This is a genomic window from Clostridium mucosae (assembly GCF_024622765.1).
Classification (GTDB): domain Bacteria; phylum Bacillota; class Clostridia; order Clostridiales; family Clostridiaceae; genus Clostridium.
Genome location: NZ_JANKAF010000010.1, coordinates 57,672 through 115,342, shown reverse-complemented (window position 1 = coordinate 115,342; position 57,671 = coordinate 57,672). Strand labels below are relative to the sequence as shown.

The 57,671-nt window shown below is 28.1% G+C and carries 49 protein-coding genes, 8 tRNA genes and 2 riboswitches (2 of these 59 cut by a window edge); of the genes, 8 read left to right on the top strand and 49 right to left on the bottom strand.

The features are described from left to right. From yaaA to NSA50_RS12195, 12 genes are all read right to left on the bottom strand, one after another. Positions 1–648, bottom strand: the 5' portion of a protein-coding gene (yaaA, locus tag NSA50_RS12250; RefSeq protein WP_257445413.1) for a peroxide stress protein YaaA. Its footprint begins 120 nt before the window's first position; the window shows 648 of its 768 coding nt (coding positions 1–648); the start codon lies at positions 646–648; its stop codon lies off the left edge, out of view. 24 nt (positions 649–672) lie between these two features. Next, a complete protein-coding gene (locus NSA50_RS12245; RefSeq protein ID WP_008676675.1) occupies positions 673–1,089 on the bottom strand; it encodes a CBS domain-containing protein in 417 nt (138 codons plus the stop codon). Between the two features lie 92 nt (positions 1,090–1,181). Beyond that, positions 1,182–2,099, bottom strand: coding sequence for a 3'-5' exonuclease (locus NSA50_RS12240; RefSeq protein WP_257445410.1), 918 nt, complete (start codon positions 2,097–2,099; stop codon positions 1,182–1,184). Positions 2,100–2,298: 199 nt separating this feature from the next. Beyond that, a complete protein-coding gene (locus NSA50_RS12235) occupies positions 2,299–4,101 on the bottom strand; it encodes a MutS-related protein (protein ID WP_257445408.1) in 1,803 nt (600 codons plus the stop codon). 152 nt (positions 4,102–4,253) lie between these two features. After that, the gene (locus tag NSA50_RS12230) at positions 4,254–5,189 is read right to left on the bottom strand and encodes a metal ABC transporter solute-binding protein, Zn/Mn family (protein WP_257445406.1); all 936 of its coding nucleotides are present in this window, start codon (positions 5,187–5,189) and stop codon (positions 4,254–4,256) included. A 75-nt stretch (positions 5,190–5,264) separates the two neighbouring features. Then, complete coding sequence (locus NSA50_RS12225; RefSeq protein WP_257445404.1) at positions 5,265–8,012, bottom strand: AAA family ATPase; 2,748 nt, start codon at positions 8,010–8,012, stop codon at positions 5,265–5,267. Beyond that, the gene (locus tag NSA50_RS12220) at positions 7,999–9,129 is read right to left on the bottom strand and encodes a metallophosphoesterase family protein (protein ID WP_257445402.1); all 1,131 of its coding nucleotides are present in this window, start codon (positions 9,127–9,129) and stop codon (positions 7,999–8,001) included. The genes NSA50_RS12225 and NSA50_RS12220 overlap by 14 nt, the downstream gene beginning before the upstream one ends. Before the next feature lie 219 nt (positions 9,130–9,348). After that, the gene (locus tag NSA50_RS12215; protein ID WP_257445400.1) at positions 9,349–10,146 is read right to left on the bottom strand and encodes a DUF4097 domain-containing protein; all 798 of its coding nucleotides are present in this window, start codon (positions 10,144–10,146) and stop codon (positions 9,349–9,351) included. Between the two features lie 13 nt (positions 10,147–10,159). Further along, entirely contained in the window at positions 10,160–10,858 is a 699-nt protein-coding gene (locus NSA50_RS12210) for a hypothetical protein (RefSeq protein WP_257445398.1), read from the bottom strand. Positions 10,859–10,878: 20 nt separating this feature from the next. Next, complete coding sequence (locus NSA50_RS12205; protein ID WP_195262726.1) at positions 10,879–11,577, bottom strand: ABC transporter ATP-binding protein; 699 nt, start codon at positions 11,575–11,577, stop codon at positions 10,879–10,881. Position 11,578: 1 nt separating this feature from the next. Continuing rightward, positions 11,579–11,944 (bottom strand): GntR family transcriptional regulator, encoded by a 366-nt coding sequence (locus tag NSA50_RS12200; RefSeq protein ID WP_195262727.1) that lies wholly within the window; start codon positions 11,942–11,944, stop codon positions 11,579–11,581. 383 nt (positions 11,945–12,327) lie between these two features. Then, positions 12,328–12,510 carry an alpha/beta-type small acid-soluble spore protein gene (locus NSA50_RS12195; RefSeq protein ID WP_195262728.1) on the bottom strand — a complete coding sequence of 61 codons (183 nt, stop codon included), beginning with the start codon at positions 12,508–12,510 and terminating at the stop codon, positions 12,328–12,330. A 213-nt stretch (positions 12,511–12,723) separates the two neighbouring features. Between NSA50_RS12195 and NSA50_RS12190 the strand changes: the two genes are divergently transcribed. After that, complete coding sequence (locus tag NSA50_RS12190; RefSeq protein ID WP_257445395.1) at positions 12,724–13,674, top strand: phosphatase domain-containing putative toxin; 951 nt, start codon at positions 12,724–12,726, stop codon at positions 13,672–13,674. A 127-nt stretch (positions 13,675–13,801) separates the two neighbouring features. Here NSA50_RS12190 and trhA read toward each other — a convergent pair whose 3' ends face one another. The 7 genes from trhA to NSA50_RS12155 all read right to left on the bottom strand — a co-directional run bounded on the left by trhA (position 13,802) and on the right by NSA50_RS12155 (position 22,453). Then, positions 13,802–14,467, bottom strand: coding sequence for a PAQR family membrane homeostasis protein TrhA (gene trhA / locus NSA50_RS12185; protein ID WP_195262794.1), 666 nt, complete (start codon positions 14,465–14,467; stop codon positions 13,802–13,804). Between the two features lie 123 nt (positions 14,468–14,590). Then, positions 14,591–16,636, bottom strand: coding sequence for a glucose-specific PTS transporter subunit IIBC (gene ptsG, locus NSA50_RS12180; RefSeq protein WP_195262730.1), 2,046 nt, complete (start codon positions 16,634–16,636; stop codon positions 14,591–14,593). Between the two features lie 75 nt (positions 16,637–16,711). Continuing rightward, entirely contained in the window at positions 16,712–17,560 is an 849-nt protein-coding gene (gene licT, locus NSA50_RS12175) for a BglG family transcription antiterminator LicT (protein WP_195262731.1), read from the bottom strand. A 213-nt stretch (positions 17,561–17,773) separates the two neighbouring features. Continuing rightward, the gene (locus tag NSA50_RS12170; protein ID WP_257445392.1) at positions 17,774–21,013 is read right to left on the bottom strand and encodes a ligand-binding sensor domain-containing protein; all 3,240 of its coding nucleotides are present in this window, start codon (positions 21,011–21,013) and stop codon (positions 17,774–17,776) included. Between the two features lie 155 nt (positions 21,014–21,168). After that, a tRNA-Trp gene (locus tag NSA50_RS12165) sits at positions 21,169–21,244 on the bottom strand. A gap of 202 nt (positions 21,245–21,446) precedes the next feature. Continuing rightward, a tRNA-Trp gene (locus tag NSA50_RS12160) sits at positions 21,447–21,522 on the bottom strand. 52 nt (positions 21,523–21,574) lie between these two features. After that, positions 21,575–22,453, bottom strand: coding sequence for a metal ABC transporter substrate-binding protein (locus NSA50_RS12155; protein WP_195262733.1), 879 nt, complete (start codon positions 22,451–22,453; stop codon positions 21,575–21,577). Positions 22,454–22,824: 371 nt separating this feature from the next. Between NSA50_RS12155 and tsaE the strand changes: the two genes are divergently transcribed. From tsaE to rimI, 3 genes are read left to right on the top strand one after another with little or no spacing between them, the layout of a single operon-like run. Further along, positions 22,825–23,286 (top strand): tRNA (adenosine(37)-N6)-threonylcarbamoyltransferase complex ATPase subunit type 1 TsaE, encoded by a 462-nt coding sequence (gene tsaE / locus NSA50_RS12150; RefSeq protein WP_195262734.1) that lies wholly within the window; start codon positions 22,825–22,827, stop codon positions 23,284–23,286. Then, positions 23,283–23,999, top strand: a complete 717-nt coding sequence (tsaB, locus tag NSA50_RS12145; protein WP_257445389.1) for a tRNA (adenosine(37)-N6)-threonylcarbamoyltransferase complex dimerization subunit type 1 TsaB — start codon at positions 23,283–23,285, stop codon at positions 23,997–23,999. Before tsaE ends, tsaB begins: the two co-directional genes overlap by 4 nt. Beyond that, positions 23,983–24,444, top strand: a complete 462-nt coding sequence (rimI, locus tag NSA50_RS12140; protein WP_257445387.1) for a ribosomal protein S18-alanine N-acetyltransferase — start codon at positions 23,983–23,985, stop codon at positions 24,442–24,444. Before tsaB ends, rimI begins: the two co-directional genes overlap by 17 nt. A 26-nt stretch (positions 24,445–24,470) precedes the next feature. Here rimI and NSA50_RS12135 read toward each other — a convergent pair whose 3' ends face one another. Continuing rightward, positions 24,471–25,847 carry an MATE family efflux transporter gene (locus NSA50_RS12135; RefSeq protein ID WP_257445385.1) on the bottom strand — a complete coding sequence of 459 codons (1,377 nt, stop codon included), beginning with the start codon at positions 25,845–25,847 and terminating at the stop codon, positions 24,471–24,473. Between the two features lie 363 nt (positions 25,848–26,210). Here NSA50_RS12135 and NSA50_RS12130 point away from each other — a divergent pair, with 363 nt between their 5' ends. Beyond that, a complete protein-coding gene (locus NSA50_RS12130; RefSeq protein WP_257445383.1) occupies positions 26,211–27,347 on the top strand; it encodes a GGDEF domain-containing protein in 1,137 nt (378 codons plus the stop codon). A gap of 41 nt (positions 27,348–27,388) precedes the next feature. Here NSA50_RS12130 and NSA50_RS12125 read toward each other — a convergent pair whose 3' ends face one another. From NSA50_RS12125 to NSA50_RS12115, 3 genes are all read right to left on the bottom strand, one after another. Next, positions 27,389–27,991 (bottom strand): ECF transporter S component, encoded by a 603-nt coding sequence (locus tag NSA50_RS12125; protein ID WP_195262739.1) that lies wholly within the window; start codon positions 27,989–27,991, stop codon positions 27,389–27,391. Positions 27,992–28,208: 217 nt separating this feature from the next. Further along, positions 28,209–28,326, bottom strand: a riboswitch (FMN riboswitch). Positions 28,327–28,394: 68 nt separating this feature from the next. Next, entirely contained in the window at positions 28,395–30,560 is a 2,166-nt protein-coding gene (locus tag NSA50_RS12120) for a Tex family protein (protein WP_257445381.1), read from the bottom strand. A gap of 288 nt (positions 30,561–30,848) precedes the next feature. Continuing rightward, on the bottom strand, positions 30,849–30,977 hold the full coding sequence (locus tag NSA50_RS12115) for a hypothetical protein (protein WP_257445379.1): 129 nt from the start codon (positions 30,975–30,977) through the stop codon (positions 30,849–30,851). A 214-nt stretch (positions 30,978–31,191) separates the two neighbouring features. On the opposite strand from NSA50_RS12115, the gene NSA50_RS12110 reads away from it, so the two are divergent. Then, positions 31,192–32,547 carry a M28 family metallopeptidase gene (locus NSA50_RS12110; protein WP_257445378.1) on the top strand — a complete coding sequence of 452 codons (1,356 nt, stop codon included), beginning with the start codon at positions 31,192–31,194 and terminating at the stop codon, positions 32,545–32,547. Between the two features lie 130 nt (positions 32,548–32,677). Here NSA50_RS12110 and prfB read toward each other — a convergent pair. From prfB to recD2, 6 genes are all read right to left on the bottom strand, one after another. Continuing rightward, positions 32,678–33,779, bottom strand: a protein-coding gene (gene prfB, locus NSA50_RS12105; protein WP_195262742.1) for a peptide chain release factor 2 whose coding sequence is annotated in 2 segments (ribosomal slippage) — positions 32,678–33,700 and positions 33,702–33,779 — 1,101 coding nt in all. Because the reading frame shifts where the segments join, the coding sequence is not laid out codon by codon here. A gap of 74 nt (positions 33,780–33,853) precedes the next feature. After that, positions 33,854–36,367, bottom strand: a complete 2,514-nt coding sequence (secA, locus tag NSA50_RS12100) for a preprotein translocase subunit SecA (RefSeq protein ID WP_195262743.1) — start codon at positions 36,365–36,367, stop codon at positions 33,854–33,856. A 236-nt stretch (positions 36,368–36,603) separates the two neighbouring features. After that, positions 36,604–37,140: a ribosome hibernation-promoting factor, HPF/YfiA family gene (hpf, locus tag NSA50_RS12095; RefSeq protein ID WP_195262744.1), complete on the bottom strand. Its 537-nt coding sequence runs from the start codon at positions 37,138–37,140 to the stop codon at positions 36,604–36,606. Between the two features lie 474 nt (positions 37,141–37,614). Next, positions 37,615–38,259: a ComF family protein gene (locus NSA50_RS12090; RefSeq protein ID WP_257445374.1), complete on the bottom strand. Its 645-nt coding sequence runs from the start codon at positions 38,257–38,259 to the stop codon at positions 37,615–37,617. Next, positions 38,232–39,254 carry a hypothetical protein gene (locus NSA50_RS12085; RefSeq protein WP_195262746.1) on the bottom strand — a complete coding sequence of 341 codons (1,023 nt, stop codon included), beginning with the start codon at positions 39,252–39,254 and terminating at the stop codon, positions 38,232–38,234. Before NSA50_RS12085 ends, NSA50_RS12090 begins: the two co-directional genes overlap by 28 nt. A gap of 15 nt (positions 39,255–39,269) precedes the next feature. Beyond that, positions 39,270–41,498: an SF1B family DNA helicase RecD2 gene (gene recD2 / locus NSA50_RS12080; protein ID WP_195262747.1), complete on the bottom strand. Its 2,229-nt coding sequence runs from the start codon at positions 41,496–41,498 to the stop codon at positions 39,270–39,272. A gap of 284 nt (positions 41,499–41,782) precedes the next feature. Here recD2 and nagA point away from each other — a divergent pair, with 284 nt between their 5' ends. Further along, positions 41,783–42,913 (top strand): N-acetylglucosamine-6-phosphate deacetylase, encoded by a 1,131-nt coding sequence (gene nagA / locus NSA50_RS12075; RefSeq protein ID WP_257445370.1) that lies wholly within the window; start codon positions 41,783–41,785, stop codon positions 42,911–42,913. A gap of 40 nt (positions 42,914–42,953) precedes the next feature. Here nagA and metK read toward each other — a convergent pair whose 3' ends face one another. The 8 genes from metK to NSA50_RS12035 all read right to left on the bottom strand — a co-directional run bounded on the left by metK (position 42,954) and on the right by NSA50_RS12035 (position 45,925). Continuing rightward, positions 42,954–44,129 carry a methionine adenosyltransferase gene (gene metK / locus NSA50_RS12070; protein ID WP_257445368.1) on the bottom strand — a complete coding sequence of 392 codons (1,176 nt, stop codon included), beginning with the start codon at positions 44,127–44,129 and terminating at the stop codon, positions 42,954–42,956. Positions 44,130–44,248: 119 nt separating this feature from the next. Then, positions 44,249–44,357: riboswitch (SAM riboswitch) on the bottom strand. A 148-nt stretch (positions 44,358–44,505) separates the two neighbouring features. Beyond that, positions 44,506–44,590, bottom strand: a tRNA-Tyr gene (locus NSA50_RS12065). A gap of 7 nt (positions 44,591–44,597) precedes the next feature. Further along, positions 44,598–44,672, bottom strand: a tRNA-Thr gene (locus tag NSA50_RS12060). A gap of 17 nt (positions 44,673–44,689) precedes the next feature. Beyond that, a tRNA-Val gene (locus tag NSA50_RS12055) sits at positions 44,690–44,765 on the bottom strand. 17 nt (positions 44,766–44,782) lie between these two features. Then, positions 44,783–44,867, bottom strand: a tRNA-Tyr gene (locus tag NSA50_RS12050). Between the two features lie 6 nt (positions 44,868–44,873). After that, positions 44,874–44,948 (bottom strand) — tRNA-Thr (locus NSA50_RS12045). 32 nt (positions 44,949–44,980) lie between these two features. Further along, positions 44,981–45,065 (bottom strand) — tRNA-Tyr (locus NSA50_RS12040). Between the two features lie 296 nt (positions 45,066–45,361). Beyond that, entirely contained in the window at positions 45,362–45,925 is a 564-nt protein-coding gene (locus NSA50_RS12035; protein ID WP_195262749.1) for a hypothetical protein, read from the bottom strand. A 110-nt stretch (positions 45,926–46,035) separates the two neighbouring features. Here NSA50_RS12035 and yyaC point away from each other — a divergent pair, with 110 nt between their 5' ends. Then, entirely contained in the window at positions 46,036–46,572 is a 537-nt protein-coding gene (gene yyaC, locus NSA50_RS12030) for a spore protease YyaC (RefSeq protein ID WP_195431268.1), read from the top strand. A gap of 55 nt (positions 46,573–46,627) precedes the next feature. Here yyaC and mreB read toward each other — a convergent pair whose 3' ends face one another. From mreB to NSA50_RS11970, 12 genes are all read right to left on the bottom strand, one after another. Next, the gene (gene mreB, locus NSA50_RS12025) at positions 46,628–47,662 is read right to left on the bottom strand and encodes a rod shape-determining protein MreB (protein WP_257445364.1); all 1,035 of its coding nucleotides are present in this window, start codon (positions 47,660–47,662) and stop codon (positions 46,628–46,630) included. 137 nt (positions 47,663–47,799) lie between these two features. Further along, positions 47,800–48,051 carry a sporulation transcriptional regulator SpoIIID gene (gene spoIIID, locus NSA50_RS12020; protein WP_195262752.1) on the bottom strand — a complete coding sequence of 84 codons (252 nt, stop codon included), beginning with the start codon at positions 48,049–48,051 and terminating at the stop codon, positions 47,800–47,802. Between the two features lie 95 nt (positions 48,052–48,146). Further along, positions 48,147–48,884 (bottom strand): M23 family metallopeptidase, encoded by a 738-nt coding sequence (locus NSA50_RS12015; protein ID WP_195431270.1) that lies wholly within the window; start codon positions 48,882–48,884, stop codon positions 48,147–48,149. Between the two features lie 285 nt (positions 48,885–49,169). Continuing rightward, complete coding sequence (gene spoIID, locus NSA50_RS12010; protein ID WP_257445360.1) at positions 49,170–50,222, bottom strand: stage II sporulation protein D; 1,053 nt, start codon at positions 50,220–50,222, stop codon at positions 49,170–49,172. A gap of 165 nt (positions 50,223–50,387) precedes the next feature. Further along, a complete protein-coding gene (murA, locus tag NSA50_RS12005) occupies positions 50,388–51,647 on the bottom strand; it encodes a UDP-N-acetylglucosamine 1-carboxyvinyltransferase (protein ID WP_195262755.1) in 1,260 nt (419 codons plus the stop codon). Between the two features lie 21 nt (positions 51,648–51,668). Next, the gene (locus tag NSA50_RS12000) at positions 51,669–52,316 is read right to left on the bottom strand and encodes a hypothetical protein (RefSeq protein WP_195262756.1); all 648 of its coding nucleotides are present in this window, start codon (positions 52,314–52,316) and stop codon (positions 51,669–51,671) included. Between the two features lie 185 nt (positions 52,317–52,501). Further along, positions 52,502–52,906 carry an ATP synthase delta/epsilon chain alpha-helix domain-containing protein gene (locus tag NSA50_RS11995; protein ID WP_195262757.1) on the bottom strand — a complete coding sequence of 135 codons (405 nt, stop codon included), beginning with the start codon at positions 52,904–52,906 and terminating at the stop codon, positions 52,502–52,504. Positions 52,907–52,917: 11 nt separating this feature from the next. After that, the gene (atpD, locus tag NSA50_RS11990) at positions 52,918–54,309 is read right to left on the bottom strand and encodes a F0F1 ATP synthase subunit beta (protein ID WP_257445357.1); all 1,392 of its coding nucleotides are present in this window, start codon (positions 54,307–54,309) and stop codon (positions 52,918–52,920) included. A gap of 15 nt (positions 54,310–54,324) precedes the next feature. Next, positions 54,325–55,176, bottom strand: coding sequence for an ATP synthase F1 subunit gamma (atpG, locus tag NSA50_RS11985; protein ID WP_195262759.1), 852 nt, complete (start codon positions 55,174–55,176; stop codon positions 54,325–54,327). A 36-nt stretch (positions 55,177–55,212) separates the two neighbouring features. Further along, positions 55,213–56,727 carry a F0F1 ATP synthase subunit alpha gene (gene atpA, locus NSA50_RS11980; protein ID WP_195431273.1) on the bottom strand — a complete coding sequence of 505 codons (1,515 nt, stop codon included), beginning with the start codon at positions 56,725–56,727 and terminating at the stop codon, positions 55,213–55,215. A 10-nt stretch (positions 56,728–56,737) separates the two neighbouring features. Next, positions 56,738–57,277, bottom strand: coding sequence for a F0F1 ATP synthase subunit delta (locus NSA50_RS11975; protein ID WP_195262761.1), 540 nt, complete (start codon positions 57,275–57,277; stop codon positions 56,738–56,740). Then, a protein-coding gene (locus NSA50_RS11970) for a F0F1 ATP synthase subunit B (RefSeq protein WP_195262796.1) crosses the window boundary here: on the bottom strand, positions 57,277–57,671 show its 3' portion. It continues 88 nt past the right edge of the window; the window shows 395 of its 483 coding nt (coding positions 89–483); the start codon falls outside the window, past its right edge; the stop codon is at positions 57,277–57,279. The genes NSA50_RS11975 and NSA50_RS11970 overlap by 1 nt, the downstream gene beginning before the upstream one ends.

The following is a 57,671-nucleotide window of genomic DNA, read 5'->3' as shown; positions in this document are numbered from 1 at the left end:
ACTCATCATACCTCTAGCTCTTTTAGCATTTAAGGAAATTATCTTATACTTATCACCTCTAAATTCCTTAAATGTTATTGTGATTACATTGACTTCTTCTCTATTTGCTAAACCTTCAATTGATTTAAAGTACTCTTGCGATGCTAAATTTATTATAGTTTTATTATTATGATTCTTTATTTCATCTAATATACTCTCTTCTAAGATTTCATCCCAAAACTCATATAAATCTTTTAAATCGTTAACTGGTAACTTTATTCCCATTTCTAATCTATATTCATTTATCCCATCAAATGGTCTTAATACTCCATATAAACCAGATAAAATTCTTAAATGATCATTTGCATAAAAAAGCTCAGAATGAGATAAACTTCCAACATCCATTCCCCTATAAACATCACCCCTAAAGGCTAATAATGCTTGTTTAGAAGTATCCAAACTAGTTGTCCATTTTTCAATTCTATCCCTATTTACTGTTGCTAATTTAGTACTTATCTTCATAAGTTTTTCTAAAGAATAACTATCATATTTAGTTAATTCATTCATAATTTCCTGCGACTTTTCTAAAAATCTCGGCTCACTCATTGGTAAGTTATTATCTTTTTCTTCAAAATCTAAAGTTTTTGCAGGAGAAATAACTATTATCATAACCAATCCTCCTATATATTTTTATTATACTATTTTCTTCTTTCTCATTTCGCTATAGCAATAATTAATTATATCACTTCTTTTTATTATACCAATAAATATTCCTTCATCGTCTACTACTGGTACAAAATTTTGATTTGTAGCAAGTGAAATTAAACTTTCTACATCTGCATTTATTGAAACGCTTTTATGCTTTCTTTTTCTTGGAATATCTATAATTCTAACATTTTCAGTATTTTTAAAATTTAAATCCGGAGTATTTTTTAGCTTCCATAGCAAATCTCCCTCTGTTAATGTTCCTACATATTTTCCTTCTTTATCTATTAATGGAATAGCTGTATATCCATGATGTTCCATTCTCTCTATAACTTGTCTCATGGTTGCATCTAAATATTCATATATAACCTCATTTTTAGGTGTTAAAAAAAATGCTATATTCATATTTTATCAATCTCCCATACTTATAATTTAAAACTAATACACATATACATTTTATCATAATTACAATGTAATAGTTTTAAAATTATAATTATTTAATATTTTATTAATTTATCATCTAGTTTTTTGATCTTATAACTATAATTCATATATTCTATTTCATCTACAATAGTAGAAATTTCTTTATAAACTTCCTCTCCACTAAAAGTCTTTTTTACTATTACCTCATTTAAAATCTTATTGTTACACTTAGGACATTTACAAAGAGATACAAATCTCCATTTTATAGGTATAAAATCATGCTCAATTTCTAAATCCACATTACACTTAGGACATTTGCAGTTTATCTTATCCAAATCTAAATTATACTCTGATAAATTTTTTATAACTACTGCAGGCATATTATAAATATCTTTAATTATATAATTTTTGAGCACTCTTGAATTATATATTCTTTTAAATACTAAAGAAGTATAAATAGCATCATTTAAAGCATCATGCAACTTATCTTTATCTATTCTTATTTTTAATTCCTCTAAGGCATTTTTCAAGCTAAGTGATTTCTTTTTAGCTAGTATTTTTGTTGAATACTCTTGTAAATCAAGATAGTTTTTAAGCCAATCTAAATTATCATATTTATGATATACTGCATTGTTAATTATTTCAATAATATCATCCTTTGCCCAAGAGCAAATAATATCACCATCATCTATAATTCTTGATAAATTCTCAATTCCTACCTCGAATGATACTCCATTTTCTAAATCCTCTTCTTTTATGTTTGTTATTTCTGATATTTTAGGGTTTAGCACAGGAATAACAGATGGTTTTATATATTCTTTAAATTCTTCAAGCGGCTTCATATAATTATCTAGTTTTATTGCACCTATTTCTATTATTTCATTATCTAAATCTATATTTTGTAAATTAGGATAATCATCAAATATATTTGGATAATACTTATGTATTCCTTCTAGATTATTAAATTCTAAATCAATTATTATAAATGCCATTTTTATACCTCTCATCAATTATTATTATAGGTATATTATGCCATTTTTATTAATATTTTTCACTAGTATTTAGAATTTTTACTATATAAAATTTGAAAATATATCATAAAATTCAATTAAAAATATTAAATTCAAAATTATATAAATATTATTATTTTAAATTCACAATTTTAAATAGAGCTGTCTTAGACAGCTCTATTTATTTATCATTAAACTCTATACCTGCTAACTTCATCAAATGAACTGCATTTTGAGTTGTACTTCTTCCTTCTCTCAACTTATAATCAAATTTAATATTGTTTTTTTCATAGTATTCTTGGAAGTTATAATTTTTAATCCATTTCTTTGTTTTTTCTAAATCGCATAATTCTAAATCATGAGTAGAAACAAGTCCCATAGCATTATTTTTTACTAATTGATTTATAAGAACTTGTGCACCTTCATGTCTATCCTTTGAATTTGTACCTTTAAAAATTTCATCTAATAAGAAAAATACCTTTTCTCCATTTTTGGCAGCTTCAATAAGTATCTTTATCCTTAATATTTCTGCATAAAATGATGATATACTTTCCTCTAAGTTATCCTTAGTTCTCATACATGTATATATACTAAAAATTCCACAAGTAAAACTTTTACTACAAGTAGGAGCTCCTATATAGCTTAAAAGCAAATTTAACCCAATAGTTCTTAAAAAAGTACTTTTACCCGACATATTTGAACCTGTTATTAAAGCAACCTTTGCATCATCTTTTAATGTAAAACTGTTAACTATAGCTTTTTCACCTACCATAGGATGACCTACATTTATACCTTCGACTACATCTGATGTACTAATCTTAGGATAAGTCCATTTATCAAAATCAAATGATAAATTAGATACACTAGATAAGGCTTCAAGCTCTCCCATTATATTAAGCCATTGTTCTATTTTATCTCCATTTAGTCTTCTCCACTCTTCTAAATTTCTTAAAATAAAAGTATCTGACAATACAGTTACATTTAATAATAAATAATATGCGTTAGATGAGCTATCCCCTAACCAGTCAACTAATCTTTTAAGTGCTTTCATTTCATCAACACAACTTTTATTTTCAGAAGAATATAATTTATTCTTTAGCTCTTTTAAAAGTACTGAATCAAAATTTTCGCTATCTATAAGAGTTAATAAATTTGTATATGCCTCTATATCTTTTTTATGTTTATCAAATAATTTTATAATTTGTACTAAATCCTTTGTAAGTATTTTTACTACTAAGTAATTAATCATAAAAACTAAAATGATATAACTTATTGGTAATACTTTTAAAATTACTAATACTATTGATATCATAGTAATTGCTATAAATAAATAGGGAACTACCTTAAATAATGGTTTTATTTCACTTTTTCCATTTGCCCACTCTAAAAGTTCATTTATATCTTTTGTCCCGCTCTTTTTAATAGTGGATTTAACTTCTAGACGTTGTCTCCACTCTACTTTTTCACCTAACTCATTTATAGCTTCTTGCTTTTTTAATATTTCTTCTCTATTTGGAATTGTCTTTAAGTTTAGCATTTGAGATAGCTTATTTCTTCCAAACTTAGTTTTTGTTGAATTAATCATTTGAAAAAGCGAATTTCTTCCAAATATATCTAAATCACTTGCAAAAGGATGCTCATCTCTTAAAAATTCTTCACCTTTATCTTCTTTTTCTTTAAAAGTCCCCTTTATTCTAGCTATTCCATTACTATTTATATTTATATATACTTTATATTCTTTTTTCTCTTGAATTTTTTTATTATGATAATATGCTACTACAATAAATATGGCTGTAAACATAACTATCGATAATATTAATAATACTATGCTTTCTCTTTTGTAAAAATAGTATGCCGATAATATAGCCATAATAACTATAATTAATCTTAAAGTAGAAAGCTTAGTTATAACTTTATTTAGATCTTTTATCTTCTCTTCATATTTTGATATTTTACTTTCATAAAAACTTAATGCTCTGCTCATAATTTACACCACCCTTACTTAATAATTTTATCATATAAACTTACTATCTTCTAATTAGAAAATAAAATATCGGATATAAGCATTCTTACTATACCTATTATCCGATATCTTTTAAATCTTTATTTAATAAAAAAATATTTCAACTATAGATATTAACTTTTTAATGAATTATATATGGTTTCTAAATTATATTTCATACCTTCTAAATAGCTTTTATTATCTTCCTTAGTTTCAAGACTATATATCTTTTCTACTTTAGCTCCAACTTCTTTTGCTAAAGTTTCTGATTCCTTTGCACTTGCTGTAGATTCACTAAATACAACTTTAACACCATTTTCCTTACAGTAATTTATTAAAGCTTCTAAATTTTTTGGAGTTAACTCACCTTCCCCAAAAACATCTGCTATACTTTTTTGAGTTAATCCAAAGTCTCTACATAAATAAGCAAAGGCTGCATGTCCAGTAACAAAATCCTTATTTGTTATTTCTTGAAACTTAGTTTTGTATTCATCCTGTAAAGTAGTGAAATCTTTATTTAACTTTTCATAATTACTTTCATAGTAATCTTTATTTTCTGGGTCTATCTCAATTAAAGCATTCTTTATGTTCTCAGCTTCTTTTGCTGCATCGCTTAAGCTTAGCCACATATGAGGATCATTTCCTCCATGGCTGTGATCATGATCATCTTCTTCGCCCTCTTCATGATCATGATCTTCTTCTGATATACTAATTGGTTTTATACCATTACTAGCTTCTACTACTTTAATACCTTTGCCTTCTATTGTATTTAAAACAGAGTCTATCCATTCCTCCATTCCAAGCCCATTATATACAAACATGTTTGTATTTATTAAATCTTTTAAATCCTTTGGCTTAGGATCAAAACTATGTGCATCACTACCATCTGGTATAATTGAAAATACTTCTACCTTATCTCCACCTATTGCTTCTGTAAAGTCTTTAAGAGGATTAATTGTAACACCTACTCTTAATTTTTCTCCATTATCATCATTACTTTTATTTACACATCCAGAAAAAGAAAAGATGATTCCCAGTATAAGAGTTAATCCCAATAATTTTTTCTTCATTTCTCCACCTCTTTTGCAAATGATTTGCATTATTCATTGGTATAATTTTATCTTCTTATACTATTATTGTCAATACTACAATGAAATATAATTAATTTCTATATTTTTCTTTTCCAACATATTCTTCTCTCTAGATTGGCATGTAAATATTAATAATTGTTTAAATTTACAACTTAGAAGCAAATCAATGGCTTTCTCGGTTCTATTATCGTCGTATTGTACAAAAGCATCGTCTAACGTAACTGGGAAATCCATATCCTTATATATCATATTAATAAATGCTAGCCTTAAAGATAAGTATAATTGATCATTTGCTCCATTACTTAAAATAGCTCCAGGTAGAACATCCGACCCCCTTCTTACTTTCATCTCATATGAATCCGACACCATAACATCATCATAGCTCTTATTTGTTAAATCCTTAAAGTATTCTATAACACTAGAATTTAAAATATTCCCAAAGTTTCCTCTAACTTCTCTTATAGACTCATTCATTTTTTCTATAGCTAATTCGGTAGCTTTTAACCTTAATTCAAACTTATTAATCTTTTCCCTAACATCTTCTATTTCTTCTTCTATTTGAGGTATATTTCTTTTACCTATAAACCTATTATTTAAATCATTTTCAACATCTTTTATAGACTTCTCAATTTCTATTAATTCATTTGATTTTATTGAAATCTGATTATCTATCTCATCTTCTGAGGAATAAGTATAATTTATATTTTCGTTAATTATGTCTTTTAAATCTTCCTTTATTGCATCTATATCCTTATCCTTAGTTAAAGCCTTATAAGTTTCATCTATACTTTCTAATGTTCTAACAATTTCATCTCTTTGCTTTACCTTTTGTTTTATTTCTAATAACTTTTCTTCTAAACTGAATAAATCTATATCTTCTAAGCCTATAAATTCAAGCTTTTCTCTTATTCTTTTTTCTCTTATTTCAAGTTCTTTTTGTAATTTATTTATTGATTGTTCTTCTTTTTCTATGTCTATTCTTATAGATAAAATTTCCTTATTTACTTCTTCGTATTTAGATAACATTACTATTACTTCATTTACATCTCTTGTCTTTGCTAAATCTAATATATATTCTATATAATCTTCGTTATTTTTATAATTTTCTTCAACCGTCCTTATATTTAGAACAGACACTTGAATTTCCTTTTCTGTTATCTTTATATTTTGCTTTTCTTCATACAAGACAAACTCATCAAAAAGCTTTAATTTTCTAATAAAATCTTCATAAGAAGTTGCTCCAACTAACTTTGTATATTTGAAAATATCTTTTTCTATTTCTTTTATATCTTCTTCTAATTTATCAATATTAAATAAACTATTATGCTTATCAATATTATTCATCTCTGTTCTTAAATTAAAAGATTTAAATGTAAGAAGGCTTATAATGCCTGTTAATATAACTATTAAGAGTAAGTTATCTCTAAATAGAAAAATAGATAAAGCTAAAATAACAGCAAAAATTATAATTGATAAATTAATCAATTTATGCTGACTCTTCAATTTAATGTCTATATCTTTTTCTCTTACTTTATTAGATGAATTCTCTAATTTAAATTTAAGCTCTTTTAACTTATCTTCATATTTTTCTAATATCTTTCCTATTTCATCTCTTATTCCTCTAAAATTAATAGAACTTCCTATATAATCCTTCTTTTTTTCTATATATCTTTTTATAAGATTTATATCATTGTTTAAAGCCTCATAGTTTTTCATTTTCTCCTTTAGGTTTTCTCTTTCCATGATAGCTTTCATAAACTTATTTTTATCTTCACTTGATAAGTTTTCTATGAAAAATAAATTTTCAAACTCATTTCTTTTATTTAAATAAATTTCTTTACTATTATTCCACTTCTTTTCTTCTTCAGATTTCATATCCAATATACTAAAGTATAATGAGTTTTCATCCTTTATATCATTTAGTAAAACTTCATCTATTACACCATTTCTAGAAGATATACTTTCTTCTATATATCTTTCCTTTTTCTTCAACTCTTCTTTCTTCTTTAAATATTCAGTTATTTCTTCATATTCTTTTTGAAGCTTTGCTTTTTTCATATATTTCTTATATATATCTAAATTTTTAAGTTCTTTTCTTAATTCTTCTCTATTATCTTTTAAAGTAATTAAATTTTGTTCTTTGTCTATACTAGATTCCGATAATTTATAAGCCTCATATTTTTCTTCGTTTAATGAATTATATTTATTTCTAAGTAAATCTAATTCTCCTGTTTTTCTGCTTGTAGTTATAGATTTTTTTATAGTATCTAACTTCTCTAATGCTTTTTGCAGTGAAACACTTTCTTCGCCACTACCTAATAAGTTTGCTGCCTTATCTATTATTTCTTCTTCCTTATCCTTAGAAATAGCTACCCCTAATTGACTTATAAATAATGTTTTTAGAAATGTTGATGAGTTTACATTAAAAAAGTACTTTCCTGGTTCATCTTTTGGTATATCTAAAACTATATCACCTGATTCAGCATCTATTACTTCTGATACATCTTCCTTCTTAGTTGAACCAAAACTTCTCCTTATAATATAACTTCTTTTATTATGTGTTACATATAGTTCTCCTCTAATCTTATCTCCATCAATAGGCATAAATCTTACTCTATCATTATTTTTAATATCCTTGCTTCTTTTGGAATTCATACCATAGAGCCAAATTCTAATAAAATTTTGAATAGTACTTTTACCTTTTTCATTTTCACCGTATATTAGATTTATTTCATTATTAAGCTCAATCGTCTTATCTTTTAATCCCGCAAAAGAAATAATATTTATCTTATTTATAATCATTTAAATTCACTTCCTCATGTGACAAACATTGGATGCCTATCTTTAATGCTAATTTTATCACTTCGTCATCATAGTCATCATCTGCCATTTTATCTAGTAGCTTTCTTGCATAAACCCCTTTAACAGAATAATCCTTTGATATTTTATCAAAATCTAACTTTACATCAGTATTATCAATTACTTTAACAAAGTAAAAATAATCTTTCACTTTTTCAAATGCTATATCTTCATTTAAGTTGATATATGATTCCATTTCACCCTTTAAAATAATTTTATATAAATTATTCCTTCTGTCTTCTTCATTTATAGAATTTATTATCTTTTCTTTTATTTCTTCATAACTAATAGAATTACTTATATCTACATCAACTACATAATAATTTCTTTTTGAAGTTCTAATAAATCTAAGATCAACAGCACCTTTTGAAACATCTCCAACTATAACACCTTTATCTCCAAGTTCATCAAAGCCTCTTCCCTGAGGACATCCTGCATAAGCATAGCAAGTATTTTTTTGTCTTAATATTCCACTGTAGTTATGTCTATGACCTATAGCTATATAATCTAATTTACTCTCTTCTATATCCCTTAAGGTTATTGGATTATAATCATTTCCTTCATCACTATTTGATATATCACCATGTATAACCATTATATTTATATATTTTTCATTTATAGAAATATTCTTTAACATACTCTTTTTAACATGATGAGTATTAAAGCCTGCTCCCCATACAACAGTTTCTAAATCCTGCAAAACTACAAATTCAATTGAACTTTTGAATATATGAACATTATTTGGCCATTCTATCATTTTATAAAATGACTTTTCGTAATATGGATCATGATTACCAGGAGATATAAACACTTTTATGTTGATTATTCTTTCTAATTGATTTTTAATAAAACCTAGTGTTTTTTTATTTACTGTTAAATTATCAAAAATATCCCCAGTTAATAGTAAAATATCAACAGAATTTTCTATACACATGTTTATAATCCTACTAAAAACTTCTAAAAGCTCTTCTTTGCTTATTAAAGCTATATTTTTATTTAAATCTTTAAATGGAGTATCAAAATGCAAATCTCCAGCTTGTAATATCTTAACTTTTTTCATATTATCACCTTAATTATAATTATTCCCAACGAACTTTTGTTCTCATTTTATCATTTTTCATCTTTCAGCACAATATTTATGCCCATAGATAAACGCTATATTTATTCATTATTAATCATATCATATATAAGTAATAATAAAGCTTTAATATTTTAATACACCATCCAGTTAATTAATAGTATACAAATAAAGATGCAGGCAAACTTACCTGCATCGATTTTAGTTTGTTATATTTATTTCTCCAATTCCCATGCTAATATCAAATACATATTTATTTTCCCCAGATGTTTTAGCATTTATATTAGCTTTTCCAAGTCCAGAATCTGTTCTTATACTTACTGGTGAATCTGATGGTATCCTTATATTAGTATTTCCAACGCCACCTTCAAAGATTAAATTTCCATTTACATTTCCCAATGATACTTCTATGCTTCCGACTCCACCTTCAATATTTATATCTCCAGTCATTTCTTTTGTTTCTAATTCAACATCTCCTACTCCACTTTCTAAATCAAGTTTATTAAATGAAATATCTTTTATGAGTAACTGTCCTACTCCTGAACTAATATTTATATTATCTACTTTCAAATCTCTAACTTCATATTCCCCAACACCAAATTCTAAATCTATATTTCCGTTATAACTATTTGGTATCTTTATCTTTAAATCGCTAGTAGAATCTCTATTTATACTATTACGCTTCTTTGATTTTTCATTAATTGTTAGTTCATCTGAACTTTTATCTATTGTTATACCTTTAGATAGCTTTCCTAAAGTACCTGAAACTTCAATATCCTTACCTTCATAGTACATTACTTTTACACTACTAACTTCTATTTTTATATTAATATTATTTATACCTTCTATTGTTTCAACCTTATTTATACTTTCCCCACTATAATTAGTTGAATTGCTATCATTATCATCATTTCTACTTTCAACCCCAAACTTAACACTACAACCTCCTAACATAACGCTGAGCGATAGTACTAAAAATATCTTAAATAGCTTTTTCATAATTATATCCCCCTTAAATAATATCTAATTTTTTATCTAGATGATTTATTGCTATTGTTACAAGAATACCTACCCACAAAATCCCCAAAAGCATAGAAATCAAATCAATTTCTATAAATGATCCTAATTTTAAATAAACATATGGAAATAAATTAGTTATAAACCTGTTTATTCCTGAAACAAAACTTTGGATAATTCCACCGCCTACTATAACAGCAAGTATGCATAATCCTACATTATAAATATATGATGAAAATATTACTATAAATGAAGTAATTACAATATATGCTGCTGTAGTTCCAAAAGCCACTCCAAATACCGCCATCTTAACTACTTCTGCCATTGCATTGCCAGAAAGGCTTGATACTATATATGCAACAAGAGCTATACTCCCTTGCAAAATTATAAATTCTATATACTTAGCAATCATAAATTCCCAAGCCTTTATTGGTAATGTAAAAATTAATTTACCATTATCTTTTGATATTTGTGATATAAACTTTATTATTGAAGTAATGAAATTTATTGCTAGAAATGTTGAAATGAAAGCAATACTCATAACCGACATTAACTCTCCAATAAATGGTACCTTTATAAATATTCCTAAAGTTAACATACATAAAATTATAAATACACTCATATACAATATCTTGCTTATTCCTGAATTGTATTTTCCAAAATTATATTTTAAAATATTTAAAATATTTTTCATACTATCCCTCCTTATTCAAATTACTCTGCAAATACTTTTCTATAAACTTCATCAATAGATAGTTTATACTTTTCTCTCAACTCTTCTGCTTCTCCAGATTCTATTATTTTTCCATCTCCTAAAAAAGCAACTTCATCGAAGATTCTCTCAAGCTCACCAATATAATGAGTAGTTATTATCATTGAACTTTCCTCTGATAAATTTTCTAATATAGCATCTAAAATTTTTTCTCTTGAAACAGGATCAACCCCTGATATAGGCTCATCTAACAAATATAACTTAGCTTTTCTACTTAAAGTTAATGATAAGTTAAATTTTTCATTTGTTCCTTTTGATAAATCCTTTATTTTAGATTCAATATCTAAGTTCATAAAATCTAAATAATATTTCATCTTTTCCATATCAAAATCATTAAAGAAGTCTGAATATAATTTTATTGCATCCTTTATTTTCATCGCTTTATGAAAAATATTTTTATCTTGTAAAAATGCAATATAATTTTTAGTTTCAACTCCTAAAGATAATCCATTTACCTTTATTTCTCCTTCATCAGCTTTTAAAAACCCTTGTATAGTATTTAAAAGAGTTGTCTTCCCCTGAGCATTAGGTCCCATTATTCCCAACACTTTTCCCTTTTCTAGCTTTAAATTTATTCCATTTAATACTTTCTTTCCTTTTATAGTTTTATATAAATCTTTTATTTCTAATAAATCACTCATCTTAATCCTCCATATATCTTTCTAATATAATTGCTAATATTTTTTCTTTTGTGAATCCTAAGGCTTTTGAATCTTCAATAAATTTATCTATGGTTTCATTAAATATCTCTTGTCTTAAATCATTTATCCTTTTCTCATCTTCTGTAACAAATTTTCCAATTCCTCTTTGAGTATAAATTAAATCTTGATTTTCTAATTCAGAATAAACCTTTTGCACTGTATTGGGATTAACTTTCAATTCGCTTGCATATTCTCTTACAGACAAAATTCTTTCTCCTCCTTTTAAATCCCCTGAAACTATTCTTTTTTTCATATAAGCAATTATTTGAAGATATATCGGTTCTTTTGAATTTAATTCAAGTACCATTTTTTATCTCCTTCCTCAACAGTATTAGTGTATTAATTAAATAATACACTAATACTGTTTTTTTTTACTATTTTTAATTATATGTAAATTTAATCATTATATTCATTTATCCGTATTTAGTATTGATTATCTTTAACTTTCTTTATTTTACTTATTATTTGGGAAACATAGCTTTTTAGAAATATTTTTATAAAATTATTTATAATTCTATATATTCATAATAAGATTAAATTTTTTTATAAATAAAAAAGAGGCATCTAAAATAAAAACTTTTGTTTTTATTTTAGAAATACCTCTTCTTTTTTTGAATGGTTACAATACTAAATTCTTTGGCGGTATATCCATCCTGTCTTCTTAACCCTTAGTTAATTTGTTCCTGTGGCTTACTTTATTGAACTTTCGTATTGTTCAACCATTCTTTTTACCATCTCGCCACCTACGGAACCACATTGTTTTGATGTTAGGTCGCCATTGTAATCGCTAAATGGAACTCCTAACTCTGCTGCAACTTCATTCTTGAATGCACTTAATCCTTTTCTTGCTTCTGGAACTAATGTCTTTGCCATTTGTAATTCCTCCTTTGGCTATTGGTTTTGTAAACTACTTTTAAAATTGAACTCCCTCTCATTTAAAAGTTTTCTGTTTACACTATTATATTAACCTTAATCTAAATTTATATTCTTAGTAAATTATAGATAGTTTAGAATATTTTATATGCAGGATATTTTATCATTTTGTGCACAAAATATTTAGTGAATATACTAAAAAGGAGGTTCTCTATGAAGATTTCTATGTTAAAATTTAAAAATATTAAATATAAATCAATTTCTATTTTTATAGTTTTATCTACATTACTCTCTATATGTAACATATCTAATATATCCATGGCAATTATAAATTCACCAGATACTATCCCATTTCTTGAGGATAAATTTTTAATATTAGATATTAAAAAAAATTATAAACTTCCTCCTAGATTTAGAAGCATTCAAGAACTAAATATTTCAGGTTGTGCTCAATTTAGACCTAGCCAAATAGATAATATAAAAGTAGCTATAAATAGCCCTAAAATAACTGTAGTTGACTTAAGACAAGAATCTCATGGATTCATTGATGATAGTCCAATAAGCTATTATAGTTTTTTTCAACTTATAAATAGCAATTTGAATGCTCAAGAAACATTAAAAGCAGAAAAAGAAGATTTATTAAAAATAGCGATAGGTTACAATATTCCAATTTTTAAAACAACAGGTGAATATCTAGAATCATTAAAAGCAAATACTGTATCAAATGAAGAAAGTACTTGCAAAAATTTCGGGTTAGGCTATAAAAGAATTTCAGTAAGAGATAATTCAATCCCCAAACCTGAATCAGTAGATGACTTTATAAACTTTGTTAATACTACATCTGATGATGTACATATACTATTTCATTGTGATGCTGGAGATGGAAGAACAACCATGTTTATGTCCATGTTCCAAATGATGAAAAATCCAACCAATGCATCACTATCAACAATACTTAATGACCAAATTGCTATCGGTGGAATAGTACTAACAGAAAATATTCCAAGAGCTACTTTCCTTGAATATTTTTATAATTATACTCTAGAAAATAAAGAATATGGATTTAAGACTAACTATTCCACATGGCTAAAAAATAAAAAAGGCCTATATAGTGAGAGTGCTCCATTACCTGATGAAAATGAACCTATAAATGAAAAAAGTTAAAAATAAAAGGGTCTCACATTTCGTGAGATCCTTCATAAAAATAAGAAATTAACTTTTTTAAGGCAATAAACTAATTGAAATTAAATAAATCTTATATCAAATAACTTTTTGAGACTACGCTTTCAATCTATAAATATAATATTCCTAAAAATATAGCAACATAATGTAATGTGCTTCCTGCAATTACAAATAGATGCCATATAAAATGATTGTATGGCATTTTGTCTAATGCATAAAATATACATCCTATAGTATAAGCGAGCCCTCCAGCTACTATATATATTAATATTTTCATAGGTACTAAAAGCAAAACTGCCTTAACATTAAGTACTATGATCCAACCCATTAATATATATAGTATTGTTGATAAAATAGCAAATTTATCTATCCAAAACACCTTAAACATTATTCCTAGAAATGTAATTATCCACAGTGCTAATAATATTTGCATAGATTTTTTATCACTATTCAACAATATTAATATAATAGGAGTATATGTTCCTGCTATTAGTAAATATATTGATGAATGATCTAATATCCTTAGTATTCTTTTTACTAAATCACCTGGAATACTATGATATAAAGTGGATCCAAGATATAGTATTATTAGACAAATACTATAAACCCAAACTCCAATAACAGCATAATTACTACCAGAGTTTGATGCTGCTATAATTAAAAACACGCTTCCAATAATAGCTAGTATAGCTCCCACTCCATGTGTTACAGCATTTGCTATCTCTTCACCTTTAGTATAAAAATTATAAACTGTCTGTTCATTTTTATTGCTCATAAGTATCTTTTTCTTCACCCTCTAACATTTTTAATTACTTTAATATATTGCTCTTTAATCAATATATTATTCTTTTTATAAAAAGGAACAATCTTTTTAACCTTAAAGATTGTTCCTAAAACTTTACTTATTTTTTTTCTCATGTATTTCAACTTTATTTATATCTCCGGATATCACATCTATATCGTTATTAAAATATATAAATTTCTCCTTAGGCAAGCCTTTAAATATAACAGGTATAATTGGTGATTTCAAATTTTTTCTCATTTCATCTAAAGGAAATTCTATTAATATGTCTCCTTCATTTACTATATCTCCCTCTTGAACAAAAGCCTTAAAGCCATTCCCATTTAAATTAATACTATCTATTCCTATATGAATGAATACATCAAATCCATCTAATCCCCTAATAGTTATAGAATGGCATGTTTTCGATATTGTTAATACCATTCCTCTTATTGGAGATATTAAAACATTATTTTTCGGATCTATAGCAAAGCCATCACCAATAAGCTTCATAGAAAATATAGGATCTGGAACATCCTCTAACCTCAAAAGTTTTCCAGTGGAAGGGATCATAATAGAACTTTCTATTTTAATACCTTTTTCTATTTTCTCTATCTGTTTTTTCTTTTTAATTTTTATTTCTTTCCCATCTATGATATCTTTCATTTGCTCCTTAAGCATATCTGACTTAGGTCCAAATATAGCTTGAATATTCTCTCCGATTATCATTAAATCAGCTGAACCTAATGCCTTAAGTTTACTTCTGTTTACTAAACTTATATTCTTCACTGTAACTCTAAGCCTAGTTATACAAGCATCTAGGTATTTTATATTCTTTGGCCCTCCAAAAGCATCTAATACCTTATAAGCTAAATCTCCATCAGAAATATCTATATCAATTTCACTTTCTTCTCTCTCTCTTCCTGGTGTCTTTAAATCTAATTTTCTTATTATATATCTAAACCCCAAATAATATATAGATGCAAATATGATTCCCACAATTAATACCCACCACCATTTTGTTCTATTGGGAATCACACCAAATAATATAAAATCTATAAGCCCACCAGAAAATGTTAATCCTATCTTCACATTTAATATTTGCATTATCATAAATGACAAACCTGCAAATATACAATGTACAGCAAATAAAATTGGAGCAACAAATAAAAACATAAATTCAATTGGCTCTGTTATTCCTGTTAAGAAAGATGTTAACGCACCAGAAAATAATATACCAGCTACCACTTTTTTCTTATCACTATCTGCCTCATGATACATTGCTAAAGCAGCTGCTGGAAGACCAAACATCATAAATGGAAATTTTCCAGTCATAAATGTTCCTGCTGTAAACTCTACTCCATCCTTTAATTGAGCAAAAAATATTGCCTGATCTCCAATTACTAATTGTCCAGCTAAACTAGTATATTCTCCAAACTGATACCAAAATGGATTATACCATATATGATGCAATCCAAAAGGTATTAGCGCTCTTTCTATAATTCCAAAAATTAAAGCTGAAATAGTTGGATTAGTTCCTATCATACTCCTTGAAAAAGCTAATAAAAAATTCTGTATAGGTGGCCAAATTACTACCATCATTATCCCTATTATTAATCCTGCTATTGCAGATACTATTGGTACAAATCTTTTTCCTGAAAAAAATCCTAAGAACTCTGGTAACTTTATGTTATAAAATTTTTGATATATAACTGCTGAAATCATACCAATCACTATCCCACCAAAAACTCCTGTCTGAAGAGTAGGAATTCCAAGTACAACATCATACATTGGATTAGTATCAACCTGTAGTAAGTCAACTCCAGCTGTTATTCCGACAGTCATATTCATTATTAAAAAGGACACTATTGCTGCTAATGCTGCAACCCCGTCTCCATTGCTCATACCTATAGAGACTCCTACTGCAAATATTAGTGGCAAATTAGAAAATATAATATCACCTGAAGATGACATTATATTAGCAATTAGTTGAAAGTTTTCTCCAGATAACATTGGAAAATTGCTTATTATATTGGGATTTTGTAGAAATGTTCCAATTCCCATTAAAAGTCCAGCCGCTGGTAGTAATGCAACTGGTAACATTAAAGATTTACCTATCCTCTGAAGAACTCCAAAAGACTTTTTTAGAAATATAGTATTCATTTTTCCTCCTAATAATCCTATATTAAAGTAAAGACTTAAGCACTAAATTCTTAGGCTTAAGTCTTAATAAACATATTAATGATTACTTCGCAGTACAGAGATAACTCTGTGTATATGCATAGTTAAATATACTATTTCATCTTCATTTACTTTATAATCATAATTACTTTCTATATATTTTTGTATCTTTTTAGCGCAATCATAAGCTTCCGGATAACTTTTGGATGCTATATCCAAAAATTCGCTACTATCATCATTATTTTGATTATTTGTTACTACTCTCTTTGCAAAATACTTAAGGTGAGTTAATAATCTATCATAGTTTAAATCTTCTTCATTAAACTCAACTGAGTAGTAATATCTAATTACGTTTAACACACCTTTAATTATGTTAGTTGCAAGTACTGATTCTTTTGCCGTTTCCTGATAACTTGCATTAACCAGATGTAAAGCAATAAACCCAGCTTCATCTTCAGGTAAATTTATTTTCAATCTATTATTTATATAATCTACTGCCCATAGGGCTATTTTATATTCTTCTTTGTGTATTCTTCTTATTTCATCTAATAAATCATTTTTAATTTTAACATTATTTTTATATCTCTTAATCGCAAATGCAATGTGATCAGATAAAGAAATATATATTTGTTTATCTAAATTTCTATTTAACTCTTTATCTGCATAAGATATAATTTCATGAGATAATTCAAATATACCATCAGGTATTTGATTTATAAGCTTTTTAAGTTTATTACCCATTCGCTTATCATCTACTACAAATATTTTTTCTATTTTATTTTCTTCTATTTCTTGCCCTACTTTCCTCTTGAAGGCGATCCCAGATCCCATAAGAATAACTTCTTTCTTAGTCTTTGGATCTATTGAAACAACAACATTATTGTTTAATATCTTTTCTACAACCATATTACCTTCATTCTCCTAACACTTGGAAAATAAAATACCTAAATCAAGATATTATCTTAATTTAGGTATTGCCTACTTTACAGTAACAATCCATTTACTTACTTATTTATTATGATAGCATTGTAAACAACTACTGTCAAGCGCATACCATTAAATTTATACATATTTATCCATTTTTTCAATTCATTAACATAGCCATTACATTTATCTACTTTACATAGTATATTTAGTAGGTAATATTATTATAAATTCACTACCTTTTTCAGGTGCACTTCTGACAAATATTTTACCATTATGTAATGTAACTAATTGCTTTGTTACTGTTAACCCTAAGCCACTTCCTCCATGTTCTTCTGATACATCATTATAAGCTTGACCAAATCTATCAAATATAGCATCATGATATTTTTTTTCTATTCCAATACCAGAATCCTTAACCGATATCTTTACCTTCTTACCTAAATCTATTATTCTTACTTCTATTTTCCCACCCCTTGGTGTAAACTTAACTGCATTTCCAACTAGATTTACAATACATTTTTCTATTTCACTACCATCGCACTCTATTATTTTCTCTTCTACTTCTGGATCAATTATTAGCTCTATACCATTTGCTTCAACAAAATCCTTCATAGATAAAACAACTTCCTCTACCAAATAGACAATATCATATTTTTCAATTCTTAATTTATAAGATCCAGATTCAATTTTAGATGTCTCTATTATATTATTTATTAACTTCAATAACCTATCAGAATTTCTTCTCAAAGTACTCATATAATAAGAAAGCTTTTCTTTAGGTATTTCCTTATCTTCTTCATTTAATTTAGTTATTAATTGTTGAGTTGATATAATAACATTAAGTGGAGTTCTAAGCTCATGAGATAAATTAACAAAATAATTATTTTTATATTTTTCATTTTTTATTAGCTTATCATATAACTCTTTGTTTTCTTTAAACTTATTATTTAACTCATGAGTTCTTTGCTCTACTAAACTATCTAATATCTTCACCCTGTTCCATATTATATAAAGTGCTAAGAAGCCTATTAAAGCATATATTACATAAGCTAATGGTGTTTTCCAGGGTTTCATTTCAACTTCAAAAGTTACTGTGGTCGCTTTACTCCAATCTCCGCTTGAATTTCTTGCAACAACTTGAAATTTATATATTCCTGAATCTAGGTTTGTATAACTTACATAATTTCTATCATCAGAAAAAATCCAATTTTCATCTAATCCATCTAATTTATATGCATATTGAATTTTACTTACATTTCTATAATCAGGCATAAAAAAGTTAAATTGTATATTGCTATTCTTATAACCTATTTTTATATTAGATATATCTAGAATTTCTTTTTCTCCACTATAGACACTATCAATAACTACATTAGGAGAAAACTTTTTCTCTTCCAATTGGTTTGGATAAAAACAAGTTAGCCCATTTATTCCTCCAAAAAACATTTCTCCACTTTTGCTCTTAAAATATGAATAACCATTAAATTCATTGCTTTGAAGTCCATCTGTAACATTATAGTCAACAAATTTATCATTTTTTATATCAAATTTTGATATTCCATAATTTGTACTTATCCACGGATTATCATAATCATCTATTAAAATACCATTTATAAAGTTATTTGATAAACCTGAACTTTCTGTGTATTTATGAAACTTTTCTGTACTTCTATCAAATTTATTTAATCCGTATTGGCTTCCTATCCAAATATTATTTTTACTATCTACCGCTATAGCTTTTAATGCATTAAAACTTATGCTATGTTTATCTTCTTCATCATTTCTATAACTTTTTATCTCATTTGTATTTTTATTTATTTTAATTAATCCACCGTTTAAGCCTGAAGCTATCCATATAACCCCATCCTTATCTTGAACTATATCTGAAAACATATTTTCAGTTATTCCATTTTTAATAAAAATGTCCTTATATGATTTAAATGTATTCTTTCTATCAAAAGTACATAGTCCATATCTAGTTCCTATCCATAATAGACCTTCATTATCAATATATAATGTTCTAACATCATTAGACACTAAGCTATTTTTATTATCTTCATCATAATATCTAGTAAATTTCTTTGTTAGTTTATCATACTTATTTAATCCCGATTCTGTTGCTATCCAAATTTCATTTTCTATCCCAACTATATCTCTTATATAATCATTGCTTAAAGAATTTTCATCATTTGAGCTTTTAAATTTAGTTATCATTCCACTTTTTCTATCTATTACATTTAATCCTTCATGTACTGTTCCAACCCATAAAAGGCCTTCATCATCTTCATATATTCCAGCCATCATATTTTCACTTAATGAATTAGTATTAAAAGGATCATTTTTATAATTCTTGAATGAATTTTGAGGGTTAAATAAACTTATTCCATCATAAGTTCCAACCCAAATTGCACCAGATTTATCTTCAAACAAACTTAATATATTATTACTTACTATGCTTTGTGGATCATATACTTTAGATTTATAATTAATAAATTTATTTTCTTCCTCAATCAGTCTACTTAATCCATTATTAGTTGCAATCCATAATTCACCTTTGCTATCTCTTAATATGTATCGTACAAAATTTCCTGCTATGGAAGAGTCGTCGTTAGGATCATTTTTAAAAATTTCTATTTTATCAGTTTTTAAATTAAGTTTATTCAACCCACCATTATATGTACCAATCCAGAGATTATCCAAATTATCAGCATATAGCTTAAATATGAAATTATCACTAATAGAGTTATCTCCTCCATTAGAGTAGTATTTAATAACTTCATTTGAAGTACCTGTTATTTTATTTAAGCCATTATCCGTTCCAACCCAATAGCTACCATAAACATCCTCTACAATCGAATATACAACTTGACTACTTAATGAATGCTTTTTATCTTCTGAATTATATAGTCGTATAAAATTATCATCTTCTTCATTATATAAATTTAATCCATCTTCTGTCGCTATGTATATATCACCTTTTGAATCTACTAATATTTCTGTTATATTGTAATTTGATAAATTACATCCATTTACTTCTGGCAAATATGTTGTTATTTCATTTGTATGTGTATTTATCTTATTTAATCCTATAGATGTACCAACCCATATGTTTCCTTCATAATCTTCTGTTATTGCAGAAATATAGTTAGCACTTATACTATTCGGCTTATCTTCAATATATCTAAATACTTCAAACTTATCTCCATTGTATCTGTTTAATCCATCTGCTGTTCCAATCCACATATATCCTTTACTATCCTGAAACAAATACTCTACAGATGTTTGCGATAACCCATCTTCAACTGTTATTCTTTTAAAATTTATATTTTTATCATCATTTGTTATAGCAAATGTACTCATTGTACTCATATTTATTATTAAAATAATACTTACTATAAATATAAGCAAAAATTTACATGACCTTTTTCTCATATTCATCCCTCGTAAAAATTCTAAGATTCTTATAATTAAGTAAATATATTATATCAAATTTCTTATCTATTTATATAAATTTATAGTATATTTACATAATTATTTACAGTTTTTCAACAAAAAATAAGAGAGTGTAATTTTTACACTCTCTTATTTGGCAGGGGCAGTAGGAATCGAACCCACAACCAACGGTTTTGGAGACCGCTACTCTACCAATTGAGCTATACCCCTTCAACAAGACATATTTTATCATGATATTTTGATACTTGTCAATAAAATAATTTACTTATCTTTCAATTATTTAATATACTATTCAGATTATTAATTGTATATTTTTCTAATATACAATTCTTATCTACATACATTTTTTAAGTTATAGTACTAACAAAAATCTTCAAAAAAATAAATCGATAATATTCATTACCGATTTATTTGGCAGGGGCAGTAGGAATCGAACCCACAACCAACGGTTTTGGAGACCGCTACTCTACCAATTGAGCTATACCCCTTTGCAACAATAATTATTATATATTATGTATCAGTAAAAATCAACTATTAAAATTAGTTTTTATTTTTCACACTATCGATTATCTTAGTAACGTTATCTTTTAATATATTATTGTCACCTTCAGTATTTAACTCTATATAATTACAGCTTATTGCAATTTTATTTTTTAAGTCATCTAAATTTCCTAATTTATTATCATGAATAAATATAATCTTAGAATCCTTACTTTCATTTACTATATCTTTAACCTCTTCATTGCTCTTTAGCTTTTTCGCTTGAATTCCAAGATCTTTTAATAAATAATCAAACTTATCACTATCTGTAACAATATAATACTCTTTATACTTATTTAATTCTTCCTTTGATTTAGTTAAAAATTCATCTAATTCCTCAACAATAGTATTATAATTTTCTTCATAATAATTTCTATTTATTATATCTCGTTCTTGTAATGCCGTCTTTATATTATATAAGGCAATCTTATATTCATTAAATCCTAATAAATAATAAGGATTTTCTTTATTCTCATTAAATAATTCTGTAGTAATTGCTCTTATACCTCTGCTCATATTTATAATACCTACGCTTGAATTTTTGGCATCATCTATTATATCATTTATCCAAGTTTCGTATCCCAATCCATTGTATATAAACAAATCCATATTTAATATGTTACTTTTAACATTATCGCTAACCTCAAAAGATTTCATATCACTTTCATTACTAAATAAATATTCAACATTATGTTTATTTCCAACTAATGCTTTAGTCATATTATATTGCTCTTTATTAACTGTTAATATATTTAAAAACATATCCCTTTCCTCATCAAATTCATCAGTAGGATTAGCCATTAATGGATTATAGGAAAATGTTAGTCCCAAAAATAAAAGAGAAGTAAAAATAACTAAAGCATATGTTAACTTCTTCATAAATCTTTCCTCCAGGAAACAAATAATTATATATGCTTCAATTTATATATCTATCTATGTAAAATATCAAAATTAAAATCATATATTATTTAATTTTTTATATACTTTCTTAACTCTTTTTAAATTCTATCAATTATTTATAGTTTAATTAAATTTTAAATCTTTATTACAACTTATATACTTTCATAATATATTATCATTGATAAATAAAAATTACAATTCTATTACATCTTAATTACAATTCCAATTATATTATTATTTTACTACACATAAACCAAATTTGCCATATTATGTATATTATTTTATCTTTCTTTTTTTTCGTATTTTGGATAGAATATATGAATATAGAATATTTAGAAAGGAGTCTATTTATGCATTTTTATGTTAATGATATTGAAGAAACAACAAAAATTGGTTTTTCCATAGGTAAATTACTAAACCCTGGTGATATAGTTTGCTTAACTGGCGATTTAGGAACAGGAAAAACTCATATAACTAAAGGAATAGCTAAAGGTTTAGATATTGATGATCATATAACGAGTCCAACATTTACTATTGTAAATGAATATGATTCAGGAAGATTAAAATTATACCACTTTGATGTTTATAGAGTAAGTGATCCTGATGAAATTTATGCCATAGGATTTGATGATTATATATTTTCTGATGGTGTTTCTATAATTGAATGGGCAAATTACATAGAAGAGATTTTACCTAAAGAGTACTTACATATATTAATAGAAAAGGACTTATCAAGAGGTGAAAACTTCAGAAAAATTTCTATTACTCCATATGGAGAAAAATATAATTATATAAAGGAGTTAGTCTTATGATAGTTTTAAGTATAGATTCAGCCTCTAAAGTAGCAACAGCAGCTCTTTTAGATGAAAATAACTTAATAGCAGAATATACATTAAATAATAAAATGGAACACTCTACATTAATAATGGACATGATCGATAAATTATTAAAAGATTCTAATCTATCAATTGATGATATAGACGGATTTATCGTATCAAAAGGCCCTGGATCATTTACTGGACTAAGAATAGGCATGTCTACAGTTAAAGGTTTAAGCTTTGGTTCAAACAAGCCCTATATTAGCATTTCAAGCTTGGATGCCCTTGCATATTCCCTTATAAATTTTGATGGTATTATTTGCCCTATAATGGATGCTTTAAGAGACAGCGTTTATACATGTCTATATAAAAATAATAACGGTAACTTAGAAAAATTAACGGATTATTCGGCATTTGATTTAGATGAATTAATCGAAATTCTAAAGGAAAAAGGTGAAAAAGTAATATTTACTGGAGACGGCTTAACTAAGCATAAAGAATATTTGTCAAACAATCTCCCTAATGCCTACTTTGCACCTAATCACCTTAGCATAATAAGAGCATCATCATTAGGAGATTTAGGTATAAAATTATTATTAAATAATGAGTCTGATGAATTAAACTCGTCTCCTTTTTATCTAAAAAAACCTCAAGCACAAAGAGAATTAGAAAAAAGGTTAGCATTAGAAAATGAAAATAAGCTATAACTTGATGAATGAAAATGATGTTGATGGTGTCTTAGATATTACAAATTTATGTTTTTCTACTCCTTGGAGCAAAAGTTCTATTACTGGTGAATTAAATAATCCTTTGGCAAAGTACATAGTTGCAAAAGATATAGAAACAAATTTAATAGTTGGATTTGTTGGAGTTTGGATAGTTGTCGGCGAAGCTGATATAACGAATATAGCTGTCCATCCAAACTATAGAAAGCTTGGAATTGGAAGTAAACTACTTTCTTGTTTAATAGATCTTTGTGAAGATTTAAATTGTTCACTAGTAAACCTAGAGGTTAGAGTTTCAAATATTTCTGCTCAAAATCTATACAAGAAATTTTCTTTTATAGAAAATGGTCTTAGAAAAGGATATTATGAAGATAATAAGGAAGATGCAATTTTAATGACTTACTTTTATAATAAGAAACAGGTATAAACTTTACTGTTTATACCTGTTTCTTATTAATTTACTTCTCCAAGCAATTCTTCTTCAACTTCTTCTTTAACTTTCATACTTTTTACTAATATAAAAATCGTTATTACAGTTGATAATACATCACTTACTGGTTGGGCAATCCACACTCCATCTAAGCCTAATCCAAACGTTCTTGGAAGAATAATTATAAAAGGAACCAATAAAATTACCTGTCTAAGTAAACTTAAAAACATTGCAGTTTTAGCTTCTCCTATGGATTGTATGTAATTTGAACCAGTTATTGATATTCCCACTATTGGAAGCATAAGTAGATATATTCTCATTCCCTTAACTGATATATCCATAAACTTAGGATCCTTATTGAATACTCCTATTATAGCTTCCGGGAATGCTTGAACTCCAATAAATGCAATTACTAATATTAGTGTAGCTACTGTCGCTGAAAGTTTAAATGCCTTTTGAGCTCTTTCTACTTGTTTTGCCCCATAATTAAACCCAATTATAGGCTGTGCTCCTTGATTTATTCCAAAGATAGGCATTAAACACATTAAACTTACAGACGATATAGTTGCCATAGCACCTATAGCTAAATCAGTTCCATATGCTTTAAGAACATTATTAGCAATAACTTGAACTAAACTTGCTGCTATTTGCATAGCAAATGGTGCTGCTCCAATTGCCAATATTTTTAAAGTTATTTGTTTATCTAACTTCAGACTTGATTTAACAAATCTTAAATTAGACCTTCCACTAATATAATACCCTAAACCTATAACTGCTGTTGCAAATTGAGATATTATTGTAGCCACTGCTGCACCTTGTATTCCCATATTAAATGTAAATATAAATACTGCATCTAAAATTATATTAGTTATGCATCCAATTACCATAATAGTTGCTGCTAGTTTAGGATTTCCATCTCCCCTTATAGTATTGTTTAGAGTAAATGCAACCATATTAAATACTGTTCCTAATAAAATTATATATATGTAAGCTTTGGCATAATATAAAGTTTCATCACTAGCACCAAACTTGATTAAAATTATATCTCCAAAAACTAGTCCTACAACAGTTATTATTAACGCTAAAATAACTGATAATGTTATTGCATTCCCAATTACTTTAGCTGCTTCTTCTTTCTTTCCTTGCCCAAGTTTTATAGAAATAGTTGTTGTAGCACCTACTCCAATAAGCATAGCAAATCCAAGTATAATAGTTGTAATAGGCATTGTTACACCAACACCAGTAATAGCTAAAGACCCTACCCCTGGTATATTCCCTATAAAAATTCTATCAACTACGTTATATAATGCATTTACAATCATTCCTATTATAGCTGGTACAGAATACTTTAATAATAATTTTCCTATTGGTTCTTTTGCAAGTAATTCTTGTGTTCTCATTTAATCACCTCTCCTTATTTTTTATTGAATCTTTTTTGAATCAAATTTATTTTCTTAATATGTAGAAACATTTTATAATTATATAAAAAAAGAAACTGCCCAAATAAAATTTAAAGTTGAGCTAATTCCTTTAAAAAGATCATATATTATTCTTACTTCGTAATATTTATTTTAATTTTTATATTATTATAAGTGAATTTTTCTCTAATTTCATACATAACTGATTTACATTATATCATATTTAATTACTGTTTCAACTAGTTTTATATGGTTGGGATTCTTAGAATAATTTTATCAATATATAGAGTCCTTCATACATATACTATAAGTAATTATTATATCTATATATCGGAAGGAATAAAAATGGATAAGATTATACAAACTCAAGTTAATATAATGAGCCTTTTTACATTACTTATGCTTATTTTTCATAGTTATGTAAAGCTCGATATGAAAAAATTATCTAATAAACTATTCGTAAATATATGTTCTTTGATTTCTGTAATACTAGTTTTAGAAATTTTAAAGATTTTCGTAAGTATAAATATATTAAATTTTAAATTTATATTTGTTAATAAACTAATTAATACTCTATTATTTATAACTTCACCAATTCCACTATATATGTGGAATAAATATTTATCTATTTGGATGAGTAAAAAAATCTTTATACCTAAAACAAAAATAAGTTATTTTGAAATCCCTCTAGTAATAAATACTATATTACTTATTATAAATTTAAAGTACGATATAATTTTCTCTATTAGTAATTCAAATTTATATCAACATGAAAACTTTTTTATAACACCATTAATAACTTGTGCCTTTTATTATATAAATAGTTATTTAATTTTAATAAAAGAAAGGAATAATATCTCTAGAGATAACATCAAGTTCTTACATATACTTTATATTTTGCCAATATTGGCATTTGCAATACAGTTATTAATACCCCAATGCCTATTCCTTTGGGCTAGTATCACAACTATTCTTGTATTTACTTATATTTTAGTTCAACAAGAATTATTAGAAACCGACCCTTTAACTGAAGCTTTTAACAGAAATTATTTTAATAGCTTTATTTCTAAAGTAAATACATTTAATATCAACCTATCTGAACTAGGTGCTCTAAATATAGATTTAGATGACTTTAAATCTATAAATGATACTTATGGACATCAAGCTGGTGATGATGTTCTTAAGGATTTTGTTCTTATATTAAATAAATCCTTTGGAAAAAAATCTAAAATTATTAGAATGGGTGGCGATGAATTTATAATTATTTTAGAAAATACCTCTGAACAAAAGATTGAAACTAAGTTAAATTTATTAAACTCTTTAATTGAATCTCATAATTCTCATAGTAAATATACTATTAAATTTAGTTTTGCATACTGTATTTATTCTAATGATTTTGATAACATATATGATTTTTTCAATTGCATTGATAATAAAATGTATCAAAATAAATACTTAAAAAAGAGCGCTAATATAAAATAATAAAGCTAACTATTAAAAATATAATAGTTAGCTTTATTATTTTATATTGAATTTAATTTACTTTTTCTAGAATTATCTAAATTTGAATCTACTTTAAAAATAGATGAAGAAACTCTTTTATATAATACGTATGTTATCCCACATACTAATATAGCCTTTATTCCATTAAAAGGTAATAATCCTATAGTAACATATTGAATCAGTTCATCTTTTACCATATTCATTCCAAATGCAGGTAATAATAAATAAACATTTGCTAGTATTCCTATAACTTCTATTGATAATGTTCCTAATGCCATTCCAAGTAATGCATTTTTTCTACTTTTATTTCTATGATAAACCCATGCTGCTGGAGCTACCAGAGATACCCCTACTATAAAATTAGCAAGTTCTCCAACAAAATACGTTGATGTTCCCTTAACTATTAGAATTAATAAATTCTTTATCAATTCTACAGCAATACCTGCCATAGGCCCAAAAGCAAATGCTCCCATAAGTGCTGGAATATCACTTAAATCAATTTTAAGCCATGGAAATGGTAAAAACGGTATTGGAAAATCAAAGTACATAAGCACTACTGCTATTGCACCTAAAAGTGAAATTTTAATAAATTTGTTTAGGTTTCTGTTTTGTTGACTATTCATTATTTCTCCTCCCAAAAGTCTATCCACTGGGGCAATGGGTTAGATCATATCATTTAAATGATATTAATTTAACAATTCGCTTTATTAATTTGCCCATCTTCTCTTAATTAAATACATATTAACAACTAAAAAAGCCCTGATATATTAAAATACATCAGGGCTCAAAATCCATAAGAAATAAGATGTGCTTAAAATAAATATCAAGCAATATCTAACCACTTACCTTCTTTCATCCAGACTATACTGTCGGCCTCGGAGTTTCACCGAATCATGCTAAAACTTAGCTCGCGGGCTATACCGCCGGTGGGGAATCACGCCCCGCCCTGAAGATAATTTATTTATACTCATATTATATGACTTACTATGCCTTTTTGCAAGTATCTTTTTTAACAATTGTTATATATTATTCAGTAATGTCTTTCATTGATAGTGATATTCTATTTCTCTTGCTGTCTACTTCTAATATTTTAACTTTTACTATATCGCCGACTTTAACAACGTCTAATGGATGTTTTACAAATCTATTAGCCATTTGGCTTTTATGAACAAGACCATCTTGATGGACTCCAATATCAACAAAGGCTCCAAAGTCTGATACATTTCTTACTGTTCCCATAAGTATCATGCCTTCTGATAAATCTTTTAAATCAATTACTCCAGTCTTTAAAATAGGCTTTGGCATCTCTTCTCTTGGATCACGCCCTGGTTTTTTAAGCTCTTTTATTATATCTGATAAAGTAAGTTCACCAATTTCTAACTCTTTAGAAATATTAGCTATCCCTTTATCTTTTACTCTTTCATCTATATCTTTAAGCTTATTTTCTTTTAAGTCTTCTTTTGTATATCCTAATAATTGAATTAAATTTCTGGCAGCTTCATAAGATTCTGGATGAACTGATGTGTTGTCTAAAGGTTCATCACTTTCCATAACTCTTAAGAACCCTGCACATTGCTCATAAGCTTTTTGTCCAAGTCTTTTTACCTTTAATAACTCTTTTCTATTTTTAAATCCACCAGTTTCATCTCTATAACTTACTATATTATTTGCTATACTTGAATTTATACCAGCAACATAAGTAAGTAATGATGGTGTTGCAGTATTTAAATCTACTCCAACTTTATTAACAGAATCTTCAACAACACCCTTTAATGATTCGTCAAGTCTTTTAGGTGTAACATCATGCTGATATTGGCCAACCCCTAAAGCTTTAGGATCAATCTTAACTAGCTCAGCCATAGGATCTTGTAATCTTCTTCCTATAGATATTGCTCCTCTCACTGTAACATCTAAATCTGGATATTCCTTAGTAGCAAGCTCTGATGCTGAATAAACAGACGCACCTGACTCTGAAACTATAACATATGCTATTTCTTTTCCTGTTTCCTTTTTTATTTCTGATATTATTTCAGATACTACTTCTTCTGATTCTCTTGAAGCAGTTCCATTTCCTAATGAAATTACTTCTACATTATACTTCTTAATTAAATCCTTTAGTATGTCTTTAGTTTCCTTAATTTTGTTTTGTGGAGCTGTCGGATATACTGTTGACTTATCTAAAAACCTTCCAGTATTGTCTAATATAGCTATCTTACATCCTGTTCTAAATCCAGGATCATATCCCATAACTACTTTTCCCTTTATAGGTGGTTGCATTAATAATGCTTTTAAATTTTCCTTAAAGATTTTTATAGCACCTTCTTCACCTATATTGGTAAGCTCGCTTCTAACTTCTCTTTCTATAGATGGATATATTAACCTTTTTAAAGAGTCTCTTATTGCTAATTTTAAGTACTCATCAGTAATGTTATTATTTCTTAATATTTCATTTTCTAAATAACTTATTATTTTATCTTCATTTACTGCTATTTTTACTGATAATACCTTCTCCTTTTCTCCTCTATTTATAGCTAAAATTCTATGCGGTGGTATCTTAGCAATTTCTTCACTATAATCATAGTACATTTCAAACGGTGTATGTTCATCACTTTCACCTGTTGATTGTATCTTTCCTTCTTTGAATACTAATTCTCTTATCCACTTTCTATATTTTGCTTCATCAGATATTTCTTCTGCTATTATATCTAAAGCTCCATTAATTGCATCTTCTTTACTATTAACTCCTTTTTCTTCATCAACGAATCTAAGTGCTTCACTATTTAAATCAGCATTAAACTCACCATTTGATATACTATCTGCAAGTGGCTTTAATCCCCTTTCTAATGCCATAGTTGCTCTTGTTCTCTTCTTTTGTTTATAAGGTCTATATATATCTTCCACCTCAGTTAGAGTCTTTGAAGCTTCTAAGGCTTTTACTATATCATCATTTAGTTTTCCCTGTTCATCTATAAGTCTTAAAACATCCTCTTTTCTTTCTTTTAAATTTCTAAGATATATAAGTCTCTCTTGAAATTTTCTTAATACTTCATCACTTAAAGCACCAGTTTGTTCTTTTCTATATCTTGAAATAAAAGGAACAGTATTTCCATCATCAAGCAATGATATTACATTATTTACTTGAGTTATACTTATCCCTAATTCTGATGACAATCTTTCAACAATATCTACCATAAAGTCCTCCTAAGCTATAATAAAAATTTTTCTCCAAAATTTACATAATGATATTATAATACAATATCATACTTTTATGTACCATATAATTTATTTTATAGAATATATAAAATAAATATTTAATATTTACTTTAAGTACAATGTTGATATTATGTAAAATTAAGTTTATAATATAATTGTAAAATTTTTACAAATGGGTGGTTGTATGAATAAATTTATAATGATAATTAATAAAATAATAAGTATCCTTCTTATCTTTTTTATAGTATTTATTATACTAAACGAGTATTATGTTATTGAATTCTCAACTACTTTAAAGTATGTATTATATTTCTTAACATTAATACTTATACTTATTTCATCCACAAAAGAAATAATCGTAAATAAATCTGGGCTATCTAAGTTTATAAATTGCATAATATTATTTTCATCAATAGTTGGCGGCGTTTTTTCAATAGTTTCAAACCAAATAAATATCCTGATTTATATATGTATTCTTTGTTCCCTAATTTATGGATTTATAGAACTAGTTTATAAAAAAGCCTAAAGTAATATCCTTATTTTTATTTTTTTCATAATCTCATGCCTCAAGTAATAGTATTAAGTATAACTATTATTTGAGGTATATTTTATGAAAAGAAAATTGTTTTATTCTGTATCGCTAGTTACTAGCATAGTATTTTTATCTATTTCTATATTTTTTAATTTTACATATTCGCCTTTTGACGCTAATAATGTAAAAGAAAATATTGCGGTATTTTCTTCTGAAACTTATGGTGGTAGACTAGCTGGTAGTGACGGTAATTTACTTATTGGAGAAATAATTAGAAAAAACTTTGAGGATAACAAATTAGTTCCACTTAATGAAAGTTATAAAGAGAGCTTTAAAACACTCTGTCCAATAAATAATAATAGCTCTCCCTATCTTAAAATATCATTAGATGACGAAGTAGTTGAAACTTTAAAATACGGCGTTGACTATAAAGAAGATATGATTAACTTCAAGATTAATAGTTTAAGTTTTTCTGAAGATGATAAAGTAAATATCTATACAACGTCAATAGAAGTTGTAACAGATGAAGGAAATTGTTTATTTTACGTAGCTCCTAATAATGATTTTTCATTTAGAAGCTCATTTATGAGTAATTTCCCTTATGATATGATTGTTTTAATAACTACTGATACTTATAACAAAATATTAGATTCTGTAAGATCTGGGTTAACTGTTTCAGTTAATTTACCATTTTCAACTTGTGAAAAAGAACTTGTAAACATAGTTGGTGTATTAAAAGGATCTTCTAGTAATCTTCCGCCTCTTGTTTTAACTGCTCATTATGATCACTTAGGTCAAGATGGTCTTAAAAACACTTATTACGGTGCCTTAGATAATGCATCTGGAACAGCATTTTTATTAGAGCTACAAAGGTCTCTTGCAAGCTTTGGAACACCTAAAAGAGATATAATTTTTGCAGCTTTAAATGCTGAAGAGTTTGGATTACTTGGTTCTAAAAGTTTTGCAGAAAATAATCTTGAAAAGCTAAAAGATTCTGAGGTTATTAATTTTGATATGATAGGTAGTGATAATTATCCTCTTACTTTAATGCTTGGAGCTTCTTATAAAGATAAGGATTCTGAACTTCTTAAATCTGTTGAAAAGATTTCTAAAAAGAATAATGTAGATACTAATGTTGTTTATGAAGATTCAAGTGATCATGCTAGCTTTAACAATTTAGGTATAGATGCTTTAAGCTTTTGTCATAGTGATATGACTAAGATTCACACACCTAATGATACTGTTGATCATATAAGTATTGGTGCAATAAATAGTGCATATAGCGTTATAGAAGATAAGATAAACGAATCTTGCTATGGAACACTCACCTTATTTTTCCATGGTAAAACTTCATTATTTATATTTGCAATAATATTTGGCTTCTTAGTTTCAGCACCATTTATATCTTATATAAGAAAGAAAAAAATAAGTTAATAAAAGTAGTTACTTCTTTAAAATTATAAAAAGTAGTTACTTCTTTAAATTATAAAGTAACTACTTTTTTAATTCTATATTAAAAGTAAAGGGGATATATATAAATCCCACTTTATTTTTGTTAAATTTTTTAGTTGTTATTTTTTAAGTACGCCGTAATAAAATTATCTATTTCTCCGTTCATAACTGAATTTAAGTTAGCTGTTTCTTCTCCAGTTCTATGATCCTTAACCATGTTATATGGGTGGAACACATATGATCTTATCTGACTGCCCCATCCCATGTCTTTTAATTCGCCTGTTAAATCTTCTATTTTTTCTTTATGAGCTCTTTCTTTTAACTCTATAAGTTTAGATTTAAGCATAGCCATTGCTGTATCTTTATTGGAAAACTGACTTCTTTCACTTTGACATTGAACAACTATTCCAGTTGGTATATGTGTTATTCTTATTGCTGATTCAGTTTTATTTACGTGTTGACCACCGGCTCCACTTGCCCTATAAGTATCTATTTTTAAATCTTCACTTTTTATGTCAATGTCTTGGTCTTTTGTTAATTCTGGAAGTACTTCAACTGATGCAAATGAAGTTTGCCTTTTACCATTTGCATTAAAAGGGGATATTCTTACTAATCTATGAACTCCCTTTTCAGCTTTTAAGTATCCATATGCAAATTCACCCTTTACCTTTAATGTTACACTCTTTATTCCAGCTTCATCACCTTCTAAATAATCAAGAGTTTCTACCTTGAATCCTCTTTTTTCACACCATCTTGTGTACATTCTAAGTAGCATTTCAGTCCAATCATTTGCATCACTTCCACCTACTCCAGCATGTAAGGTTAATATAGCATCGTTTCTATCATACTCTCCTGATAAAAGTAGTTCTATTCTATACTCCTCTACATCTTTCTCTATAGACCTTATCTCTCTTATAACTTCATTTATAGACTCTTCATCTTCTTCATCTATTAATTCTGATAGTATCTCAACATCTTCAACTCTCGATACTAATGATTCATATCGATCTATCTTATCTTTAACTCTTTTGCTTTCTTTTGTAACTTCTTCTGCTCTTTTTATATCTTCCCAAAATCCACTTTCTTGCATTTGAAGTTCTAATTCTTTTAATTGCTTTTCAAGTGCTTCTTTGTCAAAGAGAAGCCCCCATTTCTTTTATAACTTTCTTTATATCATTAAGCTTAGCTAATTCTGATTCTAACTTAATTATCATATAATCACCCTATCTTTTTTAAATTTACTCAAATTAACTTATTAGCTTTAAAAAAGTGCCCAAAGGGCACTTCTTTATACTTCTCTTCCACAACAGTTTTTATACTTCTTACCACTTCCACATGGACACAAATCATTTCTGCCTACTTTAGGTTCATTTTTAACTGGTTGCTTCTTTACATCTGAATCGTCTCCACCATGGCTTGCTGTTGTCTCTTCTGCTACTCTTTCTCTTTCAACAGGTTTTTGAACTTGAATATGGAATAAGAATTTAACTGTATCTATCTTTATTCCATTTATCATTTCTTCAAACATAGCACTACCTTCCATTTGGTATGCTTGTATTGGATCTAATTGCTTATACGCTCTTAGCCCTATACCTTGTTTTAAGTGATCCATGTTATCTATATGATCCATCCACTTTTGGTCTACTACTCTAAGAAGTATTACTCTTTCAACTTCTCTAAAGTGTTCTTCACCAAATTCTTCTTCTTTTTCATGATAAACTTTCATTAATATATCTAACACTTTACTAATTATTTCATCATTAGATAATTCTGCTAAATCTTCAACCTTAACTACTCCATGAGGTAAGCAAATATCCTCTAAATATTGAATTAGCTTTCCTATTTCTTCTTCAATATTTTCATTTGAACCATCTAAATGAGCTTTAACCGCATCAGATACTATTTCATTTACCATTCCATTAATTTGCTCTCTTAAGTCTTTACCTTCTAAAACTTCAGATCTTTGCTTATAAATAACTTCTCTTTGCATATTCATAACATCATCATAACCGATAAGGTTCTTTCTTATGTCAAAGTTATTACCTTCAACCTTCTTTTGTGCATTTTCTATAGCTTTACTTACCATTTTATGATCAATAGCTTCATCTTCTTCTAAGCCTAACTTATCCATCAATCCTTGAATCTTTTCTGATCCAAATATTCTCATTAAATCATCTTCCAAAGAAATATAGAATACTGATTCTCCTGAATCTCCTTGACGACCAGATCTACCTCTTAATTGGTTATCTATTCTTCTTGATTCATGTCTCTCTGTACCTATTATCTTTAGTCCACCAACTTCTTTAACGCCTTCTCCAAGCTTAATATCTGTTCCTCTACCAGCCATATTAGTAGCAATAGTAACACTACCTAACTCACCAGCATGAGATATTATTTCAGCTTCTTGTTCATGGTATTTAGCATTAAGTACCTTGTGCTTAACTCCTCTTTTCTTTAGTAAAGAAGATAAGTACTCTGATTTTTCTATACTTACTGTACCAACTAGAACTGGTTGACCTTTCTTATTAGATTCTATTATCTCTTCTATAATAGCATTATACTTTCCTTTAGTATTTTTATAGATTAAATCACTTTTATCTACTCTTGCAATAGGTCTATTTGTTGGAACAACTATAACGTCTAATGCGTAGATTTCTCTAAATTCATTTTCTTCTGTTAATGCTGTACCTGTCATACCTGATAACTTATTATACATTCTAAAATAGTTTTGGAATGTTATTGTAGCAAGAGTTTTTGACTCTCTTTCTATTTTAACGCCTTCCTTAGCTTCAATAGCTTGATGAAGTCCATCTGAATATCTTCTACCTTCCATAAGTCTACCAGTAAATTCGTCAACTATTATTACTTGACCGTCCTTTACCATGTAGTCCTTATCTATCTTCATTCCATAGTTTGCTTTTAATGCTTGAGTTATATAGTGTTGTAATTCTAAATGATCTGCATCTGCATAGTTATCTATTCCAAATGCTCTTTCAGCTTTTTCTACACCTGAATCAGTTAACATTACAGAATTAGCTTTTTCATCAATTGTGTAATCTGTCTCAGCTAATAATTGCTTAACAAAATTATCCGCAACATTATAGAATTTAGTTGATTTTTCTCCAGCTCCTGAAATAATAAGTGGTGTTCTAGCTTCGTCGATAAGTATTGAGTCAACTTCATCTACAACTGCAAAGTTTAGTTTTCTTTGAACTTTTTCTTCTTTATAAATTACCATATTATCTCTTAAGTAATCAAAACCGAACTCATTATTAGTTCCATATGTTATATCTGCAGCATACGCTTCTCTTCTTTGCTCAGATGTTAACCCATGAACTATACATCCTGTACTTAATCCTAGGAAATTATATAATTTACCCATCCATTCAACGTCTCTTGATGCTAGGTAATCATTAACTGTTACTAGATGTACTCCTTCTCCAGTTAATGCATTTAAATATAACGGCAATGTTGCAACTAAAGTCTTACCTTCACCAGTCTTCATTTCTGCAATTCTTCCTTGATGAAGAACCATACCACCTATAAGTTGGACTCTATAATGTTTCATACCTAAAACTCTCCACGCAGCTTCTCTACAAACTGCAAAAGCTTCTGGTAATATATCATCAAGAGTTTCACCATTTTCTAATCTTTTCTTAAATTCATCTGTTTTTGCCTTAAGCTCATCATCTGATAAGCTTTGCATAGTTTGATCTAAGGCTTCTATTCTATCTGCAATTTTTTGTAGTTTTTTAACTTCTCTTTCACTATATGACCCAAATAACTTTTCCAAAAATCCCATTATAACTTTCCTTCCAATCGTTTTATTTTATTAATTAGTTTAATCATGTACATGTATTTTATTTATCAAATTTCATGTATTTTATTTATCAAATTTTATTTATTGAATTTCATTTATAAATTATACCATTTTACTAATAATTAATTCAATAAATATGTTACTTTTAATAACATTATAACTAAAAAGGAAGTGCATTGCACTTCCTTTTATTAATTAAAAATACTATTCGTAAAATTTTAAATATAATCTGGTTCTAATAATCCATAATCTCCATCTTTTCTCTTATATACAACGCATATCTTATTTGCTTCTGAATCTTGATATACAAAGAAATTATGTCCTACTAACTCCATTTGAAGTACTGCTTCTTCAATAGACATAGGCTTAACTCCAAATTTTTTAACTTTAACAACTTCTCCATTTGCTTCTGCAACTTCGTCACTTAAAGCAACTTCATCTAATTGTGGGAATCTTAATGACTCATGGTTTCTTCTAGATAATTTCGTTCTTTGTTTTCTAATTTGTCTTTCTAGCTTTGCAACTACTAAATCAATTGATTTGTACATATCCTCAGTTGATTCTTCAGCTCTTAAAACTATTCCATTAAATGGTATTGTTATTTCTACCTTTTGTTTATTTTTTTGCACTGATAAAGTAGTCTTTGCTTCTACCTCTGGATCAAAATATCTTTTTACCTTGGAAAGCTTTTTCTCAACCATTTCTTTTAACGCTGGTGTTGCTGTAGTATTTTTTGCTATTACTGAAACTCTCATATAAGTTCATCCCCTCTCTATAAGCTTAAACCTTACTCAGTAGTGTTAAAATTATTTGTTTTATGATTATATTATACTACTTACAAACCTTCTCAATCAAGAGTAATATGATTAATTGGCAGAAAATTCACTTTATTTTACTCAATAAATCTTCTGTTTACTCCTTGTTTTATATATTTTAATTTTGAAAATTTTTTAAATTTTTATACTCTTATATACATAAAAAATAGCCATTAGCAAACACTAATGGCTATTTTTTATAAAGCTAGCTGACCTGGATTTTGCCCCCACACTCGCCTACTGGAGCTTTTGCTACTCGGAATTAACCTCTCACTACTAACCCTCTCAATTTTCTTGGTAGGACTTACTTCTATACCGCACCATGCTCATTAGGAATTTTTCCAAACTTACGTGGATCGTTTCGCCTGCGACTGGCATCGACTTTCATCCACAGACCTAGACTTTACATTATTATTATATATAACTTTTTGCAACTGTCAACATTTTTATAGATTTAGCACCACTTTTTTTTAGTAGTTTTTCACATTCAATTAACGTTGCTCCTGTTGTTATTACATCATCTATTAAAATTATATTTTTATTTTTTATATTTTTATCACTTTTAACATCAAAGGCACCTTCTATATTTTTTAATCTATCTTCCCGTGATAAAGTTTTTTGTTCTTTTATATTTTTCACTTTAATTAAATCTCTATATATTGGTTTATTTAGTCTTCTACTTATCTTTTGCGCCATAAACTCACATTGATTAAATCCTCTATCTTTTAAAGCTTTTTTACTGCTAGGAATAAAAAATATTGCATCTGCTTTGATATTATTTTCACTTATTAACTCACATAAATAATCTGCTAATATATTTCCAGCTAGAAAATTTTTATTGTATTTAAACTCAAGTATTAATTTTTTCATTACTCCACTGTAATATCCGTATGATAATATTTTAGATTCTTCCCTTACTCTCATTATTTTACTTTTACATATTGGGCATAATCCTATAACTTCATTATCACAGGAAATACATTTAGTTGTAGGCGGGTATATTATATCCAGAAACTCATCTATGATTTCTCTTAATAGTTCAATAATCCTTTTTCCCATATTTCTTTATTATATCCCCTTGTTATTTCTTTAGCCAGATCCATATCTTCTGATATTTCCTTTCCAACTAAAATCACTTCTCCTATTTTATTACCCTTTATATTTTTTCCTACTTCAGCACAAAAATATATTATTTTTTTATAACTATAGAATATTTCATCTGAGAATAATGCAACTATATCTATATTTTCTGAGTCTATTTTATATTCTCTAATATTATTCGTAATTACAAAAACACTTTTATTTTTTAATTTATATAAAGGATCTATTTTCCTTAAATTTTCTCCCCTAAAAAATTTAATTATCTTTACATCCTTTATCTTTAGTTCTTGTGTATAATAATCGAATAATTTATTAATTTTTTCTTCATTAGGAACATATATTATAACCTTACGATTATCATTTTTAAACCACATTAAATAATCATATAGTGTATAAGGCATATCTTCATCTAATTTTACTCTAGTTACGATTATTCTAGGCTCTACAAATGGTTTATCTCTAGTTAAATCGGAAACAGATATTAATCTTCCCATATTAACTACTTTTTCTATAGAAAATATTATCATTCTTTTACTACATAAATATAAGTATTCAACAGATTGTCTAAACTCCTCTTTTGAAATAACTGAATATATACTTATATCATCAATTATACATAATTCATAACAATTATTTATTTTATTAATATTTTTAAAATTTACAAAAACTAAATCATCATTTCCTTCATTTTCTTCTATATATGAATATTTAAATTTATAATTACTATTTTTTAAATTTTCTATTATTTCTTTATTAAAATTTGTTCCTGACCACACATATAATACTTTCTTATTTTGTTCTAGTAGCAATTTTATTAAGGGTAAAAATATAGATGTACTATTATATGGATTAGTTATTATAGTTAGTATTTTTGATTGTTTTGTATACCATTTATTTATCTTAGATGTACAATTATTAAACTCTTTTAGGTTTATTAATTTTTTATCTAACATTTAACCTCTCCTTATTTATTCACTAAACATATCTTGATTTGTAATATCTATTATTCTATCTCTAAGTGAAGAATATCTCTCCATACTTCTTGTATTAGATACCATATACTTTAAAGCTTTTGGAATACCTACAACTACTACAAGCTCTTTTGCTCTAGTTATAGCTGTATATAATAAATTTTTATTCATTAATAATGGTGAACCCATAAACGCAGGAGTAATTACTACTTTAAACTCACTTCCTTGGCTTTTATGTATAGTAATTGCATATGCTAACTCTAATTCATCTAAATATATGTAATCATAAATTACTTTTCTCTCATCATCAAAAATTATAGTAATTGTTTTTTCCTCTTCATTTATGCTTTGAATAAAGCCCATATCTCCATTAAAAACGCCTACACCTTCATTCTCCCCACTTCCATTGACTCTAATCCATTTTAAAGAATAATTATTTTTAGTCTGCATTACTTTATCACCTTCTCTAAAAACAACTTCTTTCAATTCTTTCTCTTTTTTGCTAGGTGACTTAGGATTTAAAACTTCTTGAAGTTTATTATTTAAGTTTTGCACTCCTAATATACCTTTTCTTGTAGGTGTTAATATTTGAATATCTCTATATTTATCCCATGATTTTTTGAAGTTAGGTAATCTTCTATTTATTAAATCTATTATGGTATTTAGTATTAAATCTACATCTTCTTTATTTTCAAAGAAGAAATCTCCATCCCTTCTATTTATATATGGCATTTCACCATTATTAATTTTATGTGCATTTGTTACAATAAGACTTTCTTCCCCTTGTCTAAAAATATCTTTAAGCCTTACAACTTTTATAAAGTTACTTTCTATTAAATCCTTTAGCACATTTCCTGCACCAACTGATGGCAATTGATCTACGTCACCAACTATTATCAATCTTGTTCCAAGCTTTATTGCCTTAAGTAAACTATGCATAAGCATTATATCTATCATAGATGCCTCATCTATTATAATTACATCAGCCTCTAAAGGTTCCGATTCTCCCTTTCCATAATAAGAATTTTCATCTTCACTTACTCCCATTTCTAATAATCTATGAATTGTTTTTGCTTCTCTACCAGTAGATTCAGTCATTCTCTTAGCTGCTCTTCCTGTTGGTGCTCCTAATAAAACCTTCATGCCATTATTTTCATATATTTCTATGATAGATTTTATAATTGTAGTTTTTCCAGTTCCAGGCCCTCCAGTTATTATCTCTATACCATTTTCAAAAGCACCTACGATAGCCTCTCTTTGGGAATTTGCAAATTTTATTTTATTTTTTCTTTCAAATGCTTCTATCTCGAATTCAACATCTGAATTTATCGTTCTAAAATTTTCTATGCTTAATGTTATTATCTTATTTGTAACACCTAATTCACAATAATAATATGGTAAAGAAAAAACTGCTTCTATGTCATTAATTTTCTCTATTTTTATTTTTGTTTCTAATGCTAAGTTATATAAGTTTTCTTCTACCATTTGCCCTGGTACACCTAATATTTTAGATACCTCATCAATTAAATTACTTTTAGGCATGTATGTATTACCTGATGCTGAAAATTGATTTAATATATATCTTATTCCACTTTGTATTCTAAATGGTGAAATAGACTCTATCCCTAAGCTTTTGGCTATTCTATCTGCCGTTATGAATCCTATTCCTGAAATCTCATCACAAAGAATATAAGGATTTTCTGATACAATAGCCTTGGCATCTACACCGAACTTTTTATATATTTTTATACATTGATTGGTAGTCATACCATGGCCTTGGAAATAAATTATTATATCTTTTAAATCCTTTTGTTCTATATAAGATTCATAAATTATCCTAAATTTTTTTTCACCAATACCTTCAATTTCTTGAAGTCTCTCAATGTGATTTTCTAATATATCTAAAGTTTCTTCTTTAAATTTATCCACAATTTTTTTAGCAGTTATAGGACCTATTCCATGAATTATACCTGTACTTAAATATTTTTTTATTCCTTCTACGGAATTTGGTAATACTTCTTCATATTCCTCTATATTAAACTGACGTCCAAATTGTTTATGAAGTACCCATTGCCCTTTTAACTTAACATGTTGCCCTTCTTTTAAAAAAGGAACTATTCCAACTGCATTTATACAATCTTTATCTATCCTTACTTTTGATACAACATACCCTGTATCATCACTCTTGAATACAATAGATTCTACTATTCCGTTTAGACATTCCATGTTATCTCTCCAAATCTTCCAATAATATTTTAATCTCACTATTTTTATTATATAATTATATCATATATAAGTTGTAATAAAGATTATACATTTATATTAATTATACTATATTTAGTGTGCTATAATTAAATAAATAAGTGTACTAACTTATATAAATAATAAGCTTTATATTATTTCAATTTTATACTATTTTTGAATACGTTTTATAGCTATTTATACCATTCTAGCTTTTAATGCTATAGCTTTTAATTGAAATTTATATAAAAAAATGTGGAGGTGCTCATATGTTAATTAAAAATTGTAATATAGTATATCTTGATAAGATAGAAAAAGGATCCGTTTTAATCGAAAATGGAAAAATAAAGGAAATAAATCCTAGTAATATTAATGATTCTGAAGTAATAGACGCAGAAGGTCTATATCTATCTCCAGGATTTATAGATGTTCATATCCACGGTGCAGGTGGACATGACACAATGGATGGTACATTTGAAGCAATAAATGAAATTTCTAAAACTATAGTTAAGCATGGGACTACTGCTTTCACTCCAACTACAATGACAGTATCAGTAGATGATGTAAGAAAATCTATGGGTGTTATAAAAGAAGCTAAAGAAAATGGTACTGATGGCGCTATTGTTTTAGGAGCTCACCTTGAAGGTCCTTTCATTAGTCCAAAAGCTATTGGTGCACAAAATCCTAATTTTTTAATTCCTCCAACTCTTGAGAACTTTAATGCTCTTGTCGGAGATGCTGAAGATGCTGTCGTATCAATAACAATTGCCCCTGAAGTTCCTGGTGCTAAAGAATTAATAAAGGAATTGTCAAAAAAAGGAATAGTTTGCTCTATTGGACATACAAAAGCTACCTATGACGAAGCTATGGAAGGCATTAAATGTGGCTGCTGTCACTCAACTCATTTATTTAACGCAATGACACCATTTGCTCATAGGGAACCTGGAGTTGTAGGCGCTATATTTGATAGCGAGATAACTACAGAAACAATTTCTGATGGTATTCATATATCATATCCATCACTTAGAATAGCTTATAATCAAAAGACAACTGATAAAGTATTATTAGTTACTGATGCTATGATGGCTTGTGCAATGCCTAATGGAATGTATACATTAGGTGGTCAAGATGTTGTTGTTAAAGACGGTGCTGCAAGGCTTTTAAGTGGAAGCTTAGCGGGTTCAATCTTGACTTTAGATAAGGCAATTAAAAATGTATATAAAAATGTTGGTCTTCCATTAAATGAAGCTGTAAAAATGGCTACTTTCAATGCTGCTAGACATTGTAAAGTTGAAGATAGAAAAGGTCTTGTAAAAGAAGGCTACGATGCTGATTTAGTTTTATTTGACGAAGATATAAACATAAAAAATGTAATAGTTTCTGGTAAAATACTAGTATAAATAAAAAATGCTCCAATCCTAAATTGGAGCATTTTTTATTTTAAATATATTTTTTTATTTCTTCTACCTTATTTAAAGCTTCCCAAGGTAAGTTTAAATCATTTCTTCCAAAGTGACCATATGCAGCTGTTTGCTTGTAAATTGGTCTTCTTAATTCTAAACCTCTTATTATAGCGCCTGGTCTCAAATCAAATACTTTTTCAACTATTGAAACTATTTCTTCCTCTGATTTCTTTCCTGTTCCAAATGTATCTATTTCTATTGATACAGGCTTAGCTACTCCAATAGCATAAGCTAATTGAATTTCTAATTTATCTGCAATTCCTGCTGCAACTAAGTTCTTAGCAACCCATCTAGCTGCATAAGCTGCTGATCTATCAACCTTAGTTGGATCTTTTCCTGAAAAAGCACCCCCACCGTGTCTTCCATATCCACCATAGGTATCAACTATTATCTTTCTTCCAGTTAATCCACTATCTCCTTGTGGCCCACCAACAACAAATCTTCCAGTTGGATTAATGTAATACTTAGTACTATCATCTAATAGTTCAGCTGGTACTACAGCTTTAATTACATGTTCCATTAAATCTTTTCTTATTTGCTCTTGAGATACCTCTTCACTATGTTGTGTTGATATTACTATTGCATCTATTCTTACAACCTTATTATCATCATATTCAACAGTAACTTGAGTCTTTCCATCTGGTCTTAAGTATGGTAAAGTTCCGTTCTTTCTTACCTCTGATAATCTTCTTGATAATCTATGAGCCATAGCTATTGGTAATGGCATATATTCTTCTGTTTCATTCGTTGCAAAACCAAACATCATACCTTGATCTCCAGCTCCAACTGATTCAACATCATCCTTTTCTCCTGATCTTGATTCTAAAGCTTCATCTACTCCCATAGCTATATCGCCTGATTGCTCATCTATTGATGTTAAAACTGAACATGTTTCACAGTCAAAACCATATTTAGCTCTATCATATCCAATTTCTTTTACTGTTTCTCTAACTAACTTTGGAATATCAACATAGCACTTAGTTGATATTTCACCCATAACTAGTACCATTCCTGTCGTAACTGCTGTTTCACAAGCAACTCTTGCCATAGGATCCTTAGCTAAAATACTATCTAATACTGCATCTGAAATTTGATCACAAATTTTATCTGGATGCCCTTCTGTAACTGATTCTGATGTAAATAATCTTTTCATTTCCATTTCTCCTTTCATTTTATTTGATATTAATTCTAAACTATATTAATTCTAAACTAAATTAATTTATAAAATAAAAAAATCTCTTCGATAAGAAGAGATGTTAAAAATCTTAATCTTTCTTATCTTGCAAAATTACTTTGCAGGAATTGGCACCACACTCAACTTTAATGAAGTAGGTTGCCGGGTTTCATCGGGCCCATTTCCCTCCGCCTCTCTGGATAAGAACTAATATCAAATTTTACCTTTTAGAGTATATCACTTTTAATATTCATAGTCAACTAAAAAATATAAATTCATTGCATATTTAAACTTTTTAATTATAAAGTTCTAGCTTATTTACAAATAAAAAAAAGACAAGAATTCTTGTCTTTTTTGGTGGGGGAGGACGGATTCGAACCATCGAAACGAAACGTAACAGATTTACAGTCTGCCCCCTTTGGCCACTCGGGAACTCCCCCATATTATTGGAGCTGGCAATAGGAATCGAACCTACAACCTGCTGATTACAAGTCAGCTGCTCTACCGTTGAGCCATGCCAGCATATTTATTTTTTAAAATGGTGGAAACAACAGGGATCGAACCTGTGACCCTCTGCTTGTAAGGCAGATGCTCTCCCAGCTGAGCTATGCTTCCATATTAATATTATAAAATGGTGGGGGAGGACGGATTCGAACCATCGAAACGAAACGTAACAGATTTACAGTCTGCCCCCTTTGGCCACTCGGGAACTCCCCCATTTTATGGAGCTGGCAATAGGAATCGAACCTACAACCTGCTGATTACAAGTCAGCTGCTCTACCGTTGAGCCATGCCAGCATATTATTATTTCATTCTAAACAAATTTTATATGGTGGGGGAGGACGGATTCGAACCATCGAAACGAAACGTAACAGATTTACAGTCTGCCCCCTTTGGCCACTCGGGAACTCCCCCATTAAAATTTATTTAATTTCAGTTAAGTAAACATTATCGCCTCAACTGACAATGACTAGTATATATTTATTGCATACTAATTTCAAGTGCGTTATTCACTCATTTAACAAGATTATATTCATCATTTTCTATATTTCTTTAATTTTCTCCTATTTAATACTAATATCATTTTTTATTGTCTTATATTGTCCTAAAATTTAATTCATTCAAAGTAATATAATTACCTATTTAATATTACTGATTATTCAATTTTTACTCTAAAACTGAAATATATATTCTGACTAATATTTAAAATATTAAACTTCGTCTTCAATAATATTTAAATCAATATATCTACTTATAATCTCCATAAATTCTTCATAATCCAATAGCGACATTCTCTTTTTTACTAATAAAATCCCTTCTTTTACATTATCATTATCATATTTATTAGAAAAATGATCATTTAATTTAACTATATCTATAATAGATAAACTTTTTAACATTCTATCTACTTCTAACTTTTCACTTTTTTCAAGTTCTGCAAATAAATTATTTTCAATATCACTTTCCTTTATTGTTAACCCTTCTATTTTGCTATCACTTTCTATTATATTTTCATTAGAATTAATATTATTATTAGATTCCTCTTTAATATTAAATCTTTTTAAATTATTATCTACTTTTTTTTGCTTCTCCTCTTTTGATATATCTTGCTCATTTAGAGTTTCATCACTATGTAGTTTTTTTTCGGTAGTTACTTCCTTAGAATTATTACTTATAACATCTTCACTTTTTAATGGATTCCATACTAATAGATAATAGATAGGGATACTTGCTCCAAGAATTATAGTAATTATATAAGAAAATATTTTTTTCATATTTATTCATCTCCTTTTATTTAATTAATTTCCTTTTTATGTTTTTTTATACATTTTATTATATTTATTAGTTTCAAAACATATATTGTATAAGCGGAGGTGAATTTTTAGTGAAGCATAAAGTATTATATAATTCTTATAATTCTCATATTGAAATAGCAAAATTTATCAAAGACTATATTACGAATAATACTGTAATTGTATGTATAGGTACTGATAAGTGCATTGGTGACTGCTTAGGTCCAATGGTTGGTACATTTTTAAAAGAAAAAAATTTCCCTCTTCCAGTGTACGGAACTATAGAGTCTCCAATACATGCTCTTAATATAAATAATAGATTAAATGAAATTAATAAATTGCATCCCAAAGCTTTAATCATAGGAATAGATGCCTGCCTAGGTGAAGCTAGTTCTATTGGCGAAATACATACTAGAGATTATCCAATACATCCTGGAAAAGGGGTCGGTAAAAATTTACCTGACGTTGGTATAGCTTCTATAATCGGTATTATTGATTCTAGTGAAAATGCTGAATTTTTTACATCTAGAAGTATTCGTCTGCATTTAGTCATGGAAATGTCAAAAATAATATCATCTGCCATTATTCATGCATATAACCTTGCTCACAACCAAAAGGGGAGTTTTTAAACTCCCCTTTAACAATTTTATCTATTTAATATATGTATTTAATTGTATCTATAATTTACTCAACTAATGATATTTCATTGTCTGAAGAATTTGTATCTATTTTGTCTAAATATCCCAAGACCTTGCCTGTTCCCTCGGCTACTGCTTCTACTGAATTGTTTGCAACTTCAACAGTAACCCCAGTTTCATGTTCTATTAGCTTATCTAATCCATCTAATAAAGAGCCTCCACCTGTCATTAGTATCCCTCTCTCTATTATATCAGCAGCAAGTTCAGGTGGTGTTTTTTCCAATACAGATTTAACTCTTTCAACAATTAAAGATACTGATTCTTTTAATGCATATATTATTTCATCTGTTGAAATAGAAAGCTCATCTGGTAACCCAGTAATTAAATTTCTTCCCTTCATATTTGCATTTAAGTTTCTTGATCCCTTAAATGCTGATCCTATAGTCACCTTCAATTCTTCTGCTGTTTTCTCACCTATCATTATCTTGTACTTATTTCTTACATATTTTATTATTGCATCATCAAAAGTATCACCTGCTACCTTAATAGATGATCTTACAACAACTCCACCAAGTGATATTACAGCTATATCAGTAGTACCTCCACCAATATCTACCACCATAGATCCACTTGGCCTAGTTATATCTAATCCTGCCCCTATTGCAGCAGCTAAGGGTTCTTCTATTAAATGAACTTTTTTAGCGCCAGAGTTTCTTGCAGCATCAATTACTGCCCTCTTTTCAACTTCCGTTGCTTGGGATGGAACACATACCATTACTTTAGGAGCTGTAATCTTACTCTTTCCATACGCCTTTTTAATGAATTCTTTTAACATCTTTTCTGTTATATCATAATCTGATATAACCCCATCTCTTAGCGGTCTTACCGCAACAATGTTACCTGGAGTTCTTCCAATCATTTTCCTTGCTTCTTCACCAACTGCAAGCACTTTATTATTATTCTTATTTATTGCAACAACTGACGGTTCTTTTAATATTATTCCTTTACCTTTTGCATAAACTAAAACAGTCGCTGTACCTAAGTCTATTCCTAAATCGCTCCTACTTCTCCAAAACCACATTCCTTGTTCACTCCTACTCTATTCGCACTATATAATATTTGAAATCTCTCTTATTTTACAATATTCGCTCTATTTCTTATTATATATGGAATATGGTAATCCTTCAATATATTTGTATTTAATTTTGTAATCAATTACTACTCTGCAGTCTTATATTTCATCTTGGTAGCTTTTCCACCTCTTATGTGTCTTTCAGCTTTATTTAATTCTAGTATTGAATGAGTTTGTTCTGCTATAGCTGGATTTATCTTAGGTAATCTTTCTGTCATATCTTTATGAATAGTACTTTTACTTACTCCAAATACTTTTGCAGTTTTTCTGATTGTATCTTTTGAATCTATAATATATTTTGCTACTTCTAAAACTCTTTCTTCTATATAATCTTTCAAAATATTACCTCCCTTTGAATAACTTATTAATACGCGACTATAAAATTTTAATATTATTCATCAGTCATTTTAGATTAATGACTGATGAATGTTTATTATTCTTGACTAAATGTAAAATATGCTGTTGGATCTAAGTCTTTTCCATCTACATCTTGAACTTGAATATTTAAATGTTCACCAAATTCACCATTTGTAAATATTTTAGAACTATCTCCTACAGTTCCTATAACAGTTTCTTCTGTTACTTTATCCCCAACGTTTACCCTTATGTCCTTGGATAAATTACAATACTTTGTATATAATCCATTTGCATGGGCAATAACTACATAATTTCCTTCTTCGATTTTGCTTGAAACTTCTTTTACTTCGCCAACAGCTGCGGCTTTAACTTCTGTTCCAACGCTAGCTTTTACGTCTATTCCTCTAATATTTCTACTACTTCCATCACTCATGGCTTGTGGTTTTGGATAAGAATATCCTCTTGCAATTGATCCGTCTAAAGGATTTGCAAAACTCACTTCTACATTAGTTCCTGTAGAAACATTAACATCCTCTTCTGCAGATGCTACTTCATTTTGTTCTTCTTCTGCTAATTCATTATTTTGAGTATTTTCAACTCTATCAGCATTTTGTTTTTGTACTTCTGAAGTTGCTTTATCATCAACATTTAAAGTAAATTCATTTTGTGATTTATTACTTTGTTCTAATGCTTTATTTTTCTTTGTTGTAACAACAGCAACAGTTGCAATTACACATAAACAAAGGAATAGTACTAAATAAAAGCCCTCCTTTCTGAAAAAGTCTTTTACCTTATCTTTCTTATTTTGGTCCATATCAACACCTCCTTTTTGTATTCTTGCCAGTTATACTAAATTAATACAATCAATATTGGATTTATTTGCATCAAATTTCTACATTTACCAACAATTCTAATAATGCTCCTCAAAATCAATAATTAATAAGATTAATTAATTAAAATTTTATTATCTTAAAATAAAAAAGGAGTAAGATATAGCGCTACTTCATATAGCCTTATATCTTACTCCCGTATAATATATTTATGTTTTAAGGAATCAGGTTATCTACACGCCTCTTACTTTTAAATAAATAAATAATAATTAATTAAATTTCAACTCTTTTAATTCAATCCCAGTGTAGTAATGCTTTAATATCTCCTCATATCCCTTTCCATCTCTCGCCATAACATTTGCTCCCCATTGACTCATACCAACACCATGACCGTATCCTTTGCAATTAAATATTATCTGATTACCACTTATACTAAATTGAAAATTAGTTGAACTTAATCCAAATGCTAGCCTAAAATCTGACCCTTTAACTTTTACTCCTCCAAATCTTATTTCCTTTACCCCACCAGCTTCACTTCTACTTAAGATTTCTATGTCATTTTGTAAACTTCCCTCACTTATTTTTGCATCTTTATATTTCGAATTAATATCACTTACAAATTTAGATATATCAAATGGGAACTCACTTGTAAATTTAGGTGCTATTTCTTCTCCTTTACTTTCTGTAGATACTAAATAAGGAACATTACTTGAAAATACATCTACAGCATTTTCTGTCATTCCTGAACTTGTAGAGAAAAATTGTGGATATTGTACTAATTCATTATCATATGTTAAAACCATACCTTTTGTTGCATCAACAGCTTCTGATACTTTCGCCCAGTATTCATTTCCTTTATCTCCCCATTTTTCTAATCTACTTTCTTTAGTTATATATACTTGACAATGAGTAGTATCACATACATCTCCTCCTTTAGCTTCATTACAAGGTCTAGCTCTTTTTGCAGCTACATATGTCCTTGCTGCTATAGCCTGTGATTTTAAAGCTTCTAATTCAAAGCTAGCTGGCATTTCACCTGATACTACACTCTTTACATATTCTTCTAAAGGAACTTCTATTATTTTGTCCTCCTTTGTTAAATGAACTTTTATAACATCATTTCCAGCTAAAGTTACAAAGTTAACTTCTTCCACTTTATTATTTACATTAGTATTATCTACTTGCTTTTCTTCAAGTGCACTGACTGGAGAAGACTTAATTACAAGCATTGGAATTACAATCATAGATATTAAAACTAGAGCGCTAAAAAAAATAAGAGATACCAATCCTTCTATTGAATTTAATTTATTTTTCAATAACATAACCTCCTAAATTAAATAAATACAATTTAATATATGTGAAAATTTATTAAGTATACTTTATTTTTTATTTTTTATGTTAAGTTACTTTAAGTAATATATAAAAATAAAGAACCTAGATTCAATTCTAAGTTCTTTATTTAGGCGAATATAGCAATTAAAATATATTTATCTGTCAACCCTATATATATTAGCTCCTAATCCTCTAAATTTCTCCTCTATATTCACATAACCTCTATCGATGTGATATATGTCACTAATTTCAGTTTCACCTTGTGCCACTAGTCCTGCTAGTATCATAGCTGCTCCAGCTCTTAAATCTGTAGCTTTCACCTCACAGCCAGTTAGCGATTCAACACCTTCTATTATTGCAGTTCTTCCATCTATCTTTATGCTAGCGCCCATTCTTACTAACTCAGCAACATGCATAAATCTATTTTCAAATACAGTTTCTGTTATAATACTTGATCCTTTTGTCACAGCAAATAATGTCATCATTTGTGCTTGCATATCTGTAGGGAATCCAGGATAAGGCAATGTTTTTATATCAACAGGGCTCTTTTTTCCGGTTCCATCAACTAGGATAACATCCTCTCTTATATTCTCAAATTTTACCCCACATTCTTTTAACTTTTCTATAGTGGGTCTTAATTGTTCTTCATTGGCTCCATTTATAGTTATCTTACTATTTGTTATAGCTGCTGCTACCATAAATGTTCCTGCTTCAACTCTGTCATATATTGGTTTATAAGTTACTCCTTTTAATTCTTTGACACCTTCTACTGTTATTTTCCCCATTCCAGCTCCGTGAACTTTTGCTCCCATTGAATTCAGAAAGTTTGCTAAATCCCATATTTCTGGTTCTTCAGCTGCATTTTCAATAATCGTTGTCCCTTCTGCTAAAACAGATGCCATCAATATATTTTCAGTTGCACCAACGGATGGAAAATCTAAATATATTCTATTTCCTTTAAGTTTCTTTGCTTTAGCTTCCACAAAACCATGTCCCATTTCAATATCTGCACCTAAAAGTTTAAAGCCCTTTAAATGCAAATCAATAGGTCTACTCCCTATATTACAGCCTCCTGGCATTGATATTTTACATCTTCCAAATCTAGCTAACGTAGGACCCATAATTAAGAATGATGCTCTCATTTTTCTTATTAGTTCACTATTCATATCTGTTACTTTAATATTAGAAGTGTTTATTTTAAGATTGCCATTTGATTCATTATAAATCCGACAATTCATTCCAGATAATAAATCGGTTAAAACCACTACATCTTCTAACATAGGCGCGTTTTGAATAATTATATCATTTTGACTTAAAATACTTGCAACTATTATTGGTAAAACAGAATTTTTAGCTAAACTAATATTCACTTCACCACTTAGTTTATTACCACCTTCAACTATAATTTTTTCCATATTGTCCTCCATAATGAATTGTTAGTATGTTACGAATATCACTGGTGTTCCAATAATTAAATATTCTCCTGTATCATATTTAGTAAAACCCATATTAATTTTACTTCCATCGTATAGCTCTGCTTTTCCTACTGACCCATTATGAATATTTAATACTTCCAGAGTTTCCATATCTATATTGTTCTTTAGTATATCTAAAAGATTCTGCTTTTGATCTTCTATTATTTTTACCTTTATAAAATTAAAATATTTTATATTTTTTGCTGCAATATTTTGTATTTGTTTTATTTCTTTCTTTAATTGAAAAGTATTAGCATTTTTATCATTATTTATATAACTAATTTGAACTTTAGTATTTTCATTATTACTCCATAATATTGCCTTTATTTCTTTAATTGAATCTTTATAAACAATTATATTTTCATTAGATTGTACATTTTCTCCAAAACTTTTTTTAAAGTTCTCTTTAAGTAAAGAAAACTCTTTATTAATAGGTTGGCTTATACTATATTCTACCTTGATACCATTTTGAATAAAATCACTTGTTTCTATAAATTCAGTTTCCATAAAATCAAAATTATCTGAGAATAACTCAGATTTAATTGGAACTGCACCAATAATTAATAAAGATAAGCTTATAACAAACATTAATTTCATAATATTCTTCACAATATCCCCCTACCTTTCTATTTAATTATTGTCCAGTTTATTTTTTTTTATTCAAAATTAATAGCTATAATATAATATATAGATTTAGTTGAAATTTGTGATTAATTGTCACTATTTATACAAATGGAAATTGATCATAAAAATAGAGGGATAAAAGAAATTATCTTTTATCCCTCTATTTAAAGCTAATGATACATACTTATAGTACCAATCCTTGCATTAGCTCTCGCCAATGCTCTTCTAGCTCTTTCAATATCTATATTTTTGCCTTCTTTTAACCTTTTTTCCGCTCTTTCCTTTGACTTTCCTGCTCTATCTACATCTATATCAGATTCTCTCTCTACAGCATCACAACAGAATTTTAATTCATTATTTTTTAAATATATTATTCCTGATGATGTAAATATTTTTTCTTTCTTATTCCCATTGATTATCAATGTAGTAGTTGGTATAGTACTTAATATTATAGGAGCATGATTTGCTTTGAATTCAATTTCACCATCTTTAGTTGAAGTAATTAAACTTTCAACTTCTAATTTTAATGGTTCTTTTCCTGGGGAGATTATACTTACTTCAAAAGTTTTACTCATAATTCCATCCCCTATCTTAAGGTCTTAGCTTTTTCTATAGCTTCTTCTATAGATCCTACAAATAAGAAAGCTGATTCTGGTAGATCATCGTGTTTACCTTCTAAAATTTCCTTGAATCCTCTTACAGTTTCTTTTACTGGCACATATCTTCCTTGCATACCTGTAAATTGTTCAGCTACTGTAAATGGTTGTGATAAGAATCTTTGAACTCTTCTTGCTCTAGCAACAACTTTTTTATCTTCATCTGATAATTCATCTACTCCTAGAATTGCAATTATATCTTGTAATTCTTTATATCTTTCTAGAATATTCTTTACTTCTGTAGCTATATCATAGTGTTCTTTTCCTACTACTCTTGGATCTAATATTCTTGAGTTTGATTCTAAAGGATCTACAGCTGGATATATTCCAAGCTCAGCAATGCTTCTTGATAAAACAGTTGTTGCATCAAGGTGAGTAAATGTTGTAGCTGGAGCTGGGTCTGTAAGGTCATCAGCTGGAACATATACTGCTTGAACAGATGTGATTGCTCCATTTTTTGTTGATGTTATTCTTTCTTGAAGTGCTCCCATTTCAGTTGCAAGAGTTGGTTGATATCCAACCGCTGAAGGAATTCTTCCTAATAAAGCAGAAACTTCTGATCCTGCTTGAGTAAATCTAAATATATTATCTATAAATAGAAGAACGTCTTGACCCTTATCTCTAAAATATTCAGCCATAGTTAGCCCTGTTAATGAAACCCTCATTCTCGCTCCTGGTGATTCGTTCATTTGTCCAAATACTAAAGCAGTCTTATCTATAACTCCTGACTCTTTCATTTCATAATATAGATCATTACCTTCTCTTGATCTTTCACCAACCCCTGTGAATACAGAAAGACCTCCGTGTTCTTTTGCTATGTTATTTATTAATTCTTGTATAAGAACTGTCTTACCAACACCTGCTCCTCCAAATAATCCTATCTTTCCACCTTTTTGATAAGGAGCTAATAAATCTATAACTTTTATTCCAGTCTCAAACATTTGTGGTTCTAAAGCCTGCTCCTTAAAGCTTGGTGCTGGTCTATGAATTGGATACATTTCTTTAATCTCTACATCTCCAGCATTATCAATAGGATGACCAAGAACATTAAATACTCTTCCTAATACTTCTCTACCAACTGGAACAGATATACATCTTCCCATATCAGTAGCTTTCATTCCTCTTTTTAATCCATCAGTAGATTCCATAGCTATTGTTCTAACAATGTCATCTCCCATGTGCTGTTCAACTTCCACTATTAGTAGTTTATCACCCATATCTATTCTAATTTCATTATAGATATTAGGTAAAGCATCTGAATCAAATTTTATATCTACTACTGGTCCAATTACTTGAACTACTTTTCCTACTTTTTCAGGCATAGTAATACCTCCTTGCTATTTTTGAGCTTCTGCGCCTCCTACAATCTCTGATATCTCTTGTGTTATCATTCCTTGTCTGATTCTATTATACTTAAGATTTAAGGATTGTAATATATCATTAGCATTTTGTGTTGCTCCATCCATGGCCGTCATTCTAGCATTTTGCTCGCTAACTTTTGAATGCAACATAGCTCTTCTTAATTTACTCTTAAAATATACATCTAAACTTGAATTTAAAACCTCTTCTAAACTAGGTTCAATTAAGAATTGTTCTGACTTTTTATTTTCTATATCTATTGGAAATAATCTTTCTATTTTTACTTCTTGCTTTATAGGTGATTTAAATTCTGTGAAAACTATATTAACTTCACCTATTTCTCCAGTTTTAAACATATATAAAGCATCATCGTATATAGCTCTTACTTCTCTTATTGTAGGTATATCTGGAATTTCTACATATTCTCTAACTGTATCAAATCCATATTTCTTCATGTAAGAAATTCCCTTACTTCCTGCAACAACTATTCTAGCTGATCCTTTATCCTTGATCATCTCATTCATGCTACTAGCTATATTTCCATTGAAGCCTCCACAAAGACCCGTATCAGAAGCTATAACAATATATAGTTTATCTAAATCTTTAGAAGCTTTCTTAAAGAAAGAACTTTCATAGTCTTCTGGTAATGCTGACATTAAATTAATTAATATCTCTTCACATAATTTATAGTATTCTTCATTATCATTAAGCTCTTTCCTTGCTTTTCTAAGTTTAGAAGTGGCTACAAGATTCATAGCTTTTGTTATCTTTCTTGTACTTTCAACCGACTTTATTCTTCTTTTTATTTCTATAAGTCCTGCTGATCCCAAATTTCCACCTCCTAAAGAAGTGCATAGCTATTTAAGCTATGCATCTTGTAAGAATAATTTCTTAAACTCTACAATAGAGTTTTCTAATTCTGCCTTTATATCATCTGTCAATGATTTCTCATCTACTATTTTCTTTAATAATTCTCTATGATGAGTATCCATATATTCTAAAAGTTCTCTCTCAAATCTTCTAACATCACTCACTTTAATATCTGATAGAAAATCTTTTACTATTGCATATAAAATTACAATTTGCTTTTCTACTGCCATAGGAGAATATTGATCTTGTTTTAATACTTCAACTAATCTCTTACCTTTTTCAAGTCTCTTTTTAGAATCTTTATCTAAATCTGAACCAAATTGGGCAAAAGATTCAAGCTCTCTATATTGAGCTAATTCAAGTCTTAAAGTTCCCGATACTTGTTTCATTGCTTTAATTTGGGCATTTCCACCAACTCTTGATACTGATATACCAGCGTTAACTGCTGGTCTTTGTCCTGAATGGAATAAATCAGATTCTAAGAATATTTGACCATCTGTTATTGATATAACGTTAGTTGGTATATATGCAGTTACGTCTCCAGCCAATGTTTCTATTATTGGAAGAGCTGTCAATGATCCTCCTCCGTTTTCCTTAGAAAGTTTTGCAGCTCTTTCTAAAAGTCTTGAATGGATATAGAAAACATCTCCTGGATAAGCTTCTCTACCTGGTGGTCTCCTAAGTAATAATGACATAGTTCTATAAGCTACTGCGTGCTTAGAAAGATCATCATATATTATAAGTACATCTTTTCCTTGATGCATAAAATATTCACCCATACTGCATCCTGCATAAGGTGCTAAATATTGTAATGGAGCTGATTCAGAAGCTGTACCACTTACAACTATTGAATAATCTAATGCACCAAATTCTTCTAAAGTATTAACTATATTTGCAACTGTTGATTGTTTTTGTCCAATAGCAACATATATACAAATTACATCTTTTCCTTTTTGGTTTAAGATTGTATCTAAAGCTATAGCTGTCTTACCAGTTTGTCTATCTCCAATTATAAGTTCTCTTTGACCTTTACCAATTGGAATCATAGAGTCTATTGCTTTTATTCCTGTTTGTAAAGGTTCATTAACAGAGCTTCTATCTATAATACTAGGAGCCGAAACTTCTATTGCTCTGTAACCAGAATTATTTATTGGTCCTTTTCCATCTATAGGTTCTCCTAGTGAGTTAACTACTCTTCCTAATAATGCTTCACCTACTGGTACTTCAACAATTTTATTAGTTCTTTTAACTATATCGCCTTCTCTAATTCCTTCTTCTGATCCTAAAAGAACACAACCTACGTTATCTTGCTCTAGATTTAGAGCCATACCATAAACATTGTTAGGGAATTCTAATAATTCACCTTCCATACAATCGTCTAATCCATAAACTCTTGCGATACCATCACCAATTTGAATTATAGTACCTGAGTCTACTGTCTTAATTTCTTTTTCGTATCTTTCTATTTCTTTCTTAATTATGGAAGTTATTTCTTCAGGCTTAATATTCATACCTTCACCTCTATTCTGTTCTAAGCATTAAATCTCTTAGTTCATCTAATTTAGATTTAACTGTTCCATCTATAACATCATTATTAACTCTTACATATATTCCACCAAGAATACTTTCATCAATAATTTGTTCTAATATAATGTGTTTGTTATATTTTTCTTCTAATGTTTTTATTAAATTATTGAATTCTTCTTCATTTAAAGGAACTGTAGTTTTTACTATACCATTTAGAGTATTTTTTTTCTCTAAATCTATTTTTTCCATTTCCTTAAGCTTTTCTTTTAAATAAAGTATTCTATCTTTTTCTATAAGAATTAATAAAAATGATAATAATTCCTCGTCTATATGTCCCTTAAAAATATTAATAAAAGTTCTTTTTTTCTTTTTAGTACTAATTTGAGGGTGCTTAATTACTTCGTAGAATTCCTTATTCGTTTCTATAAGGTTACAAATTTCTCGTAAATCTTGTAGATACTGTTGAACTTTCCCTTTTTGTTCTGCTACTTCATATAGAGCTAATGCATATCTACGGTCTAAATATTCATACATTATGAATTACCTACCTTAGTTATAAATTCTCCGATTAACTCTCTATTTTTTTCTTCATCTATATTCTTTTCTATAACCTTTTTAGAAAGTTCGATAGCTAAATCTATAGCTTCCTTCTTTAATTGATATTCTACTTTTTCTTTTTCTCTATTTATTTCAACTTTAGCTCTTTCTAAGATAACTTTAGCTTCTTGATTAGCTTCTTCAACTATCTCATCATATATCTTTTCAGCCTTTTGCTTATGTCTTTCTGTAATTAACTTCCCTTCTTCTCTAGCATTTTTTAATATTCTTTCATTTTCTATAGCTAGCATTCTAGCCTTTTCAGCTTCTTCTTCAGCATTATCTAATTGTTCATTGATAAGATTTTCCCTTTCATCAATAATAGCCTTAA

Bases quoted from the DNA above. Each gene is read 5' to 3' on its own strand.
- NSA50_RS12245 (WP_008676675.1), bottom strand. From the start codon at position 1,089: ATGAATATAGCATTTTTTTTAACACCTAAAAATGAGGTTATATATGAA.
- NSA50_RS12035 (WP_195262749.1), bottom strand. From the start codon at position 45,925: ATGAAAAAAATATTTTCTTATATAATTACTATAATTCTTGGAGCAAGT.
- NSA50_RS12085 (WP_195262746.1), bottom strand. From the start codon at position 39,254: ATGTTAGATAAAAAATTAATAAACCTAAAAGAGTTTAATAATTGTACA.
- rimI (WP_257445387.1), top strand. From the start codon at position 23,983: ATGAAAATAAGCTATAACTTGATGAATGAAAATGATGTTGATGGTGTC.
- NSA50_RS12135 (WP_257445385.1), bottom strand. From the start codon at position 25,847: ATGAGAACACAAGAATTACTTGCAAAAGAACCAATAGGAAAATTATTA.
- NSA50_RS12090 (WP_257445374.1), bottom strand. From the start codon at position 38,259: ATGGGAAAAAGGATTATTGAACTATTAAGAGAAATCATAGATGAGTTT.
- secA (WP_195262743.1), bottom strand. From the start codon at position 36,367: ATGGGATTTTTGGAAAAGTTATTTGGGTCATATAGTGAAAGAGAAGTT.
- NSA50_RS12220 (WP_257445402.1), bottom strand. From the start codon at position 9,129: ATGAAAAAAGTTAAGATATTACAAGCTGGAGATTTGCATTTTGATACT.
- NSA50_RS12015 (WP_195431270.1), bottom strand. From the start codon at position 48,884: ATGGACCAAAATAAGAAAGATAAGGTAAAAGACTTTTTCAGAAAGGAG.
- hpf (WP_195262744.1), bottom strand. From the start codon at position 37,140: ATGAGAGTTTCAGTAATAGCAAAAAATACTACAGCAACACCAGCGTTA.
- atpA (WP_195431273.1), bottom strand. From the start codon at position 56,727: ATGAATATTAAGCCTGAAGAAATAACTTCCATAATTAAGAAAGAAATA.
- NSA50_RS12190 (WP_257445395.1), top strand. From the start codon at position 12,724: ATGAAGATTTCTATGTTAAAATTTAAAAATATTAAATATAAATCAATT.
- NSA50_RS12120 (WP_257445381.1), bottom strand. From the start codon at position 30,560: ATGGTAGATATTGTTGAAAGATTGTCATCAGAATTAGGGATAAGTATA.
- tsaE (WP_195262734.1), top strand. From the start codon at position 22,825: ATGCATTTTTATGTTAATGATATTGAAGAAACAACAAAAATTGGTTTT.
- tsaB (WP_257445389.1), top strand. From the start codon at position 23,283: ATGATAGTTTTAAGTATAGATTCAGCCTCTAAAGTAGCAACAGCAGCT.
- NSA50_RS12125 (WP_195262739.1), bottom strand. From the start codon at position 27,991: ATGAATAGTCAACAAAACAGAAACCTAAACAAATTTATTAAAATTTCA.
- NSA50_RS12110 (WP_257445378.1), top strand. From the start codon at position 31,192: ATGAAAAGAAAATTGTTTTATTCTGTATCGCTAGTTACTAGCATAGTA.
- NSA50_RS12240 (WP_257445410.1), bottom strand. From the start codon at position 2,099: ATGGCATTTATAATAATTGATTTAGAATTTAATAATCTAGAAGGAATA.
- NSA50_RS12115 (WP_257445379.1), bottom strand. From the start codon at position 30,977: ATGCAATTTATAAACTTAGATAGCCCAGATTTATTTACGATTATTTCT.
- nagA (WP_257445370.1), top strand. From the start codon at position 41,783: ATGTTAATTAAAAATTGTAATATAGTATATCTTGATAAGATAGAAAAA.
- murA (WP_195262755.1), bottom strand. From the start codon at position 51,647: ATGGAAAAAATTATAGTTGAAGGTGGTAATAAACTAAGTGGTGAAGTG.
- trhA (WP_195262794.1), bottom strand. From the start codon at position 14,467: ATGAGCAATAAAAATGAACAGACAGTTTATAATTTTTATACTAAAGGT.
- NSA50_RS11995 (WP_195262757.1), bottom strand. From the start codon at position 52,906: ATGAGTAAAACTTTTGAAGTAAGTATAATCTCCCCAGGAAAAGAACCA.
- spoIID (WP_257445360.1), bottom strand. From the start codon at position 50,222: ATGTTATTGAAAAATAAATTAAATTCAATAGAAGGATTGGTATCTCTT.
- NSA50_RS12230 (WP_257445406.1), bottom strand. From the start codon at position 5,189: ATGAAGAAAAAATTATTGGGATTAACTCTTATACTGGGAATCATCTTT.
- recD2 (WP_195262747.1), bottom strand. From the start codon at position 41,498: ATGGAATGTCTAAACGGAATAGTAGAATCTATTGTATTCAAGAGTGAT.
- licT (WP_195262731.1), bottom strand. From the start codon at position 17,560: ATGGTTGTAGAAAAGATATTAAACAATAATGTTGTTGTTTCAATAGAT.
- NSA50_RS12155 (WP_195262733.1), bottom strand. From the start codon at position 22,453: ATGAAGAAGTTAACATATGCTTTAGTTATTTTTACTTCTCTTTTATTT.
- NSA50_RS11975 (WP_195262761.1), bottom strand. From the start codon at position 57,277: ATGTATGAATATTTAGACCGTAGATATGCATTAGCTCTATATGAAGTA.
- NSA50_RS12205 (WP_195262726.1), bottom strand. From the start codon at position 11,577: ATGAGTGATTTATTAGAAATAAAAGATTTATATAAAACTATAAAAGGA.
- NSA50_RS12215 (WP_257445400.1), bottom strand. From the start codon at position 10,146: ATGAAAAAGCTATTTAAGATATTTTTAGTACTATCGCTCAGCGTTATG.
- NSA50_RS12130 (WP_257445383.1), top strand. From the start codon at position 26,211: ATGGATAAGATTATACAAACTCAAGTTAATATAATGAGCCTTTTTACA.
- NSA50_RS12235 (WP_257445408.1), bottom strand. From the start codon at position 4,101: ATGAGCAGAGCATTAAGTTTTTATGAAAGTAAAATATCAAAATATGAA.
- NSA50_RS12200 (WP_195262727.1), bottom strand. From the start codon at position 11,944: ATGGTACTTGAATTAAATTCAAAAGAACCGATATATCTTCAAATAATT.
- ptsG (WP_195262730.1), bottom strand. From the start codon at position 16,636: ATGAATACTATATTTCTAAAAAAGTCTTTTGGAGTTCTTCAGAGGATA.
- atpD (WP_257445357.1), bottom strand. From the start codon at position 54,309: ATGCCTGAAAAAGTAGGAAAAGTAGTTCAAGTAATTGGACCAGTAGTA.
- mreB (WP_257445364.1), bottom strand. From the start codon at position 47,662: ATGTGGTTTTGGAGAAGTAGGAGCGATTTAGGAATAGACTTAGGTACA.
- NSA50_RS12170 (WP_257445392.1), bottom strand. From the start codon at position 21,013: ATGAGAAAAAGGTCATGTAAATTTTTGCTTATATTTATAGTAAGTATT.
- NSA50_RS12195 (WP_195262728.1), bottom strand. From the start codon at position 12,510: ATGGCAAAGACATTAGTTCCAGAAGCAAGAAAAGGATTAAGTGCATTC.
- NSA50_RS12225 (WP_257445404.1), bottom strand. From the start codon at position 8,012: ATGATTATAAATAAGATAAATATTATTTCTTTTGCGGGATTAAAAGAT.
- metK (WP_257445368.1), bottom strand. From the start codon at position 44,129: ATGAAAAGATTATTTACATCAGAATCAGTTACAGAAGGGCATCCAGAT.
- NSA50_RS12210 (WP_257445398.1), bottom strand. From the start codon at position 10,858: ATGAAAAATATTTTAAATATTTTAAAATATAATTTTGGAAAATACAAT.